General features: G+C 70.0%; 54 protein-coding genes (1 of these 54 cut by a window edge). 14 read left to right on the top strand and 40 right to left on the bottom strand.

What is annotated here, in order from left to right; all coding sequences use genetic code 11:
- Positions 1 to 190: 190 nt before the first annotated feature.
- Positions 191 to 2296, bottom strand: coding sequence for a DNA helicase RecQ (gene recQ, locus ACFZDA_RS38705; RefSeq protein ID WP_391090720.1), 2106 nt, complete (start codon positions 2294 to 2296; stop codon positions 191 to 193).
- A 199-nt stretch (positions 2297 to 2495) separates the two neighbouring features.
- Between recQ and ACFZDA_RS38700 the strand changes: the two genes are divergently transcribed.
- Positions 2496 to 3098, top strand: coding sequence for a Uma2 family endonuclease (locus ACFZDA_RS38700; protein WP_391090774.1), 603 nt, complete (start codon positions 2496 to 2498; stop codon positions 3096 to 3098).
- 73 nt (positions 3099 to 3171) lie between these two features.
- Here the strand turns inward: ACFZDA_RS38700 and nuoN are convergent, their stop codons facing one another.
- The 14 genes from nuoN to ACFZDA_RS38630 are packed head-to-tail and all read right to left on the bottom strand — an operon-like array spanning position 3172 to position 19207.
- On the bottom strand, positions 3172 to 4821 hold the full coding sequence (gene nuoN / locus ACFZDA_RS38695) for an NADH-quinone oxidoreductase subunit NuoN (protein ID WP_391090718.1): 1650 nt from the start codon (positions 4819 to 4821) through the stop codon (positions 3172 to 3174).
- On the bottom strand, positions 4818 to 6389 hold the full coding sequence (locus ACFZDA_RS38690; protein WP_391090716.1) for an NADH-quinone oxidoreductase subunit M: 1572 nt from the start codon (positions 6387 to 6389) through the stop codon (positions 4818 to 4820). Before ACFZDA_RS38690 ends, nuoN begins: the two co-directional genes overlap by 4 nt.
- Before the next feature lie 5 nt (positions 6390 to 6394).
- A complete protein-coding gene (gene nuoL, locus ACFZDA_RS38685; protein WP_391090714.1) occupies positions 6395 to 8359 on the bottom strand; it encodes an NADH-quinone oxidoreductase subunit L in 1965 nt (654 codons plus the stop codon).
- Positions 8360 to 8374: 15 nt separating this feature from the next.
- Positions 8375 to 8674, bottom strand: coding sequence for an NADH-quinone oxidoreductase subunit NuoK (nuoK, locus tag ACFZDA_RS38680; protein ID WP_003992252.1), 300 nt, complete (start codon positions 8672 to 8674; stop codon positions 8375 to 8377).
- Positions 8671 to 9513 carry an NADH-quinone oxidoreductase subunit J gene (locus ACFZDA_RS38675; protein ID WP_391090712.1) on the bottom strand — a complete coding sequence of 281 codons (843 nt, stop codon included), beginning with the start codon at positions 9511 to 9513 and terminating at the stop codon, positions 8671 to 8673. Before ACFZDA_RS38675 ends, nuoK begins: the two co-directional genes overlap by 4 nt.
- A complete protein-coding gene (nuoI, locus tag ACFZDA_RS38670; protein ID WP_391090710.1) occupies positions 9510 to 10151 on the bottom strand; it encodes an NADH-quinone oxidoreductase subunit NuoI in 642 nt (213 codons plus the stop codon). The genes ACFZDA_RS38675 and nuoI overlap by 4 nt, the downstream gene beginning before the upstream one ends.
- Positions 10144 to 11523 carry an NADH-quinone oxidoreductase subunit NuoH gene (nuoH, locus tag ACFZDA_RS38665; protein ID WP_391090708.1) on the bottom strand — a complete coding sequence of 460 codons (1380 nt, stop codon included), beginning with the start codon at positions 11521 to 11523 and terminating at the stop codon, positions 10144 to 10146. Before nuoH ends, nuoI begins: the two co-directional genes overlap by 8 nt.
- Positions 11520 to 14024 (bottom strand): NADH-quinone oxidoreductase subunit G, encoded by a 2505-nt coding sequence (locus ACFZDA_RS38660; protein WP_391090706.1) that lies wholly within the window; start codon positions 14022 to 14024, stop codon positions 11520 to 11522. Before ACFZDA_RS38660 ends, nuoH begins: the two co-directional genes overlap by 4 nt.
- The gene (nuoF, locus tag ACFZDA_RS38655) at positions 14021 to 15367 is read right to left on the bottom strand and encodes an NADH-quinone oxidoreductase subunit NuoF (protein ID WP_391090704.1); all 1347 of its coding nucleotides are present in this window, start codon (positions 15365 to 15367) and stop codon (positions 14021 to 14023) included. Before nuoF ends, ACFZDA_RS38660 begins: the two co-directional genes overlap by 4 nt.
- Positions 15367 to 16227, bottom strand: a complete 861-nt coding sequence (gene nuoE, locus ACFZDA_RS38650) for an NADH-quinone oxidoreductase subunit NuoE (protein WP_391090702.1) — start codon at positions 16225 to 16227, stop codon at positions 15367 to 15369. Before nuoE ends, nuoF begins: the two co-directional genes overlap by 1 nt.
- Positions 16224 to 17546 carry an NADH-quinone oxidoreductase subunit D gene (locus ACFZDA_RS38645; protein WP_391090700.1) on the bottom strand — a complete coding sequence of 441 codons (1323 nt, stop codon included), beginning with the start codon at positions 17544 to 17546 and terminating at the stop codon, positions 16224 to 16226. Before ACFZDA_RS38645 ends, nuoE begins: the two co-directional genes overlap by 4 nt.
- A complete protein-coding gene (locus ACFZDA_RS38640) occupies positions 17543 to 18283 on the bottom strand; it encodes an NADH-quinone oxidoreductase subunit C (protein WP_391090699.1) in 741 nt (246 codons plus the stop codon). Before ACFZDA_RS38640 ends, ACFZDA_RS38645 begins: the two co-directional genes overlap by 4 nt.
- Positions 18280 to 18834 carry an NADH-quinone oxidoreductase subunit B family protein gene (locus ACFZDA_RS38635; protein WP_016640165.1) on the bottom strand — a complete coding sequence of 185 codons (555 nt, stop codon included), beginning with the start codon at positions 18832 to 18834 and terminating at the stop codon, positions 18280 to 18282. The genes ACFZDA_RS38640 and ACFZDA_RS38635 overlap by 4 nt, the downstream gene beginning before the upstream one ends.
- A 13-nt stretch (positions 18835 to 18847) precedes the next feature.
- Entirely contained in the window at positions 18848 to 19207 is a 360-nt protein-coding gene (locus tag ACFZDA_RS38630) for an NADH-quinone oxidoreductase subunit A (RefSeq protein ID WP_003992243.1), read from the bottom strand.
- 724 nt (positions 19208 to 19931) lie between these two features.
- Between ACFZDA_RS38630 and ACFZDA_RS38625 the strand changes: the two genes are divergently transcribed.
- Positions 19932 to 20765 carry an NlpC/P60 family protein gene (locus ACFZDA_RS38625; protein ID WP_391090696.1) on the top strand — a complete coding sequence of 278 codons (834 nt, stop codon included), beginning with the start codon at positions 19932 to 19934 and terminating at the stop codon, positions 20763 to 20765.
- A 262-nt stretch (positions 20766 to 21027) separates the two neighbouring features.
- The gene (def, locus tag ACFZDA_RS38620) at positions 21028 to 21654 is read left to right on the top strand and encodes a peptide deformylase (RefSeq protein ID WP_391090694.1); all 627 of its coding nucleotides are present in this window, start codon (positions 21028 to 21030) and stop codon (positions 21652 to 21654) included.
- Between the two features lie 58 nt (positions 21655 to 21712).
- Here def and ACFZDA_RS38615 read toward each other — a convergent pair whose 3' ends face one another.
- Both ACFZDA_RS38615 and ACFZDA_RS38610 read right to left on the bottom strand, forming a co-directional pair.
- Positions 21713 to 22996 carry a geranylgeranyl reductase family protein gene (locus ACFZDA_RS38615; protein WP_391090692.1) on the bottom strand — a complete coding sequence of 428 codons (1284 nt, stop codon included), beginning with the start codon at positions 22994 to 22996 and terminating at the stop codon, positions 21713 to 21715.
- Positions 22997 to 23101: 105 nt separating this feature from the next.
- Positions 23102 to 23797, bottom strand: a complete 696-nt coding sequence (locus tag ACFZDA_RS38610) for a demethylmenaquinone methyltransferase (protein ID WP_391090690.1) — start codon at positions 23795 to 23797, stop codon at positions 23102 to 23104.
- A gap of 145 nt (positions 23798 to 23942) precedes the next feature.
- On the opposite strand from ACFZDA_RS38610, the gene ACFZDA_RS38605 reads away from it, so the two are divergent.
- Positions 23943 to 25001: a chitinase gene (locus ACFZDA_RS38605; protein WP_391090688.1), complete on the top strand. Its 1059-nt coding sequence runs from the start codon at positions 23943 to 23945 to the stop codon at positions 24999 to 25001.
- Positions 25002 to 25032: 31 nt separating this feature from the next.
- On the opposite strand, the gene ACFZDA_RS38600 is transcribed toward ACFZDA_RS38605, so the two are convergent.
- The 4 genes from ACFZDA_RS38600 to ACFZDA_RS38585 all read right to left on the bottom strand — a co-directional run bounded on the left by ACFZDA_RS38600 (position 25033) and on the right by ACFZDA_RS38585 (position 30456).
- Positions 25033 to 25479, bottom strand: coding sequence for a hypothetical protein (locus tag ACFZDA_RS38600; RefSeq protein ID WP_391090687.1), 447 nt, complete (start codon positions 25477 to 25479; stop codon positions 25033 to 25035).
- 18 nt (positions 25480 to 25497) lie between these two features.
- On the bottom strand, positions 25498 to 26697 hold the full coding sequence (gene mqnC, locus ACFZDA_RS38595; protein ID WP_391090685.1) for a cyclic dehypoxanthinyl futalosine synthase: 1200 nt from the start codon (positions 26695 to 26697) through the stop codon (positions 25498 to 25500).
- A gap of 70 nt (positions 26698 to 26767) precedes the next feature.
- Positions 26768 to 27562, bottom strand: a complete 795-nt coding sequence (locus ACFZDA_RS38590; RefSeq protein WP_391090684.1) for a prepilin peptidase — start codon at positions 27560 to 27562, stop codon at positions 26768 to 26770.
- Complete coding sequence (locus ACFZDA_RS38585) at positions 27559 to 30456, bottom strand: BTAD domain-containing putative transcriptional regulator (protein ID WP_391090681.1); 2898 nt, start codon at positions 30454 to 30456, stop codon at positions 27559 to 27561. The genes ACFZDA_RS38590 and ACFZDA_RS38585 overlap by 4 nt, the downstream gene beginning before the upstream one ends.
- Before the next feature lie 414 nt (positions 30457 to 30870).
- Between ACFZDA_RS38585 and ACFZDA_RS38580 the strand changes: the two genes are divergently transcribed.
- From ACFZDA_RS38580 to ACFZDA_RS38560, 5 genes are all read left to right on the top strand, one after another.
- Entirely contained in the window at positions 30871 to 31521 is a 651-nt protein-coding gene (locus ACFZDA_RS38580; RefSeq protein WP_391090679.1) for a hypothetical protein, read from the top strand.
- A complete protein-coding gene (locus ACFZDA_RS38575) occupies positions 31521 to 32600 on the top strand; it encodes a hypothetical protein (RefSeq protein WP_391090772.1) in 1080 nt (359 codons plus the stop codon). Before ACFZDA_RS38580 ends, ACFZDA_RS38575 begins: the two co-directional genes overlap by 1 nt.
- 153 nt (positions 32601 to 32753) lie before the next feature.
- Positions 32754 to 33401 (top strand): hypothetical protein, encoded by a 648-nt coding sequence (locus tag ACFZDA_RS38570; RefSeq protein WP_391090677.1) that lies wholly within the window; start codon positions 32754 to 32756, stop codon positions 33399 to 33401.
- Positions 33389 to 34453 (top strand): hypothetical protein, encoded by a 1065-nt coding sequence (locus tag ACFZDA_RS38565; protein ID WP_391090675.1) that lies wholly within the window; start codon positions 33389 to 33391, stop codon positions 34451 to 34453. The genes ACFZDA_RS38570 and ACFZDA_RS38565 overlap by 13 nt, the downstream gene beginning before the upstream one ends.
- A gap of 135 nt (positions 34454 to 34588) precedes the next feature.
- Positions 34589 to 34945, top strand: a complete 357-nt coding sequence (locus tag ACFZDA_RS38560) for a hypothetical protein (protein ID WP_391090674.1) — start codon at positions 34589 to 34591, stop codon at positions 34943 to 34945.
- Positions 34946 to 35010: 65 nt separating this feature from the next.
- On the opposite strand, the gene ACFZDA_RS38555 is transcribed toward ACFZDA_RS38560, so the two are convergent.
- The 14 genes from ACFZDA_RS38555 to ACFZDA_RS38490 form a co-directional block, all read right to left on the bottom strand.
- The gene (locus tag ACFZDA_RS38555) at positions 35011 to 35238 is read right to left on the bottom strand and encodes a hypothetical protein (RefSeq protein WP_354744083.1); all 228 of its coding nucleotides are present in this window, start codon (positions 35236 to 35238) and stop codon (positions 35011 to 35013) included.
- Positions 35239 to 35528: 290 nt separating this feature from the next.
- Positions 35529 to 36131, bottom strand: coding sequence for a hypothetical protein (locus ACFZDA_RS38550; protein ID WP_391090671.1), 603 nt, complete (start codon positions 36129 to 36131; stop codon positions 35529 to 35531).
- The gene (locus ACFZDA_RS38545; protein WP_391090669.1) at positions 36128 to 36493 is read right to left on the bottom strand and encodes a hypothetical protein; all 366 of its coding nucleotides are present in this window, start codon (positions 36491 to 36493) and stop codon (positions 36128 to 36130) included. The genes ACFZDA_RS38550 and ACFZDA_RS38545 overlap by 4 nt, the downstream gene beginning before the upstream one ends.
- Positions 36493 to 36945 (bottom strand): hypothetical protein, encoded by a 453-nt coding sequence (locus tag ACFZDA_RS38540; protein ID WP_391090667.1) that lies wholly within the window; start codon positions 36943 to 36945, stop codon positions 36493 to 36495. The genes ACFZDA_RS38545 and ACFZDA_RS38540 overlap by 1 nt, the downstream gene beginning before the upstream one ends.
- Before the next feature lie 37 nt (positions 36946 to 36982).
- The gene (locus ACFZDA_RS38535; RefSeq protein ID WP_391090665.1) at positions 36983 to 37153 is read right to left on the bottom strand and encodes a hypothetical protein; all 171 of its coding nucleotides are present in this window, start codon (positions 37151 to 37153) and stop codon (positions 36983 to 36985) included.
- Between the two features lie 73 nt (positions 37154 to 37226).
- Entirely contained in the window at positions 37227 to 37697 is a 471-nt protein-coding gene (locus tag ACFZDA_RS38530) for a pilus assembly protein TadG-related protein (RefSeq protein WP_391090663.1), read from the bottom strand.
- Positions 37694 to 38158 carry a TadE/TadG family type IV pilus assembly protein gene (locus ACFZDA_RS38525; RefSeq protein ID WP_391090661.1) on the bottom strand — a complete coding sequence of 155 codons (465 nt, stop codon included), beginning with the start codon at positions 38156 to 38158 and terminating at the stop codon, positions 37694 to 37696. The genes ACFZDA_RS38530 and ACFZDA_RS38525 overlap by 4 nt, the downstream gene beginning before the upstream one ends.
- Positions 38158 to 38616, bottom strand: coding sequence for a TadE family protein (locus ACFZDA_RS38520; protein WP_086564000.1), 459 nt, complete (start codon positions 38614 to 38616; stop codon positions 38158 to 38160). The genes ACFZDA_RS38525 and ACFZDA_RS38520 overlap by 1 nt, the downstream gene beginning before the upstream one ends.
- Before the next feature lie 107 nt (positions 38617 to 38723).
- Complete coding sequence (locus ACFZDA_RS38515; protein WP_020272654.1) at positions 38724 to 38975, bottom strand: hypothetical protein; 252 nt, start codon at positions 38973 to 38975, stop codon at positions 38724 to 38726.
- 71 nt (positions 38976 to 39046) lie between these two features.
- Positions 39047 to 39970: a type II secretion system F family protein gene (locus tag ACFZDA_RS38510; protein ID WP_306964861.1), complete on the bottom strand. Its 924-nt coding sequence runs from the start codon at positions 39968 to 39970 to the stop codon at positions 39047 to 39049.
- Complete coding sequence (locus tag ACFZDA_RS38505) at positions 39967 to 40920, bottom strand: type II secretion system F family protein (RefSeq protein WP_391090770.1); 954 nt, start codon at positions 40918 to 40920, stop codon at positions 39967 to 39969. Before ACFZDA_RS38505 ends, ACFZDA_RS38510 begins: the two co-directional genes overlap by 4 nt.
- Positions 40921 to 40966: 46 nt before the next feature.
- On the bottom strand, positions 40967 to 42274 hold the full coding sequence (locus tag ACFZDA_RS38500; protein WP_391090658.1) for an ATPase, T2SS/T4P/T4SS family: 1308 nt from the start codon (positions 42272 to 42274) through the stop codon (positions 40967 to 40969).
- Positions 42271 to 43173 (bottom strand): hypothetical protein, encoded by a 903-nt coding sequence (locus tag ACFZDA_RS38495; protein WP_391090657.1) that lies wholly within the window; start codon positions 43171 to 43173, stop codon positions 42271 to 42273. The genes ACFZDA_RS38500 and ACFZDA_RS38495 overlap by 4 nt, the downstream gene beginning before the upstream one ends.
- A gap of 17 nt (positions 43174 to 43190) precedes the next feature.
- Positions 43191 to 43919 carry a hypothetical protein gene (locus ACFZDA_RS38490; protein ID WP_391090655.1) on the bottom strand — a complete coding sequence of 243 codons (729 nt, stop codon included), beginning with the start codon at positions 43917 to 43919 and terminating at the stop codon, positions 43191 to 43193.
- A 442-nt stretch (positions 43920 to 44361) separates the two neighbouring features.
- Between ACFZDA_RS38490 and ACFZDA_RS38485 the strand changes: the two genes are divergently transcribed.
- From ACFZDA_RS38485 to ACFZDA_RS38475, 3 genes are all read left to right on the top strand, one after another.
- Positions 44362 to 45078 (top strand): hypothetical protein, encoded by a 717-nt coding sequence (locus ACFZDA_RS38485; protein ID WP_391090653.1) that lies wholly within the window; start codon positions 44362 to 44364, stop codon positions 45076 to 45078.
- Positions 45079 to 45224: 146 nt separating this feature from the next.
- Positions 45225 to 47270 (top strand): hypothetical protein, encoded by a 2046-nt coding sequence (locus ACFZDA_RS38480; protein ID WP_391090652.1) that lies wholly within the window; start codon positions 45225 to 45227, stop codon positions 47268 to 47270.
- Positions 47260 to 48486 (top strand): hypothetical protein, encoded by a 1227-nt coding sequence (locus tag ACFZDA_RS38475; protein WP_391090650.1) that lies wholly within the window; start codon positions 47260 to 47262, stop codon positions 48484 to 48486. Before ACFZDA_RS38480 ends, ACFZDA_RS38475 begins: the two co-directional genes overlap by 11 nt.
- A 41-nt stretch (positions 48487 to 48527) precedes the next feature.
- On the opposite strand, the gene ACFZDA_RS38470 is transcribed toward ACFZDA_RS38475, so the two are convergent.
- On the bottom strand, positions 48528 to 49709 hold the full coding sequence (locus ACFZDA_RS38470) for an LCP family protein (RefSeq protein ID WP_391090648.1): 1182 nt from the start codon (positions 49707 to 49709) through the stop codon (positions 48528 to 48530).
- 30 nt (positions 49710 to 49739) lie between these two features.
- A complete protein-coding gene (locus ACFZDA_RS38465) occupies positions 49740 to 51665 on the bottom strand; it encodes a glycosyltransferase (protein WP_391090646.1) in 1926 nt (641 codons plus the stop codon).
- Positions 51666 to 52285: 620 nt separating this feature from the next.
- Here ACFZDA_RS38465 and ACFZDA_RS38460 point away from each other — a divergent pair.
- Complete coding sequence (locus ACFZDA_RS38460; protein WP_391090644.1) at positions 52286 to 52993, top strand: hypothetical protein; 708 nt, start codon at positions 52286 to 52288, stop codon at positions 52991 to 52993.
- A gap of 11 nt (positions 52994 to 53004) precedes the next feature.
- Here the strand turns inward: ACFZDA_RS38460 and ACFZDA_RS38455 are convergent, their stop codons facing one another.
- The 3 genes from ACFZDA_RS38455 to ACFZDA_RS38445 form a co-directional block, all read right to left on the bottom strand.
- Positions 53005 to 53508, bottom strand: coding sequence for a hypothetical protein (locus tag ACFZDA_RS38455; RefSeq protein WP_391090642.1), 504 nt, complete (start codon positions 53506 to 53508; stop codon positions 53005 to 53007).
- A 142-nt stretch (positions 53509 to 53650) separates the two neighbouring features.
- Positions 53651 to 54688 (bottom strand): hypothetical protein, encoded by a 1038-nt coding sequence (locus tag ACFZDA_RS38450; RefSeq protein WP_391090640.1) that lies wholly within the window; start codon positions 54686 to 54688, stop codon positions 53651 to 53653.
- Positions 54689 to 54693: 5 nt separating this feature from the next.
- Positions 54694 to 55356 carry a hypothetical protein gene (locus ACFZDA_RS38445; protein WP_391090638.1) on the bottom strand — a complete coding sequence of 221 codons (663 nt, stop codon included), beginning with the start codon at positions 55354 to 55356 and terminating at the stop codon, positions 54694 to 54696.
- An 894-nt stretch (positions 55357 to 56250) separates the two neighbouring features.
- Between ACFZDA_RS38445 and ACFZDA_RS38440 the strand changes: the two genes are divergently transcribed.
- A protein-coding gene (locus tag ACFZDA_RS38440; RefSeq protein WP_391090636.1) for a hypothetical protein crosses the window boundary here: on the top strand, positions 56251 to 56532 show its beginning. 390 nt of this gene lie beyond the right edge of the window; 282 of the gene's 672 nt are visible here — the first part of the coding sequence; it begins with the start codon at positions 56251 to 56253; its stop codon lies beyond the right edge, outside the window.

Raw genomic sequence — 56532 nt, 5'->3', positions numbered from 1 at the left:
CAGCTCAGCAGCCCACCCGGTCCGCAAGGCCGCCGTCCTGGCCCTGACCCGGCACCGCGCCACCGAGGAGGCCCGCGCGGCCCTCGCCACGGCGACGACGGACTCCGACGCCGATGTCAGGGCTTACGCCGGACGGGCGCTGTGACCGGCCCGGCTCCCCGCCCTCTGTGGCCCCGGCCGGAGCCCGGCCCTATATCCAGTCGTCGGGCTCCGGCTCCGCATCCATCTCCGGCCAGTGGTCCGGCTCCCCCGCCTCTTGACCGGCGGCGGCGTGGGCCGGAGCCTGGCCGGACGCCTGGGCCGAGGGTGAGGCGCCCGCAGGAGCAGAGCCCGCCGGCCCGTCCAGCGACGCGAGCACCTCCAGCACGCCCTCCCCGTACGTCGCGAGCTTCTTCTCGCCCACCCCGCTGATCCCGCCGAGTTCGGCCACCGAGCCCGGCCACACCGTGGCGATCTCCCTCAGCGTGGCGTCGTGGAAGATGACGTACGCCGGGACGCCCTGCTCGCGAGCCTGCTCGGCCCGCCAGGCGCGCAGTGCCTCGAAGGCCGGCAGCAGTTCCTCGGGCAGCTCGGCGGCAACGGTCTTGCCCTTGCGCTCGCCCCGCCCCGAGCCCGAGGCCGACGAGGACCCCGACCGGGAGGTCACCGGCTTCTTCGGCTCCTTGCGCAGCGGCACCTCGCGCTCCCGCCGCAGCACCGCCCCGCTCGCTTCGGTCAGCACCAGCGTGCCGTACTCGCCCTCCACCGCGAGCAGCCCCTGGGCCAGCAACTGCCGGATGACGCCCCGCCATTCGCCCTCCGTGAGATCGTCGCCGATGCCGAACACCGACAGCTGGTCGTGGTCGAACTGGATGACCTTGGCGGTCCGCTTCCCCAGCAGGATGTCGACGATCTGCACCGCGCCGAACTTCTGCCCCCGCTCCCGCTGGAGCCGCACCACCGTCGACAGCACCTTCTGCGCCGCGACCGTGCCGTCCCAGGTCTCCGGCGGGGTCAGGCAGGTGTCGCAGTTGCCGCAGCCCGCCGGGTCCGGGTCCTGGCCGAAGTAGGCGAGGAGCTGGCCCCGGCGGCACTGGGCCGTCTCGCACAGCGCCAGCATCGAGTCCAGGTGGGCCTGGGCCCGTCGCCGGAACGCCTCGTCGCCCTCGCCCGACTGGATCAGCTTGCGCTGCTGTATGACGTCGTTCAGCCCGTACGCCATCCAGGCCGTCGACGGCAGCCCGTCCCGCCCGGCCCGGCCCGTCTCCTGGTAGTAGCCCTCGACCGACTTCGGCAGGTCGAGGTGGGCGACGAAGCGGACGTCCGGCTTGTCGATGCCCATTCCGAAGGCGATGGTCGCCACCACGACCAGGCCGTCCTCCCGCAGGAAGCGGGACTGGTGGGCCGCGCGCGTGCCCGCGTCCAGGCCCGCGTGGTACGGCACCGCCTCGATGCCGTTGCGGCTGAGGAACTCGGCGGTCTTGTCGACCGAGTTGCGCGACAGGCAGTAGACGATGCCCGCGTCGCCCGCGTGCTCCTCGCGCAGGAAGCTCAGCAGCTGCTTCTTCGGGTCCGCCTTCGGCACGATCCGGTACTGGATGTTGGGCCGGTCGAAGCTCGCCACGAAGTGCCGGGCCGCCGGCATGTTCAGCCGCTCGGTGATCTCCTGGTGCGTCGCCCGCGTGGCCGTCGCCGTGAGCGCGATCCGCGGTACGTCCGGCCAGCGCTCGCCGAGCAGCGACAGCGCGAGGTAGTCCGGCCGGAAGTCGTGGCCCCACTGGGAGACGCAGTGCGCCTCGTCGATCGCGAAGACGGAGATCTTCCCGCGGGAGAGCAGGCCGAGCGTGTTCTCCAGCCGCAGCCGCTCCGGCGCCAGGTACAGCACGTCCAGCTCGCCGGCGAGGAACTCGGCCTCGACCATCCGCCGCTCGTCGAAGTCCTGCGTGGAGTTCATGAACCCGGCCCGCACGCCCAGGGCCCGCAGCGCGTCCACCTGGTCCTGCATGAGGGCGATGAGCGGGGAGACGACCACCCCCGTACCCGGCCTGACCAGGGACGGGATCTGGTAGCACAGCGACTTGCCGCCGCCGGTCGGCATGAGCACGACAGCATCGCCACCCGCGACGACGTGGTCGATGACGGCTTCCTGCTCCCCGCGGAAGGCCTCGTAGCCGAAGACCCGGCGCAGCGCGGCCACCGCCTCGCTCGCGTCGGCGCCGAGGGCCCCGGCGGGGCCACTGCCCGCACCGACCCCGGCCCCGGTCTCCGTCACCGCGTCCAGTTCCGTCATCACACCCGTCCCGCCGGTAGCGCCCATCGTTCCGTCCCCCGTACGTCGCCCCTCGACCACTGCGTCCACCATAGGCGCCCGCACCGACAGCCCCGGAGTTATCCACAGGCCGCACCGAACGCCCGCGTCAAGGACACGACTGTCGTTCACACGTTCGCGGGAGACCTGCCCGTTTCCGGCGGATAGTCTGAATGCACCGGCGAGACTCCGTCCCATGGGAGCACTGATGAGCGTCGCACCAAAGGCGTCCAAGCCCACCTGGCCGACCCCGCCGGAAGGCGGCTGGACCGCCGACGACCTGGACCGCCTCCCGAATCTTCCTCCCCACACGGAGCTGATCGACGGGAGCCTCGTCTTCGTGAGTCCGCAGACTCTTTTCCACTCACGCGCTGTCGACTTCTTCAATTGGCAGCTCCAGTCTCTGGCACCCTCGGAATTCGAGGTGATTCGCGAATTCACCATCGACATCGATCGCCAGAACCGGCCCGAGCCAGATGTGATCGTGGTGCGCGGCGATGTTGTGGAGGACCCGGAACAGACTCGCTATCCAGCGGAGTCTGTCCTGCTCGCCATCGAGGTCGTGTCGGCGGACTCCGTCTCCCGGGACCGCGAGACCAAGCCGCTGAAGTACGCCCGGGCCGGCATCCCCCACTTCTGGCGTGTGGAGAACGAGAAGGGCCTCGCCGCGGTGCACGCCTTCGAGCTGGAGCCCACCACCGGCGCGTACACCAGCATCGGTATCTTCCGTGAGCGGATGAAGGTCAGCGCCCCGTTCCCCATGGATCTGGATCTCACCGCCATCAAACCCCGCCGCAAGAGCGGCGAGTAACCGCCACGACGCACAGGACAGCGGCCCGGCCCCCTGAGGGGAACCGGGCCGCAGCCGCTCAGCAAGCGCAGGGTCAGCGCACGAACACCCCCGCCTGCCCCGCCAGATCCAGGAAGTACTGCGGCGCCACACCGAGCACCAGCGTGACCGCCACACCGACGCCGATCGCCGTCATCGTCAGCGGCGACGGCACGGCCACCGTCGGGCCCTCCGGCCGCGGCTCGCTGAAGAACATCAGCACGATGACGCGGATGTAGAAGAACGCCGCGATCGCCGACGAGATCACACCGATCACGACGAGCGGGGCGGCCCCGCCCTCCGCCGCCGCCTTGAACACGGCGAACTTCCCGGCGAAGCCGGAGGTCAGCGGAATGCCCGCGAAGGCCAGCAGGAACACCGCGAACACGGCTGCCACCAGCGGCGAACGCCGGCCGAGCCCCGCCCACTTGGACAGGTGCGTCGCCTCGCCGCCCGCGTCGCGCACGAGCGTGACCACCGCGAAGGCGCCGATCGTCACGAACGAGTACGCGGCCAGGTAGAACAGCACGGACGACACACCGTCGGGCGTGGTCGCGATGACACCCGCGAGGATGAACCCGGCGTGCGCGATCGACGAGTACGCCAGCAGTCGCTTGATGTCGGTCTGTGTGATCGCGACGATGGCGCCGCCCAGCATGGTGACGATCGCCACGGCCCACATCACCGGCCGCCAGTCCCAGCGCAGACCCGGCAGCACGACGTACAGCAGCCGCAGCAGCGCACCGAACGCCGCCACCTTCGTCGCCGCCGCCATGAAACCGGTCACCGGCGTGGGCGCGCCCTGGTACACGTCCGGCGTCCACATGTGGAACGGCACCGCGCCCACCTTGAACAGCAGGCCCATCACCACCAGCGCGGCACCGATCAGCAGCAGCACGTCGTTGCCCATGGTGTCCGCGAGCGCCGGGTTGACGTCCGCGATCGTGCCGTCGACGACCTGCGCGATCGTGGCGTACGACATCGAGCCCGCGTAGCCGTACAGCAGGGCGATGCCGAACAGGGTGAACGCGGAGGCGAACGCGCCGAGCAGGAAGTACTTGACCGCCGCCTCCTGCGACATCAGCCGCTTGCGGCGGGCCAGCGCGCACAGCAGGTACAGCGGGAGCGAGAGGACCTCCAGCGCCACGAAGAGCGTCAGCAGGTCGTTGGCCGCCGGGAAGACCAGCATGCCGGCGACGGCGAACAGCAGCAGCGGGAACACCTCGGTGGTGGTGAACCCTGCCTTGACCGCGGCCTTCTCGCTCTCGCTGCCCGGCACGGACGCGGCCTGCGCGGCGAAGGAGTCGACCCGGTTGCCGTGCACCACCGGGTCGAGCCGCCGCTCGGCGAAGGTGAACAGGCCCACCAGGGCCGCCAGCAGGATCGTGCCCTGAAGGAAGAGGGCCGGTCCGTCGACGGCGATCGCGCCCATCGCGGCGATGCGCGCCTTGGTCGTGCCGTAGCCGTCGGCCGCGAGCGCGACGACCGCGGCGAAGGCGGCGGCGAGCGCGACGACGGACACGAACATCTGGACGTAGTAACGGGATTTGCGCGGTACGAACGCCTCGACGAGGATCCCGAGGATCGCCGCGCCGACGACGATCAGCGTGGGCGCCAACTGTCCGTACTCGAACTTCGGCGCGTCGATCTTGGTGATCGGTTCGGCCGCGGTTGTCCACAGGCTGTGGACGGCTGTTGCGCTCACTTGGCCGCCTCCACCTCGGGCTGGGGGTCCTTCTTCTGTACGTCGGACATGGTCTGTTTCACCGCGGGGTTGACGATGTCCGTGACGGGCTTCGGGTAGACGCCCAGGAAGATCAGCAGTACGACCAGCGGGGCGACGACCACGAGCTCCCGGACCCTGAGGTCCGGCATCGCGCTGACCTCCGGTTTCACCGGGCCCGTCATCGTCCGCTGGTAGAGGACGAGGGTGTAGAGCGCGGCGAGGACGATGCCGAAGGTGGCGATGATGCCGATCACGGGGTAGCGCGTGAACGTGCCGACCAGGACCAGGAACTCACTGACGAACGGCGCCAGACCCGGCAGCGACAGGGTCGCGAGGCTGCCGATGAGGAACGTGCCGGCCAGCACCGGGGCGACCTTCTGAACTCCGCCGTAGTCGGCGATGAGCCGCGAGCCGCGCCGGGAGATCAGGAAGCCCGCCACCAGCATCAGCGCGGCGGTCGAGATGCCGTGGTTGACCATGTAGAGCGTCGCACCGGACTGGCCCTGGCTGGTCATCGCGAAGATGCCCATGATGATGAAGCCGAAGTGGGAGATCGACGCGTAGGCCACCAGCCGCTTGATGTCCCGCTGGCCGACCGCGAGCAGCGCCCCGTAGATGATGCTGATCAGGGCCAGGACGAGGATCACGGGCGTCGCCCACTTGCTGGCCTCCGGGAAGAGCTGGAGGCAGAAGCGGAGCATCGCGAAGGTGCCGACCTTGTCGACGACCGCCGTGATCAGCACGGCGACCGGGGCGGTGGACTCCTGCATCGCGTTGGGCAGCCAGGTGTGCAACGGCCACAGCGGCGCCTTCACCGCGAAGGCGAAGAAGAAGCCGAGGAACAGCCAGCGTTCGGTGCCGGTCGCCATGTCGAGCGAGCCGTTGGCGCGGGCCGCGGCGATCTCCGTGAGCGAGAAGCTCCCGGCGACCACGTAGAGGCCGATCACCGCGGCCAGCATGATCAGGCCGCCGACCAGGTTGTAGAGGAGGAACTTCACGGCCGCGTACGACCGTTGCGTCGCAGCCGCCTTCTCGCCGTGCTCGTGGGCACGGTCCCCGAAGCCGCCGATGAGGAAGTACATCGGGATCAGCATGGCTTCGAAGAAGATGTAGAAGAGGAAGACGTCGGTGGCCTCGAAGGAGAGGATCACCATCGCCTCGACGGCCAGGATCAGGGCGAAGAAGCCCTGCGTGGGCCGCCACCGGCTGCTGCCGGTCTCCAGCGGGTCGGCGTCGTGCCAGCCCGCGAGGATGATGAACGGGATCAGCAGGGCCGTGAGGGCGATCAGCGCCACCGCGATGCCGTCCACGCCCAGTTCGTAGCGGACACCGAAGTCGGCGATCCAGGCGTGGGACTCGGTGAGCTGGTAGCGGCCGCCGTCCGGGTCGAAGCGCACCAGGACGACGATCGCCAGGACGAGCGTGGCGAGCGAGAAGAGCAGCGCCAGCCACTTGGCGGCGGTGCGCCGCGCGGCCGGTACGGCGGCCGTGGCGATCGCCCCGACGGCCGGGAGCACCGCTGTCGCTGTCAGCAGAGGAAAGGACATCGGTATCAGACCGCCCTCATCAGCAGGGTCGCGGCGACGATGACCGCCGCGCCGCCGAACATCGAGACCGCGTAGGAGCGGGCGAAGCCGTTCTGCAGCTTGCGCATCCGCCCGGACAGGCCGCCGACCGAGGCCGCCGTGCCGTTGACGACGCCGTCGACCAGGGTGTGGTCGACGTAGACCAGGGACCGCGTGAGGTGCTCGCCGCCGCGGACCAGGACGACGTGGTTGAAGTCGTCCTGGAGCAGGTCGCGCCGGGCGGCCCGGGTGAGCAGCGAGCCGCGCGGGGCGACGGCCGGGACCGGGCGGCGGCCGTACTGCGCCCAGGCGATGGCGACACCGATGATCATGCACGCGACGGTCGCACCGGTGACAACACCCGCGCTGATCGGCGGGTTGCCGTGACTGTGCCCGGTGATCGGCTCCAGCCAGTGCAGGAAGCGGTCGCCGATGCTGAAGAACGCACCGCCGGCCACCGATCCGACGGCCAGCACGATCATCGGGATCGTCATGACCTTGGGCGACTCGTGCGGATGCGGCGGGGTGTACTCGCCGCGGGTCTCGGCGGCGGGCTCCACGTCCGGCTCGGCCGGGGACGGCGTCGGCGCGTTGCGCCAGCGCTCCTCGCCGAAGAACGTCATCAGCATCACCCGCGTCATGTAGAACGCGGTGATGGCCGCGCCGAGCAGGGCGCAGGCGCCGAGGATCCAGCCCTCGGTGCCGCCCTTGGCGAACGCCGCCTCGATGATCTTGTCCTTGGAGAAGAAGCCGGACAGGCCCGGGAAGCCGATGATCGCCAGGTAGCCGAGGCCGAAGGTGACGAAGGTGATCGGCATGTACTTCCTCAGGCCGCCGTACCTCCTCATGTCCACCTCGTCGTTCATGCCGTGCATGACCGAACCGGCGCCGAGGAAGAGCCCCGCCTTGAAGAAGCCGTGCGTCACCAGGTGCATGATCGCGAAGACGTAGCCGATCGGGCCGAGGCCCGCGGCCAGCACCATGTAGCCGATCTGCGACATGGTCGAACCGGCCAGTGCCTTCTTGATGTCGTCCTTCGCGCAACCGACGATCGCACCGAACAGGAGCGTGACCGCGCCGACGATGGTGACGACCAGCTGTGCGTCCGGGGCGCCGTTGAAGACGGCCGCGGAGCGGACGATCAGGTACACGCCCGCCGTCACCATGGTCGCGGCGTGGATGAGGGCCGAGACCGGGGTCGGGCCCTCCATCGCGTCCCCGAGCCAGGACTGCAGCGGCACCTGGGCGGACTTGCCGCAGGCGGCGAGCAGCAGCATCAGCGCGATCGCGGTCAGCTTGTCCTCACCGGCCGCACCGGCGAGCCCCGCCTCCCCGTGGCCGCCGAGCACCGGCCCGAAGGCGAAGGTGCCGAACCACAGGAACATCAGCATGATCGCGATGGACAGGCCCATGTCGCCGACGCGGTTGACCAGGAAGGCCTTCTTCGCGGCCGTGGCGGCGCTGGGCTTGTGCTGCCAGAAGCCGATCAGCAGGTAGGAGGCGAGACCGACGCCCTCCCAGCCGACGTACAGCAGCAGGTAGTTGTCGGCGAGGACGAGCAGCAGCATCGCCGCGAGGAACAGGTTCAGGTAGCCGAAGAAGCGGCGGCGCCGCTCGTCGTGCTCCATGTACCCCACGGAGTAGAGGTGGATCAGCGATCCGACGCCCGTGATGAGCAGGACGAACGTCATGGACAGCTGGTCGAGCTGGAAGGCGACGTCCGCCTGGAAGCCCTCGACCGGGATCCAGCTGAACAGGTGCTGGCTCATGACACGGTTCTCGGGGGCCTGGGCGAGCATGTCGCTGAACAGCACCAGGCCGAGCACGAAGGAGGCGGCCGCGAGCAGCGTGCCGATCCAGTGGCCGACGGCGTCCAGCCGGCGTCCGCCGCACAGCAGGACCGCCGCTCCGAGCAGAGGCGCCGCCACCAGCAGCGCAATCAGGTTCTCCACGATTCTTCCGACCCCTTACAGCTTCATCAGGCTGGCGTCGTCGACCGAGGCCGAGTGGCGGGCGCGGAACAGGGACACGATGATCGCGAGCCCGACCACGACCTCCGCGGCGGCGACGACCATCGTGAAGAAGGCGATGATCTGGCCGTCGAGGTTGCCGTGCATCCGGGAGAAGGCGACGAACGCGAGGTTGCAGGCGTTGAGCATGAGCTCGATGCACATGAACACGACGATCGCGTTGCGCCGGATCAGTACGCCGGTGGCGCCGATCGTGAACAGCAGGGCCGCGAGATACAGATAGTTGACCGGGTTCATTTCGACGCCTCCTCGGGCCGCTTGAACGTGGTCGGCTCGATGGCCTTCCGCTCCAGGCGCTCCTCGGCACGCTGCTCCAGGGCCCGCAGGTCGTTGAGCGCCTCCTGCGACACGTCCCGGATCTGGCCCCGCTCCCGCAGCGTCTTGCTGACGGTGAGGTCGGACGGTGTGCCGTCGGGGAGCAGGCCCGCGATGTCGACCGCGTTGTGCCGGGCGTACACACCGGGCGCCGGCAGGGGCGGCAGCTGCTTACCGTCGCGGACCCGCTCCTCGGACAGCTCCCGCTGCGTCTTGGCGCGCTCGGTGCGCTCGCGGTGGGTGAGCACCATGGCGCCGACGGCGGCCGTGATGAGCAGGGCGCCGGTGATCTCGAACGCGAACACGTACCGGGTGAAGAGGAGGGCGGCGATGCCCTCCACATTGCCGCCGGCGTTGGCCTGGCCGATGCCGCTGAACTCCGTCAGGGAGGCGTTGCCGATGCCGGCGATCAGCAGGACGCCGAAGCCCAGGCCGCACAGCAGGGCCAGCCAGCGCTGGCCCTTGATGGTCTCCTTCAGGGAGTCCGCCGCGGTGACGCCGACGAGCATCACCACGAACAGGAACAGCATCATGATCGCGCCGGTGTAGACGATGATCTGGACGACGCCCAGGAAGTAGGCGCCGTTGGCGAGGTAGAACACCGCCAGAATGATCATGGTTCCGGCGAGGCAGAGGGCGCTGTGCACGGCCCTCTTCATGAGGATGGTGCACAGAGCGCCGATCACCGCGACCGTACCGAGGATCCAGAACTGGACGGCCTCTCCGGTGGAGGTGGAGTAGGCGGCGAGCTGGGTGGTCATCGGCCGATCACCTTCTCCGAGGCGGGTTCCGTCCCGCCGAAGGTCGAGTCGGCCTCCTGGACGACCTCACCCTTGGAGTGGGCGACCTGCCGCTCCGTACCGGGCGCGGCCTCGGTGACCAGGCCCCGGTAGTAGTCCTGCTCGTCGGTGCCCGGGTAGATGGCGTGGGGCGTGTCGACCATGCCCTCCTCCAGGCCGGCGAGCAGCTGCTCCTTGGTGTAGATGAGGTCGGCCCGGCTGGAGTCGGCGAGCTCGAACTCGTTCGTCATCGTCAGCGCGCGCGTGGGGCACGCCTCGATGCACAGGCCGCACAGGATGCAGCGGGCGTAGTTGATCTGGTAGACGCGGCCGTACCGCTCGCCCGGCGAGTAGCGCTCCTCGTCGGTGTTGTCCGCGCCCTCCACGTAGATGGCGTCGGCGGGGCAGGCCCACGCGCACAGTTCGCACCCGACGCACTTCTCCAGGCCGTCCGGATGGCGGTTGAGCTGGTGCCGTCCGTGGAAGCGCGGAGCCGTGGTCTTCTGCTGCTCCGGGTACTGCTCGGTCAGCCGCTTCTTGAACATGGCCTTGAAGGTCACGCCGAAGCCGGCCACCGGGTTCTGGAAACCGGGCTTGGTGTCCTTCGGTTCCTCAGCCATCGGACGCCTCCTTTCCATCCGTAGTTCCGCCCAGAGATCCGTCACTCTGAGTATCGGGCCCACCACTGACAATCAGCTCCCGCTCACGGCGCGAGCGGCGTCGCGGAACCGCCGGCAGCTCCTGTCCCGGCAGGGGCGGTACGGGGAATCCGCCCGCCATCGGGTCGAAGGCGGCCGGGGTCTCGGCCGGCTGCCCGTCCTCCTTCGCCTTCTCGCGGAACATGTCGACGACGAAGGAGAGCACCAGCAGGGCCAGCACGCCGCCGCCGACGTAGAGGGCGATGTCGGCGAAGTCGTAGCCCTCGTTGCGCAGGGCGCGGACGCTGGCGACGAGCATCAGCCAGACCAGCGAGACTGGGATGAGGACCTTCCAGCCGAGCTTCATCAGCTGGTCGTAGCGGACGCGTGGGAGCGTGCCGCGGATCCAGATGAACATGAACAGCAGCAACTGGACCTTGACCGTGAACCAGAGCATCGGCCACCAGCCGTGGTTCGCGCCCTCCCAGAACGTGCTGATCGGCCAGGGGGCCCGCCAGCCGCCGAGGAACAGCGTCGTGGCGACGGCCGAGACGGTCACCATGTTGACGTACTCGGCGAGCATGAACATCGCGAACTTGATCGACGAGTACTCGGTGTTGAAGCCGCCGACCAGGTCGCCCTCCGACTCCGGCATGTCGAACGGGGCGCGGTTGGTCTCGCCGACCATCGTCACGATGTAGATGACGAAGGAGAGCGGCAGCAGCAGGATGTACCAGCGGTCGGTCTGCTGCTCGACGATCGCCGACGTCGACATCGACCCCGAGTAGAGGAACACGGAGGCGAAGGCGGCGCCCATCGCGATCTCGTACGAGATCATCTGCGCGCAGGACCGCAGCCCTCCCAGCAGCGGGTACGTCGATCCCGAACTCCAGCCGGCCAGCACGATGCCGTAGATGCCGACGGAGGCGACCGCGAGGATGTAGAGCATCGCGATCGGCAGGTCGGTGAGCTGCATCGAGGTGCGGTGGCCGAAGATCGAGATCTCGTTGCCGGCCGGGCCGAAGGGGATCACCGCGATCGCCATGAAGGCCGGGATGGCCGCGACGACCGGCGCGAGGACGTACACGGCCTTGTCCGCGCGCTTGACGACGACGTCTTCCTTGAGCATCAGCTTGATGCCGTCGGCGAGCGACTGGAGCATGCCCCAGGGGCCGTGCCGGTTGGGGCCGATGCGCAGCTGCATCCAGGCGACGACCTTGCGCTCCATGACGATGGAGATCAGCACGGTCACCATCAGGAAGGCGAAGCAGAACACCGCCTTGATGGCGACCAGCCACCACGGGTCGGTGCCGAACATCGAGAGGTCTTCAGCAGCGAGGTACGACGGGCTCATGCCTCCACCTCCTTGGGGGCCTCGCCGGCGAGGGTCGCCGGTGCGATGCGGACGAGGGAGCCGGGCCGCGCCCCGGTGTCGGAGGCGACGCCGCCGCCCGTGGAGTTCAGCGGGAGCCACACCACCCGGTCGGGCATCTCACTGATCTGCAGCGGGAGTTCGACGACGCCCTGGGGGCCGGTCACCGCGAGGAGGTCGCCGTCCTTGACGCCCGCCTCGGCGGCGGTCGCGGCCGAGACACGCGCGCGTGCGGCGTGCCGGGTGCCGGCGAGTGCCTCGTCGCCCTGCTGGAGGACGCCCTGGTCGAGCAGCAGCCGGTGTCCGGCGAGCACGGCCTGCCCGGCGGCCGGGCGGGGCAGGGCGGCCGCCGTCTCCAGGGGTTCGGTGGCCCGCGGGCCGTCCCAGGCGCCGAGCCGGTCGATCTCCGCCCGGACGGTGCGCAGATCGGGCAGTCCGAGGTGGACGTCCATGGCGTCGGCCAGCATCTGCAGCACGCGCGCGTCGGTGGGTGCGAGACGGCGCGTCATGTGGTCGGGCTTGAGCGCGGCCTCGAAGAAACGGACCCGGCCTTCCCAGTTGAGGAAGGTGCCGGCCTTCTCGGCGACCGCGGCGACGGGCAGGACGACATCGGCCTTGCGGGTGATCTCGCCGGGCCGCAGTTCGAGCGAGACGACGAAGCCGGCCTCGTCGAGTGCCGCACGCGCGCGTGCCGGGTCGGGAAGGTCGGCGATCTCGACGCCCGCCACCAGCAGGGCCTGGAGTTCGCCGGTCGCGGCGGCCTCCACGATCTGGCCGGTGTCGCGGCCGTAGCGGTGCGGGAGGCTTGCCACGCCCCAGACGCCGGCGACCTCGTCACGCGCGCGTGGGTCGGTGGCGGGACGCCCGCCCGGCAGCAGCGACGGCAGCGCGCCCGCCTCGACGGCGCCGCGTTCCCCGGCCCGGCGCGGGATCCACGCCAGCCGGGCACCGGTCGCGGAGGACATGCGCACGGCGGCGGTCAGACCGCCGGCCACCGCGGCCAGCCGCTCACCGACGACGATCACGGCGCCCTCGGCGCGCAGCGCCTCGGCGGCCGCGGCGCCGTCGCCCTCCAGGCCGACGTTGCCCGCGAGCGCGTCCAGCCACTCGGTCTCGGTGCCGGGGGCGGCCGGCAGCAGCGTCCCACCGGCCTTCTCCAGACCGCGCGTGGCGTGCGTGGCCAGCGAGAAGACCTTCTGCCCGTGCTTACGCCAGGCCTTGCGCAGCCGCAGGAAGACGCCGGGCGCCTCCTCCTCCGCCTCGAACCCGACCAGCAGGACGGCGGGGGCCTTCTCCAGCGCGGTGTACGTGACGCCCGTACCGTCGAGGTCCCGGCCGCGCCCGGCGACCTGGGCGGCGAGGAAGTCGGCCTCCTCGCTGCTGTGCACGCGCGCGCGGAAGTCGATGTCGTTGGTGTCGAGCGCCACGCGCGCGAACTTGCTGTACGCGTAGGCGTCCTCGACGGTGAGCCGGCCACCGGTCAGCACGCCGGTGCGGCCCCGGGAGGCCAGCAGCCCCTGGGCCGCGATCTGGAGGGCCTCCGGCCAGGAGGCCGGTTCCAGTTCGCCCTCGGCGTTGCGCACCAGCGGCGTCTGAAGCCGGTCCCGCTGCTGCGCGTAGCGGAACGCGAACCGCCCCTTGTCGCAGATCCACTCCTCGTTGACCTCGGGGTCGTCGGCGGCGAGCCGGCGCATGACCTTGCCGCGCCGGTGGTCGGTGCGCGTGGCGCAGCCGCCGGAGCAGTGCTCGCACACCGACGGGGAGGAGACCAGGTCGAAGGGGCGGGAGCGGAATCGGTACGCCGCCGAGGTCAGCGCGCCGACCGGGCAGATCTGGATGGTGTTGCCGGAGAAGTACGACTCGAACGGGTCGCCCTCTCCGGTGCCGACCTGCTGGAGCGCGCCCCGCTCGATCAGCTCGATCATCGGGTCGCCCGCGACCTGGTTGGAGAACCGGGTGCAGCGCGCGCACAGCACGCACCGCTCGCGGTCGAGCAGCACCTGCGTGGAGATCGGGACGGGCTTCTCGTAGGTCCGCTTGCGGCCCTCGAAGCGGGAGTCGGCGTCGCCGTGCGACATGGCCTGGTTCTGCAGCGGGCACTCGCCGCCCTTGTCGCAGACCGGGCAGTCCAGCGGGTGGTTGATGAGCAGGAGCTCCATCACACCCTTCTGGGCCTTCTCGGCGACCGGCGAGGTGAGGTGGGTCTTGACCACCATTCCGTCGGTGCAGGTGATGGTGCAGGACGCCATGGGCTTGCGCTGGCCCTCGACCTCGACGATGCACTGCCGGCAGGCGCCGGCCGGGTCGAGGAGGGGGTGGTCGCAGAACCGGGGGATCTCGATGCCGAGCTGTTCGGCGGCCCGGATGACCAGGGTGCCCTTGGGCACGCTGATCTCGATGCCGTCGATCGTCAGCGTCACGAGGTCCTCCGGCGGGACCGCCGCCTCTCCCCCACCCGCGGGAGAGCTGGTGGTCACGGTCATGCGTTCACCTCCGTGCGGTCGGCCCAGGCCGTCGACCTGGCCGGGTCGAAGGGGCAGCCTCGGCCCGTGATGTGCTGCTCGTACTCCTCGCGGAAGTACTTGAGCGAGGAGAAGATCGGCGAGGCGGCGCCGTCGCCGAGGGCGCAGAAGGACTTGCCGTTGATGTTGTCGGCGATGTCGTTCAGCTTGTCGAGGTCGGACATCCGTCCCTTGCCGGCCTCGATGTCGCGCAGCAACTGCACGAGCCAGTAGGTCCCTTCGCGGCAGGGCGTGCACTTGCCGCAGGACTCGTGGGCGTAGAACTCGGTCCAGCGCGTCACGGCCCGCACCACGCAGGTCGTCTCGTCGAAGCACTGGAGGGCTTTGGTGCCGAGCATGGAACCCGCGGCGCCCACTCCTTCGTAATCAAGAGGGACGTCGAGATGCTCGTCGGTGAACATCGGGGTCGAGGAGCCGCCCGGCGTCCAGAACTTGAGGCGGTGCCCGGGGCGCATCCCGCCGCTCATGTCGAGGAGCTGGCGGAGCGTGACCCCGAGCGGCGCCTCGTACTGGCCGGGGCTGGCGACGTGGCCGGACAGGGAGTAGAGCGTGAAGCCGGGCGACTTCTCGCTCCCCATCGACCGGAACCATTCCTTGCCCCGGTGCATGATCGCGGGAACCGACGCGATCGACTCGACGTTGTTCACCACAGTGGGGCAGGCGTAGAGGCCCGCGACGGCAGGGAAGGGGGGACGAAGCCGCGGTTGACCCCGGCGGCCTTCGAGCGAGTCCAGCAGTGCGGTCTCCTCACCGCAGATGTACGCGCCCGCGCCCGCGTGCACGGTGATGTCGAGGTCGAGTCCGCTGTCCAGGATGTTCTCGCCGAGGAAGCCCGCCTCGTAGGCCTCGCGGACGGCCGAGTGCAACCGCCGCAACACGGGGACGACTTCACCACGCAGATAGATGAACGCATGCGAAGACCTGATGGCGTAACACGCGATGATCATGCCCTCGATGAGGCTGTGCGGGTTCGCGAAGAGGAGCGGGATGTCCTTGCACGTCCCGGGCTCCGACTCGTCGGCGTTGACAACCAGATAGTGCGGCTTTCCATCCCCCTGGGGAATGAACTGCCACTTCATGCCCGTGGGGAATCCCGCGCCGCCGCGCCCGCGCAGACCGGAGTCCTTGACGTACGCGATCACGTCGTCCGGCGACATGGCGAGCGCCTTGCGCAGCCCTTCGTACCCGTCGTGCCGCCGGTACACGTCCAGCGTCCAGGACTTGTCCTCGTCCCAGAAGGCCGACAGCACCGGTGCGAGCAGCTTCTCGGGGCTCATGTCTTTCAGCTCGGGTGCCAAGGTCATCACTCCCCCTCCTCGGCGACAGGCCCGGCCGGGTGGGCAGGGTCGGAGGCCGACGTGTCCTGCGGCGCGTCGTGCGAGCTCAGGTGCTCCGTCGGTGACGGCTCGTGCGGCGTGTCGTCCCGGGGTGCCTCGCCGCGCGGATGCACCACGCGCGCGGGGGCGGACTCGCCCTTGGCGAGCTTCAGGCCGACCAGGGAGGCGGGTCCCGCGCTGCCCCCGGACTCGACGGCCCCCTCCCGCTCGTCGGGGAATCCGGCCAGAACCCGGGCGGTCTCCTTGAAGGTGCACATCGGCGCCCCGCGCGTGGGGGTGACCGGCCGGCCCGCGCGCAGGTCGTCGACGAGGCGCCGGGCGCTCGCCGGGGTCTGGTTGTCGAAGAACTCCCAGTTGACCATCACGACCGGCGCGAAGTCGCAGGCCGCGTTGCACTCGATGTGCTCCAGGGTGACCTTGCCGTCGTCGGTGGTCTCGCCGTTGCCGACGCCCAGGTGCTCCTGGAGCTCCTCGAAGATCGCGTCCCCGCCCATGACGGCGCACAGGGTGTTGGTGCACACCCCGACCTGGTAGTCACCGCTCGGCTTGCGCCGGTACATGGTGTAGAAGGTGGCGACTGCGGTGACCTCGGCCGTGGTCAGGCCGAGCATGTCCGCGCAGAACCGCATGCCGGTGCGCGTGACATGGCCTTCCTCGGACTGCACGAGGTGCAGCAGCGGCAGGAGGGCGGACCGGGAGTCCGGGTAGCGGGCGATGATCTCGCGCGCGTCGGTCTCCAGGCGGGCCCGGACGTCGTCCGGGTAGGCGGGTGCGGGCAGTTCGGGCATGCCCAGGCTGACGCCCCGCTCGGAAGAAGAGGTGGTCACCGGTCGACGCCTCCCATCACGGGGTCGATGGACGCGACGGCGACGATGACGTCGGCGACCTGGCCGCCCTCGCACATCGCCGCCATGGCCTGCAGGTTGGTGAAGGACGGGTCGCGGTAGTGGACCCGGTAGGGGCGGGTGCCGCCGTCGGACACGACGTGCACGCCGAGCTCGCCCTTGGGCGACTCGACCGCCGCGTACGCCTGTCCCGACGGGACGCGGAAGCCCTCGGTGACCAGCTTGAAGTGGTGGATCAGGGCCTCCATCGAGGTGCCCATGATCTTCTTGATGTGGTCGAGGGAGTTGCCGAGGCCGTCGGGCCCCAGGGCGAGCTGGGCCGGCCAGGCGATCTTCTTGTCGGCGACCATGACCGGGCCGGGCTGGAGCCGGTCCAGGCACTGCTCGACGATCCTGAGCGACTGCCGCATCTCCTCCAGGCGGATGAGGAAGCGGCCGTAGGAGTCGCAGGTGTCGGCGGTCGGGATGTCGAAGTCGTACGTCTCATAGCCGCAGTAGGGCTGTGTCTTGCGCAGGTCGTGCGGCAGGCCGGTGGAGCGCAGGATCGGGCCCGTCGCACCGAGGGCCATGCAGCCGGCCAGGTCGAGGTAGCCGACGTCCTGCATACGGGCCTTGAAGATGGGGTTCCCGGTGGCGAGCTTGTCGTACTCCGGGAGGTTCTTCTTCATCTTCTTCACGAACTCGCGGATCTGGTCCACCGCGCCGGGCGGCAGGTCCTGGGCGAGTCCGCCGGGGCGGATGTACGCGTGGTTCATCCGCAGGCCGGTGATCAGCTCGTAGATGTCGAGAATGAGTTCACGATCACGGAATCCGTAGATCATGATCGTGGTGGCGCCGAGCTCCATGCCACCGGTGGCGATGCACACCAGGTGCGACGAGAGCCGGTTCAGCTCCATCAGGAGCACGCGGATGATCGAGGCCCGGTCCGGGATCTGGTCCTCGATGCCGAGGAGCTTCTCGACGCCGAGGCAGTACGCCGTCTCGTTGAAGAACGGCGTCAGGTAGTCCATGCGCGTCACGAACGTGGTGCCCTGCGTCCACGTCCGGTACTCGAGGTTCTTCTCGATGCCGGTGTGGAGGTAGCCGATGCCGCAGCGGGCCTCGGTGACGGTCTCGCCGTCGATCTCCAGGATCAGGCGGAGCACGCCGTGCGTGGACGGGTGCTGTGGGCCCATGTTGACGACGATGCGCTCGTCGTCGGTGCGGGCCGCGGACTGGACGACCTCGTCCCAGTCGCCGCCGGTGACGGTGTAGACGGTGCCCTCGGTGGTCTCCCGGGGGGAGGCGTGCGATGTGCTCATGAGTACGACCTCCGCTGGTCCGGAGCCGGGATCTGGGCGCCCTTGTACTCGACGGGGATGCCGCCGAGGGGATAGTCCTTGCGCTGCGGAAAGCCCTGCCAGTCGTCCGGCATCATGATCCGCGTCAGGGCGGGGTGGCCGTCGAAGACGATGCCGAAGAAGTCGTAGGTCTCGCGCTCGTGCCAGTCGTTCGTCGGATAGACCGAGTACAGCGACGGGATGTGCGGGTCGCTGTCGGGGCAGCTGACCTCCAGGCGGATCAGCCGGTTGTGGGTGATCGAGCGCAGGTGGTAGACGGCGTGCAGTTCGCGGCCCGTGTCGCTGGGGTAGTGGACGCCGCTGACGCCGGTGCACAGCTCGAAGCGCAGGGCCGGGTCGTCGCGCAGGGTCCTGGCGACCCGCACCAGGTGCTCGCGCTCGATGTGGAAGGTCAGCTCGTCGCGGTCGACGACCGTCTTCTCGATGGCGTTCTCGGGGAGGAGCCCCTGTTCCTCCAGGGCGCCCTCCAGTTCGTCGGCGACCTCGTCGAACCACCCGCCGTAGGGGCGGGTCGCCGGTCCCGGGAGCCGGACCGAGCGGACCAGGCCGCCGTAGCCGGAGGTGTCGCCGCCGTTGTTCGCGCCGAACATGCCGCGCTGGACGCGGATCTCCTCGCCGCCCTGGCCGCGCTGGCCCGGGAGGTTCGAGGCGCTGAGGTCCTTCTCGGGGTTGACCCCGTTGTCGCTGACGTCGCTCACCGCAGCAGCCCCTTCATCTCGATCGTGGGCAGGGCCTTGAGCGCCGCCTCCTCCGCCTCGCGGGCCGCCTCCTCGGCGTTCACGCCGAGCTTGGAGGTCTGGATCTTCTGGTGGAGCTTGAGGATCGCGTCCATGAGCATCTCCGGCCGTGGCGGGCAGCCGGGGAGGTAGATGTCGACCGGCACGACGTGGTCGACGCCCTGGACGATGGCGTAGTTGTTGAACATGCCGCCCGAGGAGGCGCAGACCCCCATGGAGATCACCCACTTGGGGTTGGGCATCTGGTCGTAGACCTGCCGCAGCACCGGCGCCATCTTCTGGCTCACCCGGCCTGCGACGATCATCAGGTCCGCCTGACGCGGCGAGCCCCTGAAGACCTCCATGCCGAAGCGCGCCAGGTCGTAGCGCCCGGCACCGGTGGTCATCATCTCGATGGCGCAGCACGCCAGGCCGAACGTGGCGGGGAAGACGGACGACTTGCGCACCCAGCCCGCGGCCTGTTCGACGGTGGTCAGCAGGAAGCCGCTCGGCAGCTTTTCTTCGAGTCCCATGACTTGTGGCCCCTCAGTCCCATTCCAGGCCGCCGCGCCGCCATACGTACGCGTACGCGACGAAGACGGTGAGCACGAAGAGCAGCATCTCCACGAGCCCGAAAATCCCCAGGGCGTCGAAGGTGACGGCCCAGGGATAGAGGAAGACGATCTCGATGTCGAAGACGATGAAAAGCATCGCCGTCAGGTAGTACTTGATGGGGAAGCGCCCGCCGCCGGCCGGCGTGGGGGTCGGCTCGATCCCGCATTCGTAGGCCTCGAGCTTGGCCCGGTTGTACCGCTTGGGCCCGATCAACGTGGCCATGACCACGGAGAAGATCGCAAAGCCTGCCCCGAGGGCTCCCAGTACGAGGATGGGCGCATAAGCGTTCACCGCTCCTCGCTCCTCTCAGTCGGCACTGACTGCTGGCGGTTTGCATCGGGCTCACATCCGCCCCACCTGTCCCTCGAACCCCGCCCGCCCCGGCGAAGATCGGGAACATGTGAAGCAGGTCACAAGCCCAACCGCGTGCATCTTATGCCCGACGCTCTGTGATCTGCGACACGGGGTATTGCACAAGCTTTGTGATCTCTACCACCTGACGATCGATCATGAAGTCGGATGAGCGGTGATCTTCACACCCGAAGCGTCCGAGTGATCACCAGAGGTGACATTTTGGCTCGTCAGCGCAGGCCGGAGGGGGCGTCTCAATATCAAGAGGGTTCCCGTGCATGCAAATTGGTGATGGACTCGATCTCTTGATAGAGGCGCGTTCACACCTCAAGGGGCGTGCGGAGCGGGGTGTGGACGCGTGCATTCGTTCACGATCTTCGCGAGGCCGTGATCCGGTCGTGATCTCCGACGGCGGACGCCGCTGCCGTGACAGCCGTTCCGTGACCTCCGTCACACGGATGAGAGGCTCATGAGAACGGGGCTTGGCCAATCAACCCAACCGATGGTAGGTGCGGGGCAATTCGGGCGTATTGATCAAAGACCGTGATCACAGGCCGGTTACGGTGAGCCCGCAATGTCCGTTACGGCGTCAATAAAGAGCCTCGTGCGGGCGTTTTCGGGGCTCGATTGAACAACTGTGGCGCAGCACACGTTTCTTGAAGATATGAAGGAGCCCCTGGTACCGGTTGTTCCCATGTCCCACACCGCTCACATACGCAGCCACCGGAAGCCCCGCCGCAGCGCGACCTCTTCGATCGCCCTGCGTGCCGGAGTTGCCGGTGGCGTTCTCAGCATGGCAGCGGCTGGTGCGTCGGCCTCGGCGAACGCCGCCGAGCCGGTGACGCAGACCATCGAGCTGCCCACCCTGACGGCCGACCTGTCCGCTCAGGTCGCCCAGTCCGCCGCCGCCACCCAGCAGACGGCCGCGAACTACGAACTGCGCGCAGAGCGTGACGCCGCCGCCGCCAAGGCCGCCGCGGAGGCCAAGAAGGACCTCGCCGAGGCGAAGAAGAAGGCGGAGGCCAAGAAGAAGGCCGCCGAGGCCGCCCGCAAGGCCGCCGCCGAGCGCGCCACGCGCAGCACCGAGCGTGCCACGCTCTCCGCCTCCGCGTCCGCCTCCACGTCGGTGTCGGCGCCCTCCAGCGGCAGCGTCGCGACCGTCATCGCCTTCCTGAAGGCTCAGGTGGGCGACGCCTACGTCATGGGTGCCACCGGTCCCAACGCCTGGGACTGCTCCTCGCTCGTGCAGGCCGCGTACAAGCAGGTGGGTGTGGACCTGCCGCGCGTCTCGCAGGACCAGTCGATGGCCGGCACGGACGTGCCGCTGTCCGACGTCCAGGTCGGCGACATCCTCTACTGGGGCGGCAAGGGCTCCGCGTACCACGTGGGTGTCTACATCGGCGACGGCCAGTACCTGGACGCGGCCAACCCGTCCAAGGGCGTCGTCATCCAGGACCTGTCGGGCTACCCGGCGTCGGGCGCCGTGCGCGTCCTCTGACCGCACGCACACGGGCTTGAGGGCCGCTGCCACTCGGGGCAGCGGCCCTCCCGGCATGTCCGCAGCAGGGGCGAGGCGCCCTGTCCGCCGCAGGAGGCCGCCGGGCCCCGTGAGGGCCCCGGCCCCTCGGCAGCGGCCCGGCGGCTCCCCTGGGGGCCGTGAGGAGGCGTCTGCGGGTACGGCCGGTCTGCCGCTGGGACCGCTGCGGGCGTTCTGCTGTGATGACTCCCCACAGCATCCTCATGCGGACAGGGAGAGACAGATGCCGAGCGTCTTCGTACAAGGACGGCCCGTCGACTCGTACCCGGGGCTCGCGCCCGAGGCCCGGCGCGGGCGGGTCCGGCGGATCACCGAGGTCGGTGAGGAGGTCCTGCACAAGCCGTGCCGGGACGTCACCGAGTTCGGTCCGGACCTCGCCGCGCTGATCGACGACATGTTCCTCACGATGTACACCGCGGACGGTGCCGGACTCGCGGCGAACCAGGTCGGGGTCGATCTGCGGCTGTTCGTCTACGACTGCCCGGATGACGACGGGGTGCGGCACGTCGGGCACATCGTCAACCCGGTGCTGGAGCCGCTGGACGCCGCTCACCGGAGGCTGCTCGACGAGGGCGAGGGGTGCCTGTCGGTGCCGGGGGCCACGATGGACGTGCCGCGTCCGGACCGGGCGGTGGTACGCGGGTACGACCGGGACGGCGAACCGCTCGTGATCGAAGGCACGGGCTACTTCGCCCGCTGCCTGGCGCACGAGACCGACCATGTGAACGGACAGGTGTACCTGGACCGGCTGTCCGGGCGGGAACGCAAGGAGGCGCTGCGGCAGACGGCGGACCGGCGCGAGGCGGTGTTCGCGCGCCGGGCCGCCAACATCGCGGCGCTGAGCGGCTGAGCGGGCCTTCGGCGCCGAAGGCCCGAGTGCCTGGAGGCCCGAAGGCCCGAGTGCCTGATCAGGCCTTCGGTGCCACCTTGCTCAGGCCGTTGATGATGCGGTCCATCGCGTCGCCGCCGGTCGGGTCGGTGAGGTTCGCGAGGAGCTTCAGCGTGAACCTCATCAGCATCGGGTGCGTGAGCCCGCGCTGGGCCGCGATCTGCATGACCTTCGGGTTGCCGATGAGCTTCACGAAGGCCCGGCCGAGCGTGTAGTAGCCGCCGTAGGTGTCCTTCAGGACGCGCGGGTAGCGCTGGAGGGCCATCTCGCGGCCGGCCGGCGTCGCCCGCGCGTGCGCCTGCACGATGACGTCGGCGGCGATCTGGCCGGACTCCATGGCGTAGGCGATGCCCTCGCCGTTGAAGGGGTTCACCAGGCCGCCGGCGTCGCCCACCAGCAGCAGTCCCTTGGTGTAGTGGGGCTGGCGGTTGAAGGCCATGGGGAGGGCGGCGCCGCGGATGGGCCCGGTCATGTTGTCCGGGGTGTAGCCCCAGTCCTCCGGCATGGACGCGCACCAGGCCTTCAGGACCTCGCGCCAGTCCAGCTCCCTGAAGGAGTCGGAGGTGTTGAGGACGCCCAGACCGACGTTGGACGTGCCGTCGCCCATGCCGAAGATCCAGCCGTAGCCGGGCAGGAGACGGTCCACGGGGCCGCGGCGGTCCCACAGTTCCAGCCAGGACTCCAGGTAGTCGTCCTCGTGGCGCGGGCTGGTGAAGTACGTCCGTACGGCCACGCCCATCGGGCGGTCCTCGCGGCGGTGCAGGCCCATCGCGAGGGACAGGCGCGTGGAGTTGCCGTCGGCGGCCACGACGAGCGGGGCGCGGAAGGTGACCTCGCGCTTGTCCTCGCCGAGCTTGGCGTGCACACCGGTGATCCGGCCCGTGCGGTCGTCCAGGATCGGCGCGCCCACGTTGCAGCGCTCGAACAGCCGGGCGCCCGCCTTCTGGGCCTGCCGGGCGAGCTGCTCGTCGAAGTCGTCACGCTTGCGGACGAGGCCGTAGTCGGGGAAGGAGGCGAGATCCGGCCAGTCGAGCTGGAGCCGCACCCCGCCGCCGATGATGCGCAGGCCCTTGTTGCGCAGCCAGCCGGCCTCCTCCGAGATGTCGATGCCCATCGCCACCAGCTGCTTGACGGCGCGTGGGGTGAGGCCGTCGCCGCAGACCTTCTCGCGCGGGAACTCCGTCTTCTCCAGGAGCAGTACGTCGAGTCCGGCCTTGGCGAGGTGGTACGCGGTCGTGGAGCCGGCTGGCCCCGCGCCGACGACGATCACATCGGCGGTGTTTTCGGAGAGGGGCTCGGTCACGGCGGGATCTCCCCAAGGTTCGAAATCTGCGTGCCGACCGGCACGGGGACAGGGGGCAGTCTATTCAGCGCTCTTGATCACCCGGCCGAAGGGCTGCTCCCGGGCTCAGCTGTCCTTGAAGCCCCGGTGCAGGGCGACGATGCCGCCGCTGAGGTTGCGCCAGGCCACCCGGGACCAGCCGGCCTTGCCCAGCCGCCCGGCGAGCTCGGGCTGGTCGGGCCAGGCCCGGATGGACTCGGCGAGGTAGACGTAGGCGTCGGGGCTGGAGGACACGGCCCGCGCCACCGGCGGCAGGGCGCGCATCAGGTACTCGGTGTAGACGGTGCGCAACGGCGCCCAGGTGGGGTGGGAGAACTCGCAGATCACGACCCGCCCGCCAGGCCGGGTCACCCGGTACATCTCGTGCAGGGCGGCGTCCGTGTCCTGCACGTTGCGCAGCCCGAAGGAGATGGTGACGGCGTCGAAGGTGCCGTCCTTGAAGGGCAGCCGGGTCGCGTCCCCGGCGGTGTAGGGCAGCCAGGGCCGGCGCTGCTTGCCGACCCGGAGCATGCCCTGGGAGAAGTCGCAGGGGACGACGTACGCGCCGGTGCGGGCGAAGGGCAGCGAGGACGTGCCCGTGCCCGCCGCCAGGTCGAGGACCTTCTGCGCGGGGCGCGCGTCGACCGCCTTGGCGACCTCCTTGCGCCATCGCCGGTCCTGGCCGAGGGACAGCACGTCGTTGGTGAGGTCGTACCGTTCCGCCACGTCGTCGAACATCGAGGCGACTTCGTGCGGCTGCTTGTCCAGGGATGCGCGGGTCACGGGCCCATTGTTGCAGTACGCCCGCCCGGGAGAAGGCGCGGCTCCGGCCGTGACACGGTGTTCCCTGCCTCGGGAGACGTTCGCTGCCGGGAAACGTACTGGGTGCGTGTACCCCTGAGGTCTCACGAGAACGGGAGCACGCGTCATGAGGAGTTACCGGAAGCCCGCGGCGGTCGGACTGGGTTGCGTGGTCGCCTTGGTCGCCCTGGTCGCCACGGGGTGCTCCGAACAGGCCGAACCCGCCGAACAGGCCGATCCGCCCGACCGGGCGGCCCGTCCGGCCCCCTCGGCGACAGCCGCCCCCGGCACCTCGTCCCCTGCCGGGACCGGCACCGCCTACGCCCCGTACGCCAGCGCCACGGATGCCGCCGGCACCGACTCGGCCGGCTCCCCGACGACGTACAACCTGGCCTTCGTCCTGGCCGACGGTGACGACTGCGCCCCGAGCTGGGACGGCGGTCACGAGATCGGTGACGCGGCGGTGAGGTCCCGGACAGCGCGGCTGACACAGAACGGCGCCCAGGTCCGGGTCTCCTTCGGCGGCGCCTCCGGCAGGGAACTCGCGGCCGTGTGCGACAGCGCGACGGAACTGGCGGCGGCGTACGGCACCGCCCTCGACGCGGCCGGAGCCACCCGGGCCGACTTCGACGTCGAGGGCGACGAGCTGGCCGACTCCGCCTCCGTCGCCCTGCGTTCGAAGGCGATCGCGCTGCTCCAGAAGGAACGCACGGACCTGGAGGTCTCCTTCACGCTCCCGGTCATGCCCTCGGGCCTGGGCGAGGACAGCCTGGCGCTGCTCGGCTCCGCCGACGACGACGGCGTGCGGGTCGCCACGGTCAACCTGATGACGATGAACTACGGCACGTCCTTCGACGGCGACATGGGCGGCTACGCCCTCACAGCCGCCAGGGCCGCGCACACCCAGCTGAAGAAGGTCTTCGGCACCTCGGACAAGGAGGCATGGCAGGGCATGGCGCTCACCTCGATGATCGGCGTCAACGACGTCGACGGCGAGACCTTCACGCTCGCCGACGCGGCCGAGGTCCGGGCCTTCGCCGAGGAGAAGGGCATCGGGTGGGTGTCCATGTGGTCGGCCGCGCGGGACCGGCCGTGCGCGGACGGCTCCGCGCCGGACCGGCCGGCGACCGACTGCAGTGGCGTGCGGCAGCGTCCGGGGGCGTTCGGGGAGGCGTTCGCGGGCTGACGGCCGGAGCGCCGGATGAGAAGGGCGCTGGTCAGCGCCGCCGGTGCACGAGCCGCCCCGCGCACACCGTCGCGACGCACTCCCCCGCGTCGTCGAAGACGGCGAGGTCGGCGCGGCCGGTCGGGACGATCGCGGTGTTGCGCGCACGCGGCAGGACGACGACGTCGTTGCGCTCGGCGGCGGACCGCAGTTCCGGTGAGTCGACGTACTCCTCCAGGACCGCGACCGCGCCGAGCTTCAGCACCTCGTGGACACGTTCGCGCGGGCTCGGGGCGTCCGGGAGCGGCCCCTCGTGGACCCGGGCGGGACCGAGGGTCCCGGGCCATCTGCGGACCCGGGCCCGGGGGAACGCCTCACGGACGTCGTCGAGTTTCCCGACGGCACCGATCCGGTCCCGTCCGACGGCCACGGCACCGCCCTTGACGGGCTCGGAGTCCCAGGTGACGCGGACGGCGTCGGCCGTGTGAATGGTTTCCAACTGCCTCTCCGCGGCCGCTCAGTTGGAGGCGAGCAGCTTCAGCTCGGGGTGAGCCGTGCCGCCCTCGATGGCCGTGGAGGAGATGTGCGAGACCACGCGGTCGTCGACGGGGTCGTTCGCCGGGTCGTCGTGCACCACGAGGTGCTCGTACGTGGTCGACCGCTGCGCGGGCACCCGCCCGGCCTTGCGGATCAGGTCGATGATCTCCATCCGGTTGGACCGGTGCTTGGCGCCCGCGGAGGAGACGACGTTCTCCTCCAGCATGATCGAGCCGAGGTCGTCGGCGCCGTAGTGCAGGGAGAGCTGCCCGGCCTCCTTGCCCGTGGTCAGCCACGAGCCCTGGATGTGGGCGATGTTGTCCATGAACAGCCGGGCGATCGCGATCATCCGCAGGTACTCGAAGAGGGTCGCCTGCGTCCGGCCCTTCAGGTGGTTGTTCTCGGGCTGGTAGGTGTACGGGATGAAGGCGCGGAAGCCGCCCGTGCGGTCCTGGACGTCCCGGATCATCCGCAGGTGCTCGATGCGCTCGGCGTTGGTCTCGCCGGTGCCCATGAGCATGGTGGAGGTGGATTCGACGCCCAGGTTGTGCGCGATCTCCATGATCTCCAGCCAGCGCTCGCCGGACTCCTTCAGCGGGGCGATGGCCTTGCGGGGCCGCTCGGGCAGCAGTTCGGCGCCGGCACCGGCGAAGGAGTCGAGCCCGGCGGCGTGGATGCGCCGGATGGCCTCCTCGACGCTCACCTTGGAGATCCGGGCCATGTGCTCGACCTCGGACGCCCCCAGGCTGTGGATGACCAGCTGCGGGAACTCCCTCTTGATCGCCGCGAAGTGCTTCTCGTAGTACTCGACGCCGTAGTCCGGGTGGTGTCCGCCCTGGAACATGATCTGGGTGCCGCCCAGCTCGACCGTCTCGGCGCACCGGCGCAGGATGTCGTCCAGGTCCCGGGACCAGCCCTTGGCCGTGTCCTTGGGGGCGGCGTAGAAGGCGCAGAACTTGCACGCCGTGACGCAGACGTTCGTGTAGTTGATGTTGCGCTCGATGATGTACGTCGCGATGTGCTCGGTGCCGGCGTACCTGCGGCGGCGTACGGCGTCGGCCGCGGAGCCCAGCGCGTGCAGCGGTGCGTCCCGGTACAGCGCGAGCGCCTCGTCGGGGGTGATCCGCCCACCGGCGGCTGCACGGTCGAGGATGGGCTGAAGGTCGGCCTTCTCGGTCACCGGGCGTCCCTTTCGTAAGGGTTGTGGACGGACCAGCCCAGCGTACGCCAGCCGTTCGGGCCGCTGGACGTCAGGCCGCGTAGGCCCCGGCCAGGAGTCCGAGGAGGGCGCCGGAGATGAGGAACGGCCCGAAGGGGATGGCCGTCTTGCGCCCGGCCCGCCGCGCGACCACGAGGGCACCGCCGTACAGCGCGCCCAGCAGGAACCCGGCGAAGGTGCCGAGCATCACCGTCGGCCAGCCGTACCAGCCGAGCACCGCCCCCGCGCCCAGGGCCAGCTTGACGTCGCCGAAGCCCATCCCCGCGGGGTTGATGAGGAACAGCACGAAGTAGCCGCCGCCCAGCGCGAGCGAGCCGAGCAGGGCGGTCGTCCACTGTCCCGCGTGCTCGGGCACGAGCGCGGTGAGGCCGAGCAGGACGAGCGCGGCGGCGGCGAACGGGAGCGTGAGCGGGTCGGGCAGCCGCCGCACCCGGAAGTCGACGGCCGTCAGCAGCACCCCGACGGGCGCGAGCAGCAGCCAGACGCCGAGCTCGGGCCGGGTGCCGGTGGCGGCGGCGAGGGCGGCGCAGACGAGGGCGGTGGCGATCACCAGCGGTGCCGTACGCGGCCCGTATCCGGCCTCGACAGGCTCCGCGCCCTCCACGCCCTCCACGCCCTCTGCGCCTTCTGCGTCTTCCGCGCACTCCGGGCAAAAGGCCCGTCCGAGCCAGCCCTTGAGCCGGCCCGTGAGGGCGTGCCCGCCGGGGCACCGCTCCCGCCACGGCTCCCCCGACGGGGCCGAGAACCGGTAGGCCGCGCGCGGCAGCAACGCGCCCGCCGCCGCGCCCCACAGCGCGGCGGCGACGACCAGCACCCAGGTGTTCATCCCACCGCGGCGACCGCGTCGCGCCACGTCGGCAGCAGCTCGTCGAGCAGTGCCTCGGTGCGCGGCGGCAGGCCGCGGGCCCCGCTGCGGCCGATGAGATCGGTGGCGAGCGCGGTCAGCTCGGACGTGTCGCCGGTGGCGTGGGTGGCGCGCAGCAGCTCGTGCCACAGGCGCTCGTCGGCCGGGGCGGTGCGCAGGGCCGCGTTGAGGGCCTCGATGGCCTTCTCGGCGCGGTTCTTCTCCATGTGGAACTCGCACAGCGCGAGCCCCGTGTCCGCGACCAGCAGCGGCAGCTGGGCGTCGACGATCTCGTGGGTGAGCCACCGGTAGCGGCCCTCGGGCCGGTCGGCGAGCAGCGGCCCGCGCACCAGCACGAGCGCGTCGGTGAGCAGCCGCCCGCGCACGGCCCGGCTGCCGACGCCCTTGCCCTGTGTGGCCTCGTGGTAGAGGGACCGCAGCACGTCCAGGTCGGAGACGACGGACTTGGCGAGGGTGAGCCGCCCGGTCGCGTCCCTGCCGAGGCGGGGCGTGCCGTCGGGGTCGGCGCCGAGCCAGTCGCGCAGCCGGTCCAGCAGCGCGTCCCGTACGTCGTCGGTGACGCCGCGCGGCCACAGCGCCGAGGACAGCACGCGCGGGTGCACGCCCTCGCGGTGCAGGAGCAGCAGGGCGAGCGCCTCGTGCAGCAGGGCGCTGCGCTCGCCGTCCGGGGTGTCGAGACCGATGATCTCGTACGGCCCGACGAGCCGGGCGTAGACGGCCGGCCGGCCCTGCTCGCTGATGTCGACGAGGAACGGCGGGGTGTTCGCGGGCCTGTCGGATTCGCGCTCCGGGTCCGCCTCGACGAACAGCTCGACCACGGCCCGCTGCTGCGCGACCGGCAGCAGCTGGGCGTCGAGTTCGAGCCCGAGGAGGGGCGCGAGCAGCTTGCCCTGGCCGGTGATCTCCATCTCCCAGGCGGCGCCCGGCAGGTCGCCGGTCTCGGTGCCGACGAGGTAGCCGATGCCGAGCCGGCCGGCGTCGGCGGCGAGTTCGGCGAGCTTGACGGCGTCGTCGGCGGACGGCTGGGCGGCGAGCAGGACCAGGTGCGGGGCCCAGCGGGTGTGCTGGGCGGGCCCGGTGCGCCCGGTGAGGACGGAGTCGTGCCCGGCGGCGCCGAGCGCTCCGCGCCGCTGCCGCGTCTCGGCCTCCATGGTCTCGACGAGCGCCTCGACGTCCTCCAGGTGCCGGATCCGGTTGGGGGCGAGGGGGGTGAGGTCCTGCCCGAAGCCGACGAGCGTGATGGTCATGCGGTCGGACCACCCGTTGGTCGCCAGCTCGGCGGCGACGGACGCGAAGACGGCCGCCCGGTCGGCCTCCCGGCCGGAGAGGGAGACGATGCCGGGCACGGCCTCCAGGTTGAGCAGCAGCCGCGAGTCGTCCATGGTGCCGAGGCTGACGAGCCCCGGGTAGGGCGCGGCCGTGTCGACGTCCTCGTAGCGCTCGGCGTCCGTCCGGGCCAGCATCCAGAAGGTCTGGTCCTGCCCCTGCTGCCAGGGGGCGGGCGGCTTCCCGGCGGGCTGGGCGAGTTGGAGGTGCAGATCGCCGTTGCTCAGCCAGGCCGCGTACACGACCGGCAGCGCGCGCGACTCCTCGGCGAGGGAGGCGGCGAGGCCGCGCAGGCTCCGGTCGAGCAGCCGCACGCCCTCCGGGTCGGCCCCGACGAGCAGCGCGTCCTGAACGTCCTGCGCGTCCCCGCTCGGTGTGGGCGGCTCCATCCCGCGCCGCCCGCCGACGGCCCCGAACGCCGACTGCCACAAGGCCTGCCGGCGCCGCCGCCCCAGGGCACCGAGGAGACCGGCGGCGAGGAGGGGTGCGGTGAGGAGGGCCTCGGGCAGACCGAAGGAGCTGTCGGACTCGGCGTCGACGCCGGTGGCCTGCTGGTGACCGGCGTCGTGGGCGGGCCGCTGCTGCTCGGGGACGGACACCTGGGTGGCACCGCCACCCGCGTGCTCGTGTCCACCGCCCTGGGCGCCGGAGCCCCCTGCGCCCTGGGCGTGGTCCCCGGTCTGGGCGTAGTCGCTGATCTGCTGCTGCACGTCGGGCGACACGTGGGGCGCCGCATCGGGCATCTCCACGAGATCGCCGCCGCGCGCGTCGCCCGGCATCTCCATGATCCATCCGGGCCGGATGAGGCTGGCCTCGGAGAGCTTGGACCCGTCCGGCTGGATGCGGTCCTTGTTGAGCTCGAAGATCTCCTTGTAGCGACGCCCGTCACCGAGGTGCCGCTCCGCTATCTCCCACAGGGAGTCGTGGTGACGCCCCTCGGGCGGCTGGATCCGGTAGTACTTCGTGTCGCCCTGCTTGGCGGTGCTGCCGCCGGCGTCGGCGTGCGAGGCGGCGTGCGAGGCCTGGTCGGCGAGGGCGGCAGCGGTGTCGGCGGCCTGCTCCTGCTGCTGGGCGAAGAAACCCGGGGTCTGCTGGGCCGCGGCGACCGTGGGCTTCTGGTTGGCGTCGTAGCCGCTCTGCCCGAGCTGCGACAGTCCGGGCGTGAAGCTGGCCGCGGTGGCGCCGACCAGCAGCAGCGCGGCGACGAGCTGCCGGGCGAGCAACTGGCTGGGCCCGGCGCCCGGCACCCGCCCCGGCACCCCGACGCCGGACAGCGCGGCCTTCATCTCCACGAGCACGCAGGCGGTGAACTGGGCCCAGGCGAGCCACACCACGACGGTGAGGATGTTCAGGAACGTCTGGACGGTGATCTCTTGCTGGAGCCAGTCGAGGCTCGGCACCCCGTTCGGCAGGGGCCACCCGATCTGCGTGGCCAGCGCGCCGGGCACGCCGACGAGGAGCACGGCCAGGGCGACGAACGCGAGGAACGCCTTGACGAAGTCCCCGAACGACCGCCGCCGGATCCTCACCGGCTGCGGCGTCCGATTCCTCGGGGCCGTCGTTGGGGCCGTCGTTCCCGTCGTACTTCCCGTCGAGCTTGACGAGCTGGAGGTGCGGCGTCGCGGCATGGCGGGTGTCCTGGGGTCGTGTGTGAGTGCGGTGGGACGAACTGGGGCCGAGAAGTGTGCTGAGCCTACAGAGATCTTATGGACTCTTATCGGGGTCGTCGAAGGACGTGGGGAACGAACGGCGTTGACGTCCGATTTGCCCGGCCGGCCAGGCGCGGTCGACCCCGCGACCGAGGGACCGTGAGCACCTCTTCGCAACTGCCACGCACACCCCTCACATGCCCCGCACAAGGCCCCATGGTCACCCATGAGGGCACGAACAGTCCCTGATAGCTTCGTTCTCTGTCGCACACGCCGAACCTCGGGGGAGAAACCGTGTCTCGCCGCGCTCTCACCACCACAGCTGCCGCGTTCGCCGCAACGGCGGCGCTTCTGCTCACCGCCTGTGGTGGTGGCGATTCACAGTCGGACGACATCAAGGGGGCGGACAGCGGGTCGAGCAGCCCGTCGGCCTCCGCTTCGGCGTCGTCTGCGGCGCACGGGGTCAAGCGCCCGGTGATCAAGCTTCCCAGCAGCTTCCAGTTGACCTTCCAGAACTGGACGAGCAGCGACCCCGACGAGCAGGCCGTACTCAACGACGGCAAGGCACAGCTCCGGGCCGGCTACGCGGCGATCATCGAGAACAAGCCCGACGGCGGTGACGCCCTCGCCTTCTACGACACGGAAGCCGGTCTCTCCCAGGATCGTGAGTGGATCAAGTCCTACACAGGCAAGAACGTCACCGTCATCGGCGAGCTTCCTGTCTTCGATCCTCAGGCCACACTCTTCGCGAAGAAGACCAAGGCCCAACTCAGGTACTGCACGGACGAGAGCAACGCACAGACCAAGAACCGCAAGACGGGCAAGGTCGTCGGTAATCCCGCAGGGACTGACCCCCAAGTCGCCTATGTCGTCACGATGCAGAAGAGCGAGCAGGGCGTGTGGCAGACCGTGTCCACGAACTCGAAGAGGGGCGGTTGCTCCTGATGACGTGGCGCAAGGAGGCCCTGTTCACAATCATCGCGACGGCTCTTGCGGTCACCCTCTCCACTACATCGGCTCATGCCATCGGCGAGGGAAACGACAAGAAGCCGTCCGGTGGCAACACCACAGGGAATGCCGGTAGTAACGGCACCCTGTCGGCTTCCGTCTCCAACATCCAGCTCACCTATCCGAGCGGTGGGGGCGGCGACGGCAAGGAGGGCAACCTCGGCACGGTCGATCCCAACTGGAAGCCGCCTGCCTGCTGGTACGAGCCGGTCTTCACTCCTGAGCAGTTGAAGCACTTCGTGGACACGGACAGCGGCGGTGACGTCGGCATCCACGAGTCCTGGTGGGGCAAGGGGCTGTGGACCGACCACTACCGAGACGGTAAGCCGGCCGACAACTTCGACATGCACGCGCCGACGAACAGCACCGCCGAGGGCTACAAGAACTACAACCTGGGCAAGGACGGCTACTTCTGGCGGGGTGTAGCCCCCGACCCCGACGACTCGGAGTCCTGGGACTGCGGCCGCATCATGTTCTGGGTGGACGCCGGAGAGGTCCCGGACGACCCGAACACGCCCACCCCGAAGACGCTCGCCGAGTACGCCTACAACAAGGTCAAGGTCCCGGAAACGAAGGTCGACCTGAAGCCGGAGGCCAAGTCCACGGTGAACCTGCCGACGTGGGTCTGGCTGGACAAGGGCACCTTCAAGGACGTCAAGGTCCGCGCCGAACTCCCGAACACGGGCCTGTGGGCGGAGACGACGGCCAAGCCGGTCGCCCTCCACCTGGAACCGGGCACGGACGACGCCGAGACCTTCCCCGCCTCCGGCGACTGCGAGATCAACGAGGACGGCTCCATCGGCACCCCCTACACCAAGGGCGACGCCGACAAGACCCCGCCCTGCGGCATCCGCTACCTCCGCGCCACCAACGGCACCCCGTACCAACTCTCCGCCAGCGTCACCTGGCAGATCACCTGGGAAGGCTCCAACGGCACCGGCGGCGACCTGCCCGACGGCACCTTCGAGGCCACCCAGGACATGAACGTCCAGGAAATCCAGTCGATCAACCGCTGACGCGGATTCCAGTCGTTCGCAACCGCTACGCCACACTCCTCACGGTCCCCACACAATCCACCACTGCCACTCAAGGGCCCATTACCCGCCCCTGATAACTTCGTTCTCTGCCGCACACATCGGACGACGATCAAACCCCGGGGGAGAAGGCCAGTGGCCCGCCGCGCTCTGAAAACGACAGCCGCCACACTCACCGCGACAGCGGCACTGCTGCTCACCGCATGCGGCGGAGGCGGCGACGACTCGTCGGACGACATCAAGGGCGCGGATGCAGGGTCGAGCCCATCGGCTTCGCCATCCGCGTCAACGCCGTCCGGCCCCAAGCGCCCTGAGATCACCCTCCCGAGCAGCTTCCAGCTGACCTTCGAGAACTGGACGAGCAGCAACCCCGTCGAGCAGGCCGTGCTGAACGACGCAAAGGAGGAGATCCGGGCCGGGTACGCGGCGATCATCGAGAACGCCCCCGACAGCGAGGCCGTCGCCTTCTACGACACCGAAGGGGTCCGTGGGCAGACCAAGCAGTGGATCAAGTCCTACACCGACAAGAACCTCAGTGTCATCGGCAAGCTGCCCGTCTTCAGCCCCAAGGTCAAGGTGGCCAAGACCGGCAAGGGAGCATCGCTCAGTTACTGCACGGACGAGAGCGAGGCGAAGACCAAGAACCGCAAGACCAGCAAGGTCGAGGGAAACCCAGCCGGCACGAACCCCTACGTCCTCTACTCGGTTTCCCTGGCGAAGAACGAGCAAGGCGTGTGGCAGAACGCGTCGGTGCACTCCGAACGAGGGGCATGCTCCCGGTGAGGACGCGGTACCGAGTCATCCCCGTAATTGCCACATCACTGGTCGGGACTCTGTGGGGCTCGACGCCTGCCGGCGCGTTCGGAGGCGCCGGCTCGGAAACGCGAGGCGGGGCCAACGGCAATGAAGTGTCCGCCTCCGCCCAACAGTCCCGGATCAAGGTTACGCAGACGAGCGGCCCCACCGGCGGCAAGCAGGGCACCCTCTCGTCGACAGACGTGAACTGGGAACCGCCGCCTTGCTGGTACGAACCGGTCTTCACACCCGAGCAGTTGAAGAACTTCTCGGAGAACGACGGTAACGGCGATGTCGCCCTCCGCCAGGGCTGGATGGGCTCGAAGCTCTGGACCGACCACTTCAAGGACGAGAAGGACGCCAGCAACTACTTCGGCACGCCCAGCACGGTGAAGGGCTACAAGAACTACAACCTGGGCAAGGACGGCTACTTCTGGCGTGGAGTCTCTCCGAACGTCAGCGAGGTCGACGACACCTCGCTGTGCAGCCGGCTGATGTTCTGGCAGGACGCCGGAGAGATCCCCGACGTCCCCAACGCCCCCACGCCGGAAACCCTGGCCGACTACGCCTACAACAAGGTCAAGGTCCCCGAGACGGAGATCGACCTGAAGCCGGCGGCGAGGTCGACGGTGAACCTGCCGACGTGGGTCTGGCTGGACAAGGGCACCTTCAAGGACGTCAAGGTCCGCGCCGAACTCCCGAACACGGGCCTGTGGGCCGAGACGACGGCCAAGCCGGTCGCCCTCCACCTGGAACCGGGCACGGACGACGCCGAGACCTTCCCCGCCTCCGGCGACTGCGAGATCAACGAGGACGGCTCCATCGGCACGCCGTACACCAAGGGCGACGCCGACAAGACCCCGCCCTGCGGCATCCGCTACCTCCGCGCCACCAACGGCACCCCGTACCAACTCTCCGCCAGCGTCACCTGGCAGATCACCTGGGAAGGCTCCGACGGCACCGGCGGCGACCTGCCCGACGGCACCTTCGAGACCACCCAGGACATGAACGTCCAGGAAATCCAGTCGATCAACCGCTGAGAGGGACGGCCGGGCGGTCAGGCGGACGGGTTCTTCGGGGTTGGAGTCGTCGATGCGGTATCCCGCCTCGGAGAAGGGGCACAACCGGGGTACCGTGCTGGTGGACCAGAGCGTTGGACGTTGGGGGGCTGCCAGATGGGCAACGGCAAGAGCGACCTCGCGCTCCCGCTGACCGAGTTGGAGAGCTATGGGCGTCGACTTCGTTCCATCAAGACCCGGCTGAATCACACTAAGAAGCTCTTCGAGTCCTACAAGGACGATATCGGCGACGGCAGTGTCAATGACGCGCTCGGGGACTTCGAGTCCAACTGGGAGGACGGGCGCGAGGACATCACGCAGCAGCTCGATGCGCTGGCGAGTATGTCCGATGCCGTCGTCCGCGAGTTCAAGAAGCTTGACGACGAGCTTGCCAAACAGGTCAACGACGCCATGAAGACCGAGGACAAGCGGGGCGGCAAGGGCCGTAAAGGGGACGGCGGGGGAAGCAAGTAAGGCCCCACCTCAGACGCGTGAAAGGCCCCGGATCCTGGAATCCGGGGCCTTTCGCGCGTCTGAGGTCAGGAAGCGACCGCGGCGTTGAGGTGCAGGTCCGCCGCGATGCCCGCGGGCGAGACGGCGAGGCCCACGCCGCCGCCGACACCGGTGGTGACGCCGGCGGCCGTCGTCTCGACGTAGAGACCGGCCGCGGCGCCGGCACCCGCGGCGCCGCCCGCCTGGCCGCCGGCGATGGTGTCCAGCTCGGCGTCGGACATGTGGGCGGTCTCGATCTGCGGGGTGAAGGCCATGGAGGGCGGTTCCCTTCATTTCATTTATTCGAAGTGCTGGAGCGCGACCGATCAAAGCACGCCGGAAGAAGGGTCGGCCAGTCAGTGGTCAGGGGCGTGCGACGGATTTCGGTGGCCCAATTCACGAGTGTGGCCATTCGGTCACCGAAACACCTGTCGCCTTCACTTCATCTGCCACTGTGCTGCACGTGAGTGCAATGGACGGCGGGGAGAGCGAGGGGTGTTCAGTTCCCGCCGCGTTTCTCACGACCTCGCGGTGGACGGTGTGCAGATCCGTCGAATGTTCCGGATCAGCGGTTCACTGACTGGATCTCCTGCACCGTCACGTCCTGTGTCGTACCGAATGTGCCGTCGGGGAGGTCGCCACCCTCGCCGTTCGTGCTCGTCCAGCTGATCTTCCAGGTGACCGTGGCGCGCAGCGGGTAGGGACCATCGGAGCCGGAGGAGCGCAGGTAGCTGACGCCGCAGGGCGGGGTCTGGTCGGCCTTGCCCTTCGCGTACGGTGCGCCGATGCTGCCGTCCTCGTTGATCTCGCACTCGCCGGAGGCAGGGTACGTCTGGGCGTCGGCCGTGCCCGGTTCGATGTGCAGGGAGACGGGTTCTGCCGTGGTGGTCGCGGACAGGCCTGTCCAGGGCAGGCTCGCCGTCACCGACAGCTTCTTGAACTTGGCCTTGTCGAGCCAGATCCAAGTGGGCAGGTTGACGGTCGACTTGCCCGTCGGGGCCATCTCGATCTCCGTGTCCGGAACGGGGAGTTCGTCATAGGCGTATTCGGCGAGGACCTGGGGAGAGACCGCCAGGGGCTCGTTAGGGGGCTCGCCCTCGTCGACCCAGAAGGGTTGCTTGTCACAGGAGTTGGCTTCGGGGTCGTCCTTGCGTTTCGGGTTCTTCACCGCCGCCCAGAGTCCCCGACTCCGGGCAGCACGAACCCATCGATATTCCGCCACAGCTTCACCGCGGTCTCGATCTCCTTGGGCGAGAAGGAGGGCTCGTACCAGCAGGCGGGCGGTGTCCAGTTGCTGTTCGACGGGGTCAGGGTTCCGGTGGAGGAGCGGGATCCGCCGTCGGTGGTGACCTTGATCTTGGTCTGGGCTCTGATCACACGGTCGTTCGCGGAGCCCTCCGCGCTGCCCTCGTAGCCGCCGTTCTCACCCCCGCCGCGACCGCCACCAGCCGCGGCTGTTGACGGCACAGCCGCCACGGCGAGGGCCAGAGCCGATGCTGCGGCTGCGCGCGGCACGGTCGTGCGCCGCATCACATGCACCTCTTGGCAGCCTCCGTGGACGAGACGGTGGTGGTCTGCCAGACGCCCTTGGCGTTCTTCTCGAGACGGGTGTTGTAGAAGACGTAGTCGCTCGGGGACGCCTTGACCGACCGGTCGACCTTGCCGGTCGTCCCGTCCTTCGCGTACGTCTGCGTCGCATCCATGCAGTACGTGACGGAGGCGGCGCCGTCCTTGTGGAACGTGACCTCGCGGTCGTAGTACCGGGTTTTGCCGGTGAAGCTCCGGTTCTCGTCACGGAAGGACATGATGTAGGAGGCCGCCGACACCAGCGCGTCGTCCTTGGAGTAGAACTTCAGAGCGGGGTACTTCTTCGCGTTGACGGTGATCGCCTCGTCGATGGAGTTGATACGCCGCTCGTTGTCGGCCAGGACCGCGTCCTTCTTCGCGTCGCCGGCCTGCGTCTCCTCGAAGACGTTCTTCACGTCGGACGGCAGCTTGATCTCCGGCCGCTCGATGTCGTCACCCGTGGCGGACGCCGACGGCTTCGAAGACCCCGAAGGCCGAATCCGCTCCCGCGATCTTGTCCGAGTCCTTCGTGTCCGACGCGTCCGAGCCGCCACAGCCCGTCAGCAGCAGCGTCAGCGCAGCGGTCAGGGCGGTCGCGGCCGCCGTGGTCGTGCGTGAGGGCATGGGGGTGTACCTCCAGTGGGGGAATCGTGCGCAGTGCTCAGCGGAGCCGAGAGGTCGGAGAACGCGCGGGGCCTCAGCCGACCTCGTTCTCCGCCACCGCCTGCCCGTGGACCACCACGTCCCCGCCGTAGAACATCCCCGTGAAGACCGGGGAGTAGGTGAGCTGCACCTCGACCTGCACCTGCTGGGCGTCCGCCGCCACGCAGTGGGTCGCCGCGATGTCCGCGCCCGTCATGTCCATCTCGCGGGCGAAGGTCTTCACGCGGGCGTTGCAGTTCTCGTAGTTGATCGGGGCGGGGCCGCCCTCGTTGTCGTAGAGGGCTTCGCGGTCGATGTCCTGGGCGGCGTAACGGGCCGCCTGTTCCGCGATGTCGGCGGCCCGTTCGCGCTTGGAGATGGACAGGCCGCCGTCGATCACGAACGCGGAGAGGGAGAGGAAGACCAGCGCGAAGATGATGACCGCGCCGGCGCCGGAGCCCCGGTCGTCCAGATGGGCGCGACGGGCCGCCCACCACGACCGCCCGTAGGACGGGAGGTGTCTCACGCCGACCTCCGGAACGGGTCGAGCGGGGAGCTGAAGCTCGCCGACAGCGTCGTCGGGACGTCGAGGCCGAGCGTGGCCAGGCCCCGCACCTGGCAGCTCACCTCGACGGTGAAGATGGTGTCGGGCTCGAAGCCCTGGCTGGTCTGGACGACCGACACGGGGCCGGAGCAGACGTCCCCCAGGTTGGCCTTGGCGGCCTTCTTGGCCTCGGCCATGGCGGTGGCGTGGTCCTTCTGGATCGAGCCCGCGCGGGCCGCGTCCCGGGCCGCTCCGTCGAGCGCGCCGCGGCCGTCGACGAGCTGGCCGAAGGCCACCAGGACGAGGATGAACAGGATCATCACCGGGGCGAGGATCACGACCTCGATCGTGGACAGGCCGCGGTCGTCCGCCCGCCGGTTGTCCGCCCGTCGGTTTTCCGCCCGCCGGTTGTCTTTGCAGGAAGCCGGAGGAGAGAGAGTCATCAGTTCTCCTCCTGGACGAAACGCTCCACGGGGCCGGCCGACTGCGCGTGCACCGTCAGGTCCAGGCCCGGGAACACCGTCGGCACGCGCGCCGCGATCTCCACACCGACCGTGTTCTGGTCCGGCTGGAGCATCTTCACGTCCGGCCCCAGCACCAGTTGCGGGCCCAGCTGCTGGATGTAGCTGTCGACCACGTCCTGGGCCTCGCCCCGCCACGCGCCCGGCTGTTCGTCGGCCGTGGCACGCGCCTTGCGCGCTCCCGCCTGGGCCGCCGCCTGGGCGACGTGGTCCGCGAAGAAGTACAGGGCGAACTGCACGGTCGCGAAGATCATGAAGAACAGTACGGGAGTGAGCAGCACGAACTCGATCGCGGTCATGCCGGAGTCACCGCGGGCGGCCGCCGCTCTCCGCGCGGCCCGCACCCTGCGGCGTATCCGTCTGCTCACGTCTGCCGGCATCCCCGTGCATCCCGTTTGTCCGTACGACTACGACTGTCCCTGTGACTGCCCCTGCGACCGTCCCGGTGACGGATCAGCAGGACCCCTGCGACCGTCCCGGTGACGGATCAGCAGGTCTTGCCCGCGTCCGCGCCCTTGATGCAGTCGCCGACCTTGTTGGCGCCCTCGCTCAGCGCGGCGTTGATGATGGCGGCCACGACACCGACGATCGCCACGACGACCGCCGAGATGATGACCCACTCGACCGCGGAGGCACCGCGGTCCAGCTCGCCGGAGCGGGCGCGCTCGGTACGGGCCTGGAGGAAGGTGACCAGGAAGTCCACGGCCGGGATGCCCGTGTGGAAGTTGCGTCCGATCATGACGACTTGTCCTTTCAAATCAGTTCCGGTCGAAATCAGTTCCGGGAAGTTCTGGAGTTGTGAAGGTCGGCTCACTGCACCTGGAACACCCGCATCGCCGCCGGAAAGATCAGGAACACCAGGAACCCGGCACACAGCAGCAACTGCGCCACGAGCATCGACTGGGACTTCTCGCCCGCGCTGCCCTCGATCTCGGCGAGTTCGCGGTGCCGCATGGTCTCGGCCCGGGACGCGAGGGACTCGCGCACCTTCGCACCGTCGTCCGCGACCAGGGCCAGGGAGGCGGAGAGGTCCTTGAGTTCCTCGACGCCGATCTCCTCGCCGAGCTGGCCGAGCGCCTGCCACTGGCTGAGGCCGGTGATACGGGCGTCGGAGAGGGCGTTGCGGATGCGCTGGTTGGCCCAGCCGTCGGAGATCTCGGCCGCCGCCATCAGTGCCTCGGGCAGACCGCGTCCGCCGGCCAGGCTCATCGACACCAGGTCGAGGTACGCGCCGATCACGCGCCGCAGGTCGCGCCGCTTCTCGGCCGCGTCCCGCCGTACCTCCAGGTCGGGCAGGAAGAAGAAGATCACCGCGAAGAGCAGCGCCAGCCACACCGGGATGATCGGGCTGCGGCCGACGCCGAGCGTGTAGACGATGGCGAACAGGAACGGACCGAAGAACAGGCCCGCCACACCCAGCAGCACCTTCGTCGCCAGGAACTTCTCCCAGCTGCGGTCCAGGACCGCCAGGTCGGCGCGCAGCGAGCGCTGCTCCCAGCCCTGCTGGAGGTAGAACTCCGAGACCCGCAGGCCGACTTCGGCCCGCAGGGCGCCGAAGCGCCCCTTCTCCCGCTCGGTGCGCGCCGACTCGTACGCCGAGCCGCGGGCCCGCATCGCGTCGATCCGCGCGACCTGCGAGATCGGGCTGCGCTTGCTGGGCATGAGGGCGCGTACGAGGGCGTAGACGCCGAGGCCGATGACGGCACCGACGACGAGCGGCATCGTGAGGTTCACCGGCGTGCCTCCTCTTCCTGCGGCAGCTGCTGCTGGGGCTGCTGCTGCGACGGCGTCCTGGGACGCACGAACTGGACGGCCGCCTCGTCGCGGACCAGGAAGCGTTCGGGCGTCTCGATGGTGGACAGCTTGCGCAGCCACCAGAAGCCGAGGGCGAACAGGCCGCAGACACAGGCCAGGACGAGCTGGCCGACGGGGGTGCCGTACGGCTCGACGAAGTCACGGTTGAAGATCGACAGGCCGAGGACGAAGGCGATCGAGACCGCCACGACGATCTGCACGGACCGCCGGGTCGAGGCGCGCTGCGCCATCACCCGCTGCCGCATGTCGACTTCCTCACGCGCCGACTTGGCCAGCGCGCCCAGCACCTGGCGCAGACCGGGTCCGCGCAGCCGCGCGTTGAGGATCAGGGCCGCGACGATGATGTCGGCGGAGGCGTCGTCGATCTCGTCGGCGAGGTGCTGGAGCGCCTCGGGCAGCGGGGTGCGGGCGCGCAGGCGGTCGACGAGGGCGTCGAGGTGGGGGCGCAGGACCGGGGCGGCGGCGCGGGCGGAGGCCGGGATGGCCTGCTCCAGGCCGACGGCGCCGGCGATGGTGTCGCGCAGGGACTCGGTCCAGGACGCCAGGGCCTCCACGCGGCGCATGGCGGCGCGTTCCTCGCCGGCGCCGCCGAACAGGCGGTCCCAGAAGAAGACGAGGACGCCGGCCGCGATGCCCGCGACGGCCCAGCGGGTGAGGACGAGGACGACCAGGCCGACGATGGCGGCGAGCGAGCCGCGCTGGCCGGCGAACCGGATGAGTTCGCTCGCCCGCTGGGCGGCCTTCTGCTTCTCGTGGTCGGGCTTGACGGGCAGTCCGCGTACGGCGACGAGGAGCAGGGCGAGGCCGCCGCCGACGGCGACGCCGCTTCCTATCGAGTACAGGACGGTGGTGGAGAACAGGCCGCCCATGGAACCGAGGGAGCCGAGCGCTGCGAGAGTCGTGTTCATCCCCGGCTCACCCCCAGGTCCCGGACGGCCGGTAGCCGTGTGCCATCAGTTCCTCCAGGCAGGCTATGGGGGCGTGCGGCACGACCCGGCCGTCGGGGGCCTCCGCGAACACCTCGCTGGACAGGACGCGTCCGTCGACGCCGTTGACCTCGCGGACGGAGGTGACCATGCGCTGGAGGCGGCCGCCGTTGCCGAAGTTGTTGCGCCGCTGGATGAAGACGACGAAGTTCACCGCGCCGGCGATCAGCATCTGGCTGGCCTCGATGGGCAGCCGCTCGGAGGCCTGCAACGCGTAGGTGGAAATACGGTTGAAGACCTCGCTGGAGCTGTTGGCGTGGATCGTGGACAGCGAGCCGTCGTTGCCCTGGGACATCGCGTTGAGCATGGTGACGATCTCGTCGCCGAGGACCTCACCGACGATGACGCGGGAGGGGTTCATACGCAGCGAGCGGCGCACCAGTTCCGCCATGGAGATGGCGCCCTGGCCCTCGGAGTTGGGCAGCCGTTCCTCGAAGGCGACGACGTTGGGGTGCAGGTCGGGGAAGGTGTCGAGCCCGAGCTCCAGGGCGCGCTCGACGGTGATGAGGCGCTCGTGCGGCGGGATCTCGTTGGCGAGGGCGCGCAGCAGCGTCGTCTTACCGGCGTTGGTGGCGCCGGCGATCATGATGTTCTTGCGGGCGCGGACCGCGCAGGCCAGGAAGTGGGCGACCTCGGGGGTGAGCGTGCCGTTGCCGACGAGGTCGGAGATGAAGACCTTGCCCATGCGCGCGCGGCGGATGGACAGCGCGGGGCGCCTGGCCACGTCCATGACGGCCGACAGACGCGAACCGTCGGGCAGCCGCAGGTCGAGCTGCGGGTTGGCGGAGTCGAAGGGGCGGGAGGACAGGCCCGAGTAGGCGCCGAGGACCTGGATGAGCTCGATGAGTTCCTCGTCGGTCTCGGCGACGGGGTCGCCCTTGACCTCGCGCCCGTCGGCGTAGCCGACGAACACCTGGTCGCAGCCGTTGATGTCGATGTTCTCGACCTCGGGGTTGTCCAGCAGCGGCTGGAGCCGGCCGACGCCGAACAGCGCCGCGTGCACGGCGGCCGCGTACTGTTCCTCGGTCTCGGCGTCCAGCGGCGTACGGCCCGCGTTGATCTCGGCGCGGGCGTACTCCTCCAGGATCTGGGCTATGACGGCGCGGGCGTACTGCCGTTCGTCCTCCGTGGACATCGGAGTGACGTTGTTGAGCTGGTCCTGTCGGCGCTGTTCGGCGATGCGGTCGCCGGCGTCCTGGCGGAACCGCTTGACCAACTGGTGGTCGACAGCGGTCATGTGCCGGCCCCCGCGTGGCCGTGCGTCTGGCCCGGGTGGTTGTGCTGGACGTGGTGGGCCTGCGGGACGTGGTGGGCCTGGTTCGCCTGGGCGGAGGCGGCCCAGGCGGCGCCGTACTGCTGGTAGAGGTCGGCGGCGACCTTGCGGGCCGAGCGGATCAGCAGCGACTTGTCGAGACGGCCGCGCCTGCGGCCGGCCAGCTGGTCGGCGCCGGCCGGGTCGTCGGCGATGGTGCCGACCACGCGGGCGCCGGTCTGGGCGTGCACGAGCATGTCGTTGACCTGCGAGGCGAGCTTGCCGGCGTTGCCGGTGTCGGCGATCAGGACGACGCCGATGACCGGGTTGGCGAGGCCCGCGGCACCACGCGGTCCGCCGTGCAGCTTGCCGGCGAGTGCCGCAGCACGGTCACGCACCCGGGCGATCGCCTCCGGCTCGGTGCGGGAGAGCAGCAGCACGAGGGAGGCGTGAGGGAACAGTTCGACGGCGGGGGTGTCCCCGCTGACGCGTCCGCAGTCGGCGATGACGTCGGCGGCGGCGTTCGGGGAGTCGGCGAGGGAGGCGAAGGCGTGCCCGAGGGTGGGCCACAGCCCCGCCAGGCCGGCGGCCTGCTCGGCGATGCCGAGTCCGACGAGCACCTCCAGTCCCCCGCTGAGCGGCTGTACGTGGTCCCAGAGCTGGTCCGGTACGAGTCCGCGGCGCGCGGTGGCGGCGATGGACAGCATGCCGGTGTTGGGGTTGAGCGGTCCGCCGTGCGCGGCGGCACTGCGGTAGACGAGGTCACCGCCCGCCGGGTCCGTCTCGGCGAGCAGGACGCGCCGCGGCCAGACCGCCGCGAGGGCGACGGCCGCGGTGGTGACGCCGGGGGAACCCTTGTCGGCGGCGAGAGCGATGAGCGCCATGGGTCGGGTGCCGCCTTCTAGTTGCCGGGGACGTGCACGATGGCGACCTCGTTCGCGGCCGCCGCGGAGGCGAGCGCGGCCGCGTCGGCCTCGGGGACGAGGAGGGTGAGCGAGAGGTTGCCCGTGCTCACGGTGGCGTCGTTGTCGTCCTTGATGGTGTTCACGCGCGCGTTCTCGACGAGGGCGCCACCGCCGGAGGCCGAGGTGGAGCCGGAGCCGGTGCTGTCGTCGGAGTTGTTCGAGTTGGAGCCGGTGGTGCCGACGCGGTAGGCGGAGACGACGTCTCCGGCCTTGATGTCCGACGGGTACTGGCCCTCCTTGAGGGCGAGGCCGACGGAGGCCTTGCCGGCGGGCAGGCTCGCCGTCTTGGCGAACATCTCGCCGACCGCGAGGGTGCCCGGCTGGATCGTGGACTTGGCCTTGTACGTCTGGATCGTGGCCAGCTGCGACCACTCGACGTAGTGGATGCTGTCGTCCTTGGCCACCATGACGGAGGTCACGTCGCTCTTCTTGAGGGACTCCCCGGCCTGGACCTCCTGCGTCACCTTGACGACCTCGATCCGGTCACCGGCCTGGAGCACGAGCATCGTCGCGCCCAGCGCACCCACCAGGATGAGCAGCACGGCGAGCGCCGCCAGTGCCGGTTTGCGCTCGCGAGGTGGTGTGGGAAGCCGGTCACCGACCGACGGCTGAGCCGGAGCGGCGGAACGACCGGCGCCCGCCCCCGTACGCTCTTGGATCTTCACGCAACCGCTCCCCGTACACCCAAGATTATGTCTGTCAATTTGCCTTCAAATCTGGACACTTCACCCGCGCCTTCCCGCACGGAAGAGTGCGGGACGGGCCGGACGTACTCGCCCGACCTGGGCGAATAGCCAGCACTGGGGGTGAGTGTCAAGCCATCGCACCGTATCAGCCGCACATAAGCCCCTCAAGGCGCGTCCGGCCTCCCGGACCCCAGGGCACGTGCCGTTATCCATCTGCAACTTCAGGGCTGGACAAACCCGTTGATGGCGGGGCGCGGACAGGCCATTCGCTGTGCGGGAGCGAATCCGGCACGGGTGGACGGGAGTCCGGCGACGGAGGCCTTCGTCACGTACCGGCCACGAGGCCCACACCATTCACTCACGTGACAGCGGGAATCACCGTGCCATGATCTTCGCTTTGCCCCCCCCGAGGAGTGCCCCCATGAAGCGAGCCGCGCTCGCCGTCTCCACCCTGTCCCTGCTGTCCCTCACCGCGTGCGGCGGCGGCGCCGACCCGGACTCCGCGACCGGGGAGCCCCGGCCCACCGCGCCCCGGGCGAAGCAGGCGCCCCCGGCCGAGCGGCTCGCGAAGCTCATGATCACGAAGGCGGACGTGCCGGGGCTGGACGTGAAGGCCACCTCCAGGGACAAGGGCGACGACAAGTACGTCTTCGCCGAATCCCCGGACGACGTCACGGTCGACCAGCCGGCCTGCGCCCCGCCGGCCTACGCCCTCAACCAGCTGCCCCTCGGCGAGCCGCAGGGCGAGCTGACCAGCTTCGTCCCGCAGGGCAGCAAGTACACGTACATCACGCTCACGACGTACGCACCCGGCAAGGCCGCATCCGCGTTCGCCGGGCTGGCCAAGGGCGTCGACGCGTGCGGCGGTGGCTTCACGGCGAAGGCGAACGGCTCGACGACGTACGACTCCGTCACCGCCGAGGAGCCGGTGGCGAAGGCAGGTGACGAGTCACTCGCCTTCCGCGCCACGACGCCCTTCCGGGGCATCACCCACACCCTGCACGCCCAGGCCGTCCGCAAGGGCGATCTCGTCGCCGTCTACGTCTCCGTGGACGGCATGGCCATGGTCCAGGACAGGCCGGGCGACGCGAAGCTCCCGCCGGCGGTGGTGAAGGCTCAGAACAAGAAGCTGGGCTGAACACGGGGCGCCGGATGCGCGACCGGCGATCTGTAGCACTCGCGAAGCCCCGAGTAGAGTGCGGCCCGGACAGCGATCGGACCGCGGGGGGCACACCGGTGAGGGCAGCCACGACGAACGGGCAACACGCGGCAGTTATACGGACGTTGACGAGCTCCCGGACCCGCGTCCTGCTCCTGCTCCTCGCCCTCTGCTCACTGACGGCTCTCTTCGCAACCGCCACCCCGGCGCACGCGGCGGACAGCGCCCCGGCCACTCCCGCCCGCGCGGCGGACAGCGCCCCCGCCACGACCCAGGCCGCCTACCTGGCCGACCGCCTCCGCGAGAACCCGGTCTACGTCACCGACCAGCTCCCGCGCGAGGTCCCCCGGTCCACGGCCCCCGACTTCGAGCGGCTCGCGAAGAAGACCGGCGTCCCGACCTACGTCCTGGTCCTGCCCTTCCAGATCAGCGTCGACGAAAGGCAGTTGCTCGGCGCGGTGCACGACCGGCTCGGCCGGGACGGGTTGTACGTCCTGGTCGACGACTCCGACGTCACGGCGGCCACGGCCTACGGCGTGCGCGCGCCGGCCGACGCCGCCTCGACCGTCGCGCTGTACGAACTGCCCTCCGACGCAGGCCCGTTGCGCAGCTTCGAGCGGTTCGTCGACGTCGTCGCCCTGGGTGAGGAGAAGGCAGTGGCCCGTGCCGAGGCGGCGCGCGCCACGTACGGGGACGACGAAGCCGCCGAGATGTACATCGGCCCGTCCGACCGCAAGAACCAGTCGTTCCTCACGGGGATCCTGCTCACCGGCGTACCCCTGCTGATCCTGCTGACGGCCGGGTACGCGGGGCGCCGCCGCCGGCGTTCCGGGGCCGAGCGGCGCGTCCCCCGCTGGGTCGCACCCGGCGCGGCCGTCCTCACCGCCACCGCCGTCGTCCTCACCGCCCCCGCCGTCTTCGACCAGACCAGGTCGAGCGCGGCGCCCGCGCCCACCCCCGCCGATCTGTCCGCCCGCGTCGAGAGGGTGGCGGCGGGCCTGAGGCAGGACCCCGTGTACGCCGATCCGGAGAGCCCGCGGGTGCTCGGCGCCCGCCAACTGGAGCGGCTGCACGAGCGGATCCGGGACTTCCGGCGCTCCGAAGCGGGTGGCCCGGTGTTCGTCTCGGTCGTGCCGCAGACCCCCGAGAGCGAGTCGGCCGGTGACGCGATGCTGTTCGCCGCGGCGGTGCACGCCAAGGTGGGCGAGGACGGGCTGTACGTGATCGCAGATCCCGACGACGGCACGATCGACTTCTACAACCACGGTCTGCGCCGGGACACCAACCGCCTGTCAGTGGACCTGCCCGACTCCGTCACGTTCGGCGACAGCAGGGCGGACGAGGCCGACGACCACCTCCTCGGCGAGCGCCTCGACCAGCTGATGACCTTCCTCGGCAAGGCCCCGCGCACGGAGAGGCCCGGCTCGGAGCCCGCGCCGGCCGCCGCCCCGAGGGCCGCCGACGAGAAGACCCTCCCGCCCCTGTTCGCCACCGACTTCTGGCCCGGCCTGTTCGTGGGCGCCTTCCTGGCTCTCCTGCTGTCCGGTGTCGTGGCCGGGGTGACGTGGATCGTGACCGGCCTGCGGCGGCGGCGCTCCCCCGAGCCCGAGCCCGCCGGCCTCCTGCCCGTCACATCCCCGACCGAGCCCTCGGCGTCCTACCTCCGGCGCACCGCACACGCGGAACTCAGCGCCCTGACGAGGGAGTTCACCACCCCGGACGGGAACCCCCGCGCCTGGGACCGCCTCGACGCGGCGATGCTCCTCCTCGACGGCGACCCGGACCGCGCCCGCAAGACGGAGACGGACCCCGCGACCCTGGTCGCCGTCGTCGTGCTCGCCCGGGCGGGCCGCGCCGCGCTCACCGGCGACACCGACGACCTGTTCTGCGGCGTCAACCCCCTGCACGGACCCGCCGTCAGCCGTCACCACGTGCGCGTCTCGGCGCAGGGCAACCGCAGGCGTCTGCTCCCCGTCTGCGAGCCCTGCCGCGACACGGCCATCGCCCAACCGGGCGGCATCCCGGGCAGGTTGCTGACACTGCCCGGCACCGCGTCCGGTGACGGCGGCCGGCCGCCCTACTACGACGCGACCGACGGCCCGCTGTCCGCCGTACCCGGTGGCATCGCCCGGCTCATCGACAAGGTGAGGGAGACCGCAGGTGTCCATTGACGTCAAACGCGTGATCACCGTCCTGGCGGCCCTGCTGCTGGCGGCGCTCACCACCGCGCCGGCCCGTGCGGCGGACGGCGACGCCCCGAGCGCCGGGCAGCGCATCGCCGAGGCCCTGCGCACCTCGCCCGTCTACGTCGACGAGGCGTACGCCGATGCCGTACCGCCCTCCCGGCAGCGGCAGTTGGCGGACCGGATCCGCCGGACGGGCCTGCCGGTCAAGGTCGTTCTCACGCCCCTCACCAAGGGCGACGCCTTCGACGGCGACTCCGGTGTCCTCGCCGGAATCGTCCGGGACCGGCTCCCGGAGCAGCGCGACCTCATCCTCATCACGACCGACGGCGAGTTCCCGGACTCCCTGAACGGCTACGAGTGGCCCGCCGACGACCACCAGACGCGGGACGCCGTGGCCGCCGCAGGTCTGCTGGACGAGACGCGGGACGCGGGGCTGGCCGACCTGACCGCCAAGGCGGTGGATCTGGTGGCGGAGGGGAAGGGCACGCGGCGGTACGAGGAGGCGACGAAGGACCTGGACGGCACTCCGGTTTCCAAGCCGGAGTCCGGCGGCGCGCGTGGGTGGTGGCTGTGGCCCCTGGCCGCCGTACCGGCCCTGGCCCTGACCGTGCTCGCGACCCGCGCCCTGGTCCGCTCCCGCTCTCGCAGGACGGCTCCGGCCATTCCCCAGCTGGTGTTCGCCACGGCCCGTGCGGCCGACGAGGCGGAGCTGCGGCGCCGGGCGGAGGCGGAGGTGCTGGCCCTCGGCGAGGCGACCCAGGCGGCCGACGTCTCCACGACCCCCGCTCTGCAGCGCGCCCTCGACGCCTACGCCGCCGCGGGCAGGGTCCTCGACGAGGCCCGGGGCGTACCGGACCTGGCCGGCGCCCTGGCCCTGGCGCAGGAGGGCCAGGACGCCCTCGCCGGCTCCCCCGGCCTGCCCCTCTGCTTCTTCAACCCCCTGCACGGCCGCGCCGCCCGCCGCACCGGCTGGCGTCCGCTGGGCCGCCGGGACCGGCTCGACGTGGCGGTGTGCCGGGAGTGCGCCGACGCGCTGCGCGGCCGCCGCGCCCCGGAGGTGCTCACGGACCGGGACGAGGACGGACGTACCGTCCCCTACTTCGAGGTCCCGGCCGGGCGGAGCGTGTGGGCGGCGACGGGGTACGGGTCGCTGACGCCGGTGCTCGACGGCTTCACCTCACGCAGCGCCAGGGCTCGTTGATCAGCCCGGGCCCGATCCGCGTCAGCGCCAAGGCTCGTTGATCAGCCGGGCCGCAGGTCCTCCCGCAGTGCCGTGAACAGGGCGCGGGCGCGCCGGTCGTCCCACTTCACCGCGCTGCCCTTGGACGTCCGCAGGTTCGGGTCGGCCACCGGCACGTTGAGCTGTCGGCCCCCGCCGGACGCGGCCTTGCGCAGGGCCTCGAACAGCGACATCAGGTCGGGCAGCTCCGTGTCCTCGTCCACGATGAGCGTGTCGAGGCCGGCGCTCAGGGTCGGGAAGGACTTGGACGGGTCGGCGAGGGTGGACGGGGTGGCCGCCTTGCGGGCGAGGGCGGCGAGGAATTTCTGCTGGTTGCGGGTGCGGCCCAGGTCCCCCTGGGCCTCCTGCTTGCGCTGCCGTACGAAGGCCAGCGCCTCGGCGCCGTCGAGGCGCTGGCACCCGGCGGGCAGGTCGGCGCCGGAGTCCTTGTCCCGTACGGGCTTGTCCAGGCACATGTTCACGCCGCCGACCGCGTCCACCACGCCCACGAACCCGGCGAAGCCGATCTCCGCGTAGTGGTCGATGTGCACGCCGGTGTTGCGTTCCACAGTCCGCACGAGCAGGTCGGGGCCGCCCAGGGAGAACGCCGCGTTCAGTTTGTCCGGCGCGGCCCGGTAGCCGCGGCCGGTGTCGGGATCGACGTAGGGCGGCAGGGTCACCCAGGAGTCGCGCGGCAGGCTGAGCATCGTGGTGCCCTCCGCCCCCGTGTGCAGCAGGATCACCGAGTCGGTGCGGCGTCCCTCGGCCGAGCCGGTGTTCAGATCCTTACGGTCCTGCTGCGAGAGTCCCTCGCGGCTGTCGGAGCCCACGACCAGGTAGTTGGTGCCCTCGCCGCGCGGCACCCGGCCGGCGAGCGTGCCGAGGTCGACCTGCTGGTTGAGCCGGGTGTCGGCCCAGACGTACGTACCGGCCCCGGCGAGCAGCAAGGCGGACGACAGCACGGCCGCCGTCCGTACGAACCGGCGGCCCTTTCCGGCGCGGCGCCGCGGGTTCCTGCTGCCGCCGCCGCGCCGCCCACGCGCGTGGACGCCGCTGTCGTAGCGGCCGGGCGCGGCCGGCGAGGGCATGCCGGGCAGGGGGGCCGTGCGGGTCGACGGCGGGGGTGCCAGGAGGGACGGGGGCGGGATCCTTCTCGGGTCCTGCCCCGTCCGGTGGTCCCCCGGAGGGTCGGTCCAGTCGTTCATCGTCCCCTCCATCCCGCTGGTTCACGTGGATCAACGCATAGGCACGCTCCTATACGGAACCGGCCCGCCGATCTGTTCACCGGCCGTCCCGGAGCGCTTCATCCGCTGCCACCGCAGCCGGCTGCCGAGCAGCAGCGCGACCAGCGACTGGATGACGACGAGATACATCAACTGCCGGTAGACGAGGATCTGCAACGGCATCGACCACAGGGCCCGGACCGGCTCGCCGTCGAGTCTCAGCGCGTAGCCGGAGCAGACGATCTGCACGCCGAGGAACGCGAACCACACCCCGGCCGACTCCCACGGGTCGCGGAACAGCACGCCGTACAGGGCGTAGACGTCGATGACGGGCGCCAGCAGCGGCAGGGCGACCTGGAAGAGCGCGAGGTAGGTCAGCCCGCGCCGCCCGAACCGCCCGGCGGGGCCCATGGCGAAGAGAGCCCCGCGATGCTTCCACATCGCCTGCAAGGTGCCGTAGCACCACCGGTACCGCTGCCGCCACAACTGCCTGACATTGGTGGGCACTTCGGTCCAGGCGACGGCGGACTCCTCGTACAGCACCCGCCAGCCGGCCCGCCACAGGGCCATCGTCAGGTCGGTGTCCTCGGCGAGGGTGTCCTCGCTGACCCCGCCGACGCCGATCACCGCGTCCCGGCGGAAGGCCCCGATGGCGCCCGGCACGGTCGGCATGCACTCCAGCACCTCGAACATGCGCCGGTCGAGGTTGAACCCGAAGACGTACTCCAGGTGCTGCCAACGAGCCAGCAGACTGCGCCGGTTGCCGACCTTGGTGTTGCCGCTGACGGCCCCCACGGCCGGGTGCGCGAGCGGCTGGACGATCCGCTCGATGGCATCGGGCTCGAAGACGGTGTCGGCGTCGACCATCACGACGATGTCGTACCGCGCGTGGGCCAGCCCGGTGTTGAGGGCGGCGGCCTTGCCGGAGTTGGGCTGGCGGACGACCTCCACCCGCGGATCGTCGATGCTCTCGGCGATGCCGGCGGTCCGGTCGGTGGACCCGTCGTCGATGACGACGACCTGGAGCTCCCGATGATGGGAGTCGAGCAGCGACCGCAGGGTCGACCCGATCCCGGCCTCCTCGTTGTACGCCGGGACGAGCACGGTCACCGGCCCGGACACCTCACGCATCCAGGGCGCCCCGGTCCGGAACCGCTCCAGCCGGCGCACATGGGCCCGGGCGAACAGGGCGAGCAGCACCAGCCGCAGCACGCCGAGCCCGCCGGCGACGCCGAGGATCCAGATCATGGCGGTGGAGAAGACCTGCCCGAGGCTCGTGACCTGGACCAGCCCCTGCCCCAGCCAGCGCTGGGTGAGGGAAGGCGACGTGTACGGAACGAGCTTGAGCCCGTCGGACACGGTGGTGAACCGGTCGACAGTCGGGTTGTTCAGGAGCCTGCGCGCCTCCAGATACGCGCTCTCGGTCTGGCTGAGCTGCCGCACGATCCCCTGCGCCGGCTTGCGCGCCCCCTTGTCGGCGGCGACGAGCACGTACCCGTACCCGGCGGCCCGCCGCGCCGCCTGCCACTCACGACCGCACAGGGTGTCGGGGGTGGTGGTGCGCGGCATCCGCAACAGGTTGGTCCGCACGCCGGCGGCCCCGGCCAGTGCCTCCTGGGTCAGTTCGAGCTCGGCCTCGAAACGGGGCGTGGAGGACTCACCCAGCACGGCCCCGGTGTAGCTGTTGGACCCGATCTCATGCCCCTCGGCCCGGATCCGCCGCACCAGGTCGGGATGCCGGGCGGCCTGTGCGCCATGCAGGAAGAAGGTGGCGCGAGCCCCGTTCCGCTTGAGGAGTTCGAGCAGCCGCGGGGTCCAGACGGGGTCGGGCCCGCCGTCGAAGGTGAGCGCGACGGTCCGGGCGGGCATCGCCCCGGACCGGATCCCGTCCCGGTTGATCCCGATCACGGGCCCGCCCTTGGCGACGGCGTCCGGCACGGGCGAGGCACAGGGCGACCGCGACTTCGCGGCGTCGACCTCGTGCTGGGTCCAGCCCTCGAAGAGCAGGAGGGCGAAGACGAGGGGGAGGGTGAGGGCGAGTAACAGCCAGTGGGCGCGGGGGTCTCGGGACTGTTTGTGCCGGGCTCGGGCTCGGGCTTTGGAACTGGCGGGGGTCAGGGTCCGTCACCGCCCCCGGGTTCGGGCTCGGGTTCGGCCCGGGCACCGGCTCCCGCGGGCCGTCTTCTCCACGCGCTTCCGTAGAACTCACCGGGTGAAGCGGGCGTCTTCATGCTGCGGGAGTTACGCATGGGGCGCGAGTGTAGTTTCGGAGGTCTGGCTGTAGGGGCGGAACAGCGAGCTTCACAGGGTTTACAGGGGGGCAACGGATGACTGCGGCGACGGGCAGTGGGGCAAGCCGGACACCGGCCCGGCGGGACAAGGCCGCGCGCATCGCTGCGGGCGTCACAGCAGGAGTAGCCGCCCTGGTCATGGCAGTTCTGCTCAGGTCCCCGGAACGATTCGGCCTCCCGCCCCTCCCGGGATTCTTCGAGAGGGTCCGCGCCGAGGGACGCTCCTCAGAAGCCTTCATCTTCGTGTGGGCCTTGATCTCTATCCCTGTGGCAGGCCTCCTCCACACACCACTGGCACTGGCACGACGTGCCGAGATCGGCGCGGGCTGGGCACTGATCGCCGGGTACTGGTTGTACGTCGCGGTGACCGCGGGCGTGGCGTGGCACGTACAGGACTTCTTCCCCGCTACCGACGCGCCCGGCAAGAATGGGGGCTGGTTCGGCGCGGCGATCATGATGCTCATCGGCACGCCGCTGTTCGTGGTGGGCTCGGGCGGGGTGTTCCGTCAGGTGCGGGAGGGCGACAGCACTGCAGCGACCCAGATCCGGGACCAACTGGCTACCGTCACCGTGCTCTGCTGCACGCTCGTCGGCGCGGTCACGGGCGTGACGGTGGGCTTCGGCTTCGCCTTCCCCCGCGACGGCTTCCCGGCCATGTTCCTGCCGGGCGGCATCCTCTGGGGCCTGCTGGCGGGCGCGGCGCTGGGCATGCGTGCCGGCGCCCTGATCACGAACTCGCCGGACAGCCGTCGCAGGATGACCGCCGACGCGAAGTCATTCGCCCGCACGGCAGCGGCCGTACTGGCGTGCTGCCTCTGCGTGTCCCAACTGGGCTGGCTCCTGCCGGTGTGGGCGGTGGCCCTGGTCGGCCTGCCGGCCCCGTTCGTGCTGTTCGTGGTGGCGGGGCGGTGTGAACGGGTGGGGTGGTGGGTGGAGTACCGGCGGATCGAGGTGCCGGAGGGGGTGCTGTGCTGAGCGCGAGCCCCTCACCCCGGCACGTACTCCCTGTCCCACCGGCTCTGCCGCACGCCACCCCAAGTACCCATCACGACCGCGAGGCCGAAGAGGACCGCGAGCAACCCGGCGTCCGAGCTGCGCTCCCCGTCTGTAGTCGGGCTGGCGACGCCTGCGGGGTCGTACCGAACACGCAGTTTGTCACCCGCCTCCACCCAGTCCCCGCACCCGTCGCCCTCTGAGAGCGAGGGTGAGATCTCGTGGCCGTCGACCCTCCGCAGATCACAGTGGTTGGTCTTGACGTCGTCCTTGCGCACGACCACGGCGTCGGCCCACTCGCCCCGCTCCGCCAGGGCGACCTGATCACCGGCGCCGTTGCCGAACACGCCCAGCGCCACTCCCGCGACGACGGGAACGACGAGCTGCCAGGCGAGCTTCCGCTGCTTACGCGGAACCCTCCGCAACAGCAGAAGCGGTACGAGAACCGATGCCAGCGGCAGCACGATCCAGGCGAGAAGCAGGGTCAGCAAGCGCATCGACGTCCACAACGGCACGACAGGGCCGAGCCAGGCGAGCCCCAAGGAGCCACCAGCGCAAGCAAGGTTGAACACCGACCACCGGACGACATCGGCTCGCCACCAAACCCCCGGCCCAGCCTGCCCGGTCCGGACCACACCCTCAGCCATGGCTCATGCCACTTGCTCGGTTCACGGCCTGGGCCTCCTTGACGGTCACGTCCTGCTCGAACGTGGACAACCCGTCAGGCAGCCCCGGCTGCTGCGGCGGACCGTCGGGGTCGGCGGAGTCGGTCCATGTCACCTTCCAGGTGATGGACGCCTTGAAGGGGTAGGTACCGTTGCCCGACGCACGAAGGTACGTGACGTTGCAACCGGCGTCCTCGCTGTCGGCCGTGTAGCCGTCCTTGCGCTTGACCAGGTCATAGGTGCAGCTCTGCGGATCGGCGTCGGCGGTACCGGCATCGACCTTGAGCGCCACGGGGGTGGCGACGGTGGTCGCGGCCAGCTGAACGCCCTTGTAGTCGAGACTCGCGGTCGTCCACACGCGGTCGAGATCGCCCTTGAAGGCGACCCTCGTACCGAGGTTCACGAGAAGCCGGTCCGCGCGCGGCTGCAACTGCACTGGCGGGGTTGGCAACTTGGTCGAGTTGAAGGCCAGTTCGGAGAGGATCTCGGGAGTCACCTTGTTGGGGTCCGGCTGCGGGTCGGCCGGAGGAACCCAGATCTCCCAGTTGTCCGTCGTGACGGGGCAGGCCTTGTCGTAGGTGTCATCGGGGAACTGAACCTGCCACCACAGGCCCTTGTCACCCTTGTGGTACTTCTCCTTCTCCCGCTTCTTCGCGTAATCCGCCGCCGGGCTTCCCCCCTCAGCGCCGCCATACGCGCCCTTGATGAACTTCTCGTACTCCTCCGGCGTGTACATGGGCTCGTACCAGCACACCGGAGGTTCCCAGCTGGCGTCGGAGGAGGTGGCGGTTGCGGTGGAGCTGCTTGAGGCTGGGGTGCTCTGGCTGATGCGGATGTGGGCGCCGATGGATCCCTTGCCGGATTCAGCGCCTTTGTTGGACTTTGGCTGCTCGGTAGAGGAGCTTCCCTGTCCCTCGTCCCCGTAGAACTCGTCGGCCGCGTACACCGGAGAACTCACCCCCAGGGTCCCGACGAAGATCAAGCCCGCAACCATCCTCAGTGCCGAACTCATAGGGCTCATCCCTGCACGCACGAAGGAGCCGCCTTCTTCCAGCTCGCCTGTTGCACCTGCCAGTCACCGCGAGAATTCTTCGCAGTCTGAAGCGTGGTCTCGATGAAGTCGTCGTCGCTCGGCTGCGTACGCCGGACCTTGTCGGTCTTGATCTCCTTGGAATACGCCTTCCGCTGGTCCTCGCAGTAACGGACCGCCGCCGTCTTTCCGTTGGCGATATCCGTGACCTCGAAGTCGTAGTAGCGATAGGAGCCCGTACTCGTCAGCCCCTGCTGCTTGACGGCCGCGATTCGCTTGCTCCAGTAGGTGAGGGCAGGCCCGGCGAAGTAGCGGCTCAGGTTGGCGGCTCGCCCATCCCCCTTGACGAAGCCCTCGAGGCGGGCCTCAGCCGAGTAGGCGACATCCCGCAGAATTGCATCCTTCGTCGGGTCCCCCGTCTGCTCCCTCTCCACGCTCACCTTGACATCCGACGGAAAGTCAAAGGTCGGCGCATCATTGTCAGCCGAGGCGGAGGCGGACGGCGTCGGCGAGCCCGCCTCTCCTGCGTCGGCTCCCGCAATCTCGTCGCTGCTCGATCCGTCGTCCGAACTGCTGCTGCAACCGGCCACAGAGAATGTGACTGCAGCAAGGAGGAAGGCCGCAGCCACCCTCCGGCGCGTGGTCAACATGGCGCTCGTCCTCAGAGGTAGGTGATCGGCGTGACAACGGATGATCCCATGCGGGGCAGGCGCCGATCCAAGCGCCCCGAGGGGCTGATGCTCACGCGTGGCTCGTGAAGCCCCCTAACGGCCACGACCACCGGCGCTCAGCAAAGGGCCTCGCCGCTTCACCGAACGGCTCGACGGCAACGCATCCCGCCTCGTACGCCCCTACGTTCTGGATCCGACCGAACTTCGCCGCCAAGGCGAACGCCGCCGAGCCGCCCACCTGGCCACCTGGCCACCTTCGGAATGGACGCAGAGCCGAGGCACATCCAAGGCGTACGAGCCTCGACGGCCACCCGATGACCCGCCCGGCCCTCCGGATGTGCGGCCGCTGCCAGCGCAGCACGGCCGAACCAGTCCTGGTCCACCAGATCCACGCCCCCACAGGCCCTGGCTTCAACGTCTACGCCTGCCCGGACTGCGCCACCCACTACCCATATCGGACAGGCCCTCTCGAAATCCCCGCTCCGGCCGATCACCGATCCCGCCGCGCCCTCCATGTCTACAAAATCAACACAGAGGGCGCGGTGACCGAAGACCGCGGCAAGGTCGTGATCCTGGCCGACGAACACATCACCCCGGCTTCCTTCACGTCGGCCTATCCGCCGTCCAGTTGACCGAGGTGCAGGGCACCGCACTAGCGAATCAGAACCCCCAGCTCCATGGCCCCCGGACGCCGCGCACTGCGGCACCAGGGCCGTCCCCTCTTCAGGCACGATCAGGACACAACCAGCACCCGGAGAGCCCCATACACCCGGATTGCCCCTGTTCTCGCGGAAGTTCGCTCTGGTGAAACCGGAAACCTCACCGGTAGCGTCAGTGCCCTAACTGAACGTCTGTTTCTCACGGGGAGCCACTGTGAAGCGCCGCCCATTGCCCGTTGCTGCCGCGCTGGCGGCGACGGCGGCACTGCTGTTGACGGCCTGCGGTAGCGGGGACGACAAGTCCAGCGACAACGACAAGATCGCCGGCGCCGACCAGGGAGCGGAGACGCCGAAGGAGTCGGCATCGCCCTCGGGAGCACCTGCAGAGGACAAGCCGGACGGCGTGGACGTGACCCTGCCCAAGGACATGAACCTGGTCTTTGACTGGGACAAGCCGAAAGACAAGAACGAAGCGGCGGCGATGGACGACGCCGCG

The organism is Streptomyces sp. NPDC007991 (assembly GCF_042958445.1).
GTDB lineage: Bacteria > Actinomycetota > Actinomycetes > Streptomycetales > Streptomycetaceae > Streptomyces.
Note: the sequence above shows the minus strand (reverse complement) of the source record. Positions and strands in the feature narration are given on the sequence as shown.

Excerpts from the sequence above, each read along its gene's own strand:
- recQ (WP_391090720.1), bottom strand. The coding sequence starts at position 2,296 with ATGGGCGCTACCGGCGGGACGGGTGTGATGACGGAACTGGACGCGGTG.
- ACFZDA_RS38700 (WP_391090774.1), top strand. The coding sequence starts at position 2,496 with ATGAGCGTCGCACCAAAGGCGTCCAAGCCCACCTGGCCGACCCCGCCG.
- ACFZDA_RS38690 (WP_391090716.1), bottom strand. The coding sequence starts at position 6,389 with ATGTCCTTTCCTCTGCTGACAGCGACAGCGGTGCTCCCGGCCGTCGGG.
- nuoK (WP_003992252.1), bottom strand. The coding sequence starts at position 8,674 with ATGAACCCGGTCAACTATCTGTATCTCGCGGCCCTGCTGTTCACGATC.
- ACFZDA_RS38675 (WP_391090712.1), bottom strand. The coding sequence starts at position 9,513 with ATGACCACCCAGCTCGCCGCCTACTCCACCTCCACCGGAGAGGCCGTC.
- nuoI (WP_391090710.1), bottom strand. The coding sequence starts at position 10,151 with ATGGCTGAGGAACCGAAGGACACCAAGCCCGGTTTCCAGAACCCGGTG.
- nuoH (WP_391090708.1), bottom strand. The coding sequence starts at position 11,523 with ATGAGCCCGTCGTACCTCGCTGCTGAAGACCTCTCGATGTTCGGCACC.
- ACFZDA_RS38660 (WP_391090706.1), bottom strand. The coding sequence starts at position 14,024 with ATGACCGTGACCACCAGCTCTCCCGCGGGTGGGGGAGAGGCGGCGGTC.
- nuoF (WP_391090704.1), bottom strand. The coding sequence starts at position 15,367 with ATGACCTTGGCACCCGAGCTGAAAGACATGAGCCCCGAGAAGCTGCTC.
- ACFZDA_RS38645 (WP_391090700.1), bottom strand. The coding sequence starts at position 17,546 with ATGAGCACATCGCACGCCTCCCCCCGGGAGACCACCGAGGGCACCGTC.
- ACFZDA_RS38635 (WP_016640165.1), bottom strand. The coding sequence starts at position 18,834 with ATGGGACTCGAAGAAAAGCTGCCGAGCGGCTTCCTGCTGACCACCGTC.
- ACFZDA_RS38625 (WP_391090696.1), top strand. The coding sequence starts at position 19,932 with ATGAAGGAGCCCCTGGTACCGGTTGTTCCCATGTCCCACACCGCTCAC.
- def (WP_391090694.1), top strand. The coding sequence starts at position 21,028 with ATGCCGAGCGTCTTCGTACAAGGACGGCCCGTCGACTCGTACCCGGGG.
- ACFZDA_RS38605 (WP_391090688.1), top strand. The coding sequence starts at position 23,943 with ATGAGGAGTTACCGGAAGCCCGCGGCGGTCGGACTGGGTTGCGTGGTC.
- ACFZDA_RS38590 (WP_391090684.1), bottom strand. The coding sequence starts at position 27,562 with ATGAACACCTGGGTGCTGGTCGTCGCCGCCGCGCTGTGGGGCGCGGCG.
- ACFZDA_RS38575 (WP_391090772.1), top strand. The coding sequence starts at position 31,521 with ATGACGTGGCGCAAGGAGGCCCTGTTCACAATCATCGCGACGGCTCTT.
- ACFZDA_RS38565 (WP_391090675.1), top strand. The coding sequence starts at position 33,389 with ATGCTCCCGGTGAGGACGCGGTACCGAGTCATCCCCGTAATTGCCACA.
- ACFZDA_RS38560 (WP_391090674.1), top strand. The coding sequence starts at position 34,589 with ATGGGCAACGGCAAGAGCGACCTCGCGCTCCCGCTGACCGAGTTGGAG.
- ACFZDA_RS38555 (WP_354744083.1), bottom strand. The coding sequence starts at position 35,238 with ATGGCCTTCACCCCGCAGATCGAGACCGCCCACATGTCCGACGCCGAG.
- ACFZDA_RS38545 (WP_391090669.1), bottom strand. The coding sequence starts at position 36,493 with ATGCGGCGCACGACCGTGCCGCGCGCAGCCGCAGCATCGGCTCTGGCC.
- ACFZDA_RS38535 (WP_391090665.1), bottom strand. The coding sequence starts at position 37,153 with ATGCCCTCACGCACGACCACGGCGGCCGCGACCGCCCTGACCGCTGCG.
- ACFZDA_RS38525 (WP_391090661.1), bottom strand. The coding sequence starts at position 38,158 with ATGACTCTCTCTCCTCCGGCTTCCTGCAAAGACAACCGGCGGGCGGAA.
- ACFZDA_RS38520 (WP_086564000.1), bottom strand. The coding sequence starts at position 38,616 with ATGCCGGCAGACGTGAGCAGACGGATACGCCGCAGGGTGCGGGCCGCG.
- ACFZDA_RS38515 (WP_020272654.1), bottom strand. The coding sequence starts at position 38,975 with ATGATCGGACGCAACTTCCACACGGGCATCCCGGCCGTGGACTTCCTG.
- ACFZDA_RS38505 (WP_391090770.1), bottom strand. The coding sequence starts at position 40,920 with ATGGGCGGCCTGTTCTCCACCACCGTCCTGTACTCGATAGGAAGCGGC.
- ACFZDA_RS38500 (WP_391090658.1), bottom strand. The coding sequence starts at position 42,274 with ATGACCGCTGTCGACCACCAGTTGGTCAAGCGGTTCCGCCAGGACGCC.
- ACFZDA_RS38495 (WP_391090657.1), bottom strand. The coding sequence starts at position 43,173 with ATGGCGCTCATCGCTCTCGCCGCCGACAAGGGTTCCCCCGGCGTCACC.
- ACFZDA_RS38485 (WP_391090653.1), top strand. The coding sequence starts at position 44,362 with ATGAAGCGAGCCGCGCTCGCCGTCTCCACCCTGTCCCTGCTGTCCCTC.
- ACFZDA_RS38470 (WP_391090648.1), bottom strand. The coding sequence starts at position 49,709 with ATGAACGACTGGACCGACCCTCCGGGGGACCACCGGACGGGGCAGGAC.
- ACFZDA_RS38455 (WP_391090642.1), bottom strand. The coding sequence starts at position 53,508 with ATGCGCTTGCTGACCCTGCTTCTCGCCTGGATCGTGCTGCCGCTGGCA.
- ACFZDA_RS38450 (WP_391090640.1), bottom strand. The coding sequence starts at position 54,688 with ATGAGTTCGGCACTGAGGATGGTTGCGGGCTTGATCTTCGTCGGGACC.
- ACFZDA_RS38445 (WP_391090638.1), bottom strand. The coding sequence starts at position 55,356 with ATGTTGACCACGCGCCGGAGGGTGGCTGCGGCCTTCCTCCTTGCTGCA.